The organism is Geobacillus sp. BMUD (genome assembly GCF_013096845.1).
Lineage (GTDB): Bacteria > Bacillota > Bacilli > Bacillales > Anoxybacillaceae > Geobacillus > Geobacillus vulcani.
Map to the genome: position 1 here is coordinate 1 of NZ_SDLA01000001.1, position 57,671 is coordinate 57,671.

The 57,671-nt window shown below is 45.5% G+C and carries 50 protein-coding genes, 1 pseudogene and 1 riboswitch (1 of these 52 running past the window's edge); of the genes and pseudogenes, 31 read left to right on the plus strand and 20 right to left on the minus strand.

Going from position 1 to position 57,671, the window contains the following annotated elements; all coding sequences use genetic code 11:
- Positions 1 to 167: 167 nt before the first annotated feature.
- Positions 168 to 875: a cytochrome c biogenesis CcdA family protein gene (locus ETC05_RS00005; RefSeq protein ID WP_171660095.1), complete on the minus strand. Its 708-nt coding sequence runs from the start codon at positions 873 to 875 to the stop codon at positions 168 to 170.
- A 587-nt stretch (positions 876 to 1,462) separates the two neighbouring features.
- Here ETC05_RS00005 and ETC05_RS00010 point away from each other — a divergent pair.
- The 8 genes and pseudogenes from ETC05_RS00010 (at position 1,463) to copZ (ETC05_RS00045) (ending at position 7,795) form a co-directional block, all read left to right on the plus strand.
- On the plus strand, positions 1,463 to 1,645 hold the full coding sequence (locus ETC05_RS00010; RefSeq protein WP_171660096.1) for a DUF2933 domain-containing protein: 183 nt from the start codon (positions 1,463 to 1,465) through the stop codon (positions 1,643 to 1,645).
- 284 nt (positions 1,646 to 1,929) lie between these two features.
- Complete coding sequence (locus ETC05_RS00015) at positions 1,930 to 2,574, plus strand: methyltransferase family protein (protein WP_171660097.1); 645 nt, start codon at positions 1,930 to 1,932, stop codon at positions 2,572 to 2,574.
- Positions 2,575 to 2,658: 84 nt separating this feature from the next.
- Positions 2,659 to 2,991, plus strand: a complete 333-nt coding sequence (locus ETC05_RS00020) for a hypothetical protein (RefSeq protein ID WP_171660098.1) — start codon at positions 2,659 to 2,661, stop codon at positions 2,989 to 2,991.
- A gap of 121 nt (positions 2,992 to 3,112) precedes the next feature.
- Complete coding sequence (locus tag ETC05_RS00025; protein WP_171660099.1) at positions 3,113 to 3,616, plus strand: QcrA and Rieske domain-containing protein; 504 nt, start codon at positions 3,113 to 3,115, stop codon at positions 3,614 to 3,616.
- Between the two features lie 354 nt (positions 3,617 to 3,970).
- Positions 3,971 to 4,366: pseudogene (locus tag ETC05_RS00030) on the plus strand (prolipoprotein diacylglyceryl transferase family protein); the annotation flags it as partial.
- 473 nt (positions 4,367 to 4,839) lie between these two features.
- Positions 4,840 to 5,151: a metal-sensing transcriptional repressor gene (locus ETC05_RS00035; protein ID WP_171660100.1), complete on the plus strand. Its 312-nt coding sequence runs from the start codon at positions 4,840 to 4,842 to the stop codon at positions 5,149 to 5,151.
- 15 nt (positions 5,152 to 5,166) lie between these two features.
- Complete coding sequence (locus tag ETC05_RS00040; RefSeq protein ID WP_171660101.1) at positions 5,167 to 7,563, plus strand: heavy metal translocating P-type ATPase; 2,397 nt, start codon at positions 5,167 to 5,169, stop codon at positions 7,561 to 7,563.
- 28 nt (positions 7,564 to 7,591) lie between these two features.
- Positions 7,592 to 7,795 carry a copper chaperone CopZ gene (gene copZ, locus ETC05_RS00045; RefSeq protein ID WP_171660102.1) on the plus strand — a complete coding sequence of 68 codons (204 nt, stop codon included), beginning with the start codon at positions 7,592 to 7,594 and terminating at the stop codon, positions 7,793 to 7,795.
- A gap of 55 nt (positions 7,796 to 7,850) precedes the next feature.
- Here the strand turns inward: copZ (ETC05_RS00045) and ETC05_RS00050 are convergent, their stop codons facing one another.
- From ETC05_RS00050 to ETC05_RS00060, 3 genes are all read right to left on the minus strand, one after another.
- Entirely contained in the window at positions 7,851 to 8,198 is a 348-nt protein-coding gene (locus ETC05_RS00050) for a four-helix bundle copper-binding protein (protein WP_171660103.1), read from the minus strand.
- A gap of 165 nt (positions 8,199 to 8,363) precedes the next feature.
- The gene (locus tag ETC05_RS00055; protein ID WP_171660104.1) at positions 8,364 to 9,947 is read right to left on the minus strand and encodes a multicopper oxidase family protein; all 1,584 of its coding nucleotides are present in this window, start codon (positions 9,945 to 9,947) and stop codon (positions 8,364 to 8,366) included.
- A gap of 192 nt (positions 9,948 to 10,139) precedes the next feature.
- Positions 10,140 to 11,012: a C39 family peptidase gene (locus ETC05_RS00060; protein WP_042411611.1), complete on the minus strand. Its 873-nt coding sequence runs from the start codon at positions 11,010 to 11,012 to the stop codon at positions 10,140 to 10,142.
- Positions 11,013 to 11,412: 400 nt separating this feature from the next.
- Between ETC05_RS00060 and asnB (ETC05_RS00065) the strand changes: the two genes are divergently transcribed.
- The 7 genes from asnB (ETC05_RS00065) (at position 11,413) to ETC05_RS00095 (ending at position 21,468) form a co-directional block, all read left to right on the plus strand.
- On the plus strand, positions 11,413 to 13,329 hold the full coding sequence (gene asnB / locus ETC05_RS00065; protein WP_171660105.1) for an asparagine synthase (glutamine-hydrolyzing): 1,917 nt from the start codon (positions 11,413 to 11,415) through the stop codon (positions 13,327 to 13,329).
- A 1,206-nt stretch (positions 13,330 to 14,535) separates the two neighbouring features.
- Positions 14,536 to 14,901, plus strand: coding sequence for a hypothetical protein (locus ETC05_RS00070; protein WP_171660106.1), 366 nt, complete (start codon positions 14,536 to 14,538; stop codon positions 14,899 to 14,901).
- A gap of 383 nt (positions 14,902 to 15,284) precedes the next feature.
- Positions 15,285 to 16,820, plus strand: a complete 1,536-nt coding sequence (locus ETC05_RS00075; protein WP_042411600.1) for a serine/threonine-protein kinase — start codon at positions 15,285 to 15,287, stop codon at positions 16,818 to 16,820.
- A gap of 266 nt (positions 16,821 to 17,086) precedes the next feature.
- On the plus strand, positions 17,087 to 18,967 hold the full coding sequence (locus ETC05_RS00080; protein ID WP_044741690.1) for a hypothetical protein: 1,881 nt from the start codon (positions 17,087 to 17,089) through the stop codon (positions 18,965 to 18,967).
- Positions 18,968 to 19,129: 162 nt separating this feature from the next.
- Positions 19,130 to 19,519, plus strand: coding sequence for a hypothetical protein (locus tag ETC05_RS00085; protein ID WP_042407524.1), 390 nt, complete (start codon positions 19,130 to 19,132; stop codon positions 19,517 to 19,519).
- A 372-nt stretch (positions 19,520 to 19,891) separates the two neighbouring features.
- Positions 19,892 to 20,086, plus strand: a complete 195-nt coding sequence (locus tag ETC05_RS00090; protein ID WP_042407523.1) for a helix-turn-helix domain-containing protein — start codon at positions 19,892 to 19,894, stop codon at positions 20,084 to 20,086.
- A 662-nt stretch (positions 20,087 to 20,748) separates the two neighbouring features.
- Positions 20,749 to 21,468: an APH(3') family aminoglycoside O-phosphotransferase gene (locus tag ETC05_RS00095; protein WP_483299791.1), complete on the plus strand. Its 720-nt coding sequence runs from the start codon at positions 20,749 to 20,751 to the stop codon at positions 21,466 to 21,468.
- 497 nt (positions 21,469 to 21,965) lie between these two features.
- Here ETC05_RS00095 and ETC05_RS00100 read toward each other — a convergent pair whose 3' ends face one another.
- The 3 genes from ETC05_RS00100 to ETC05_RS00110 form a co-directional block, all read right to left on the minus strand.
- Positions 21,966 to 23,462, minus strand: a complete 1,497-nt coding sequence (locus ETC05_RS00100) for an HD-GYP domain-containing protein (RefSeq protein ID WP_031404975.1) — start codon at positions 23,460 to 23,462, stop codon at positions 21,966 to 21,968.
- A gap of 631 nt (positions 23,463 to 24,093) precedes the next feature.
- Positions 24,094 to 24,471, minus strand: coding sequence for a hypothetical protein (locus ETC05_RS00105; RefSeq protein WP_171660107.1), 378 nt, complete (start codon positions 24,469 to 24,471; stop codon positions 24,094 to 24,096).
- A 405-nt stretch (positions 24,472 to 24,876) separates the two neighbouring features.
- Positions 24,877 to 25,290, minus strand: a complete 414-nt coding sequence (locus tag ETC05_RS00110) for a DUF1640 domain-containing protein (protein ID WP_171660108.1) — start codon at positions 25,288 to 25,290, stop codon at positions 24,877 to 24,879.
- Positions 25,291 to 25,522: 232 nt separating this feature from the next.
- Between ETC05_RS00110 and ETC05_RS00115 the strand changes: the two genes are divergently transcribed.
- The 4 genes from ETC05_RS00115 (at position 25,523) to ETC05_RS00130 (ending at position 28,953) form a co-directional block, all read left to right on the plus strand.
- Positions 25,523 to 25,834, plus strand: a complete 312-nt coding sequence (locus ETC05_RS00115; protein WP_031404969.1) for a metal-sensing transcriptional repressor — start codon at positions 25,523 to 25,525, stop codon at positions 25,832 to 25,834.
- 15 nt (positions 25,835 to 25,849) lie between these two features.
- A complete protein-coding gene (locus ETC05_RS00120) occupies positions 25,850 to 28,246 on the plus strand; it encodes a heavy metal translocating P-type ATPase (RefSeq protein ID WP_171660109.1) in 2,397 nt (798 codons plus the stop codon).
- A 21-nt stretch (positions 28,247 to 28,267) separates the two neighbouring features.
- Positions 28,268 to 28,471: a copper chaperone CopZ gene (gene copZ, locus ETC05_RS00125; RefSeq protein ID WP_011230404.1), complete on the plus strand. Its 204-nt coding sequence runs from the start codon at positions 28,268 to 28,270 to the stop codon at positions 28,469 to 28,471.
- A gap of 140 nt (positions 28,472 to 28,611) precedes the next feature.
- Entirely contained in the window at positions 28,612 to 28,953 is a 342-nt protein-coding gene (locus ETC05_RS00130; protein WP_253263915.1) for a nucleotidyltransferase family protein, read from the plus strand.
- A 105-nt stretch (positions 28,954 to 29,058) separates the two neighbouring features.
- Here ETC05_RS00130 and ETC05_RS00135 read toward each other — a convergent pair whose 3' ends face one another.
- Together ETC05_RS00135 and ETC05_RS00140 are read right to left on the minus strand one after the other, a co-directional pair.
- The gene (locus ETC05_RS00135; protein ID WP_171660110.1) at positions 29,059 to 30,642 is read right to left on the minus strand and encodes a multicopper oxidase family protein; all 1,584 of its coding nucleotides are present in this window, start codon (positions 30,640 to 30,642) and stop codon (positions 29,059 to 29,061) included.
- A 281-nt stretch (positions 30,643 to 30,923) separates the two neighbouring features.
- The gene (locus tag ETC05_RS00140; RefSeq protein ID WP_171660111.1) at positions 30,924 to 31,808 is read right to left on the minus strand and encodes a C39 family peptidase; all 885 of its coding nucleotides are present in this window, start codon (positions 31,806 to 31,808) and stop codon (positions 30,924 to 30,926) included.
- 294 nt (positions 31,809 to 32,102) lie between these two features.
- Between ETC05_RS00140 and asnB (ETC05_RS00145) the strand changes: the two genes are divergently transcribed.
- Positions 32,103 to 34,010: an asparagine synthase (glutamine-hydrolyzing) gene (gene asnB, locus ETC05_RS00145; protein WP_171660112.1), complete on the plus strand. Its 1,908-nt coding sequence runs from the start codon at positions 32,103 to 32,105 to the stop codon at positions 34,008 to 34,010.
- A 347-nt stretch (positions 34,011 to 34,357) separates the two neighbouring features.
- Here the strand turns inward: asnB (ETC05_RS00145) and ETC05_RS00150 are convergent, their stop codons facing one another.
- The 4 genes from ETC05_RS00150 to ETC05_RS00165 all read right to left on the minus strand — a co-directional run bounded on the left by ETC05_RS00150 (position 34,358) and on the right by ETC05_RS00165 (position 38,103).
- The gene (locus ETC05_RS00150; RefSeq protein ID WP_171660113.1) at positions 34,358 to 35,422 is read right to left on the minus strand and encodes a sensor histidine kinase; all 1,065 of its coding nucleotides are present in this window, start codon (positions 35,420 to 35,422) and stop codon (positions 34,358 to 34,360) included.
- Positions 35,419 to 36,093, minus strand: coding sequence for a response regulator transcription factor (locus tag ETC05_RS00155; protein WP_031404957.1), 675 nt, complete (start codon positions 36,091 to 36,093; stop codon positions 35,419 to 35,421). Before ETC05_RS00155 ends, ETC05_RS00150 begins: the two co-directional genes overlap by 4 nt.
- 181 nt (positions 36,094 to 36,274) lie before the next feature.
- Positions 36,275 to 37,090 carry an ABC transporter permease gene (locus tag ETC05_RS00160; RefSeq protein WP_031404955.1) on the minus strand — a complete coding sequence of 272 codons (816 nt, stop codon included), beginning with the start codon at positions 37,088 to 37,090 and terminating at the stop codon, positions 36,275 to 36,277.
- On the minus strand, positions 37,087 to 38,103 hold the full coding sequence (locus ETC05_RS00165; protein WP_031404953.1) for an ATP-binding cassette domain-containing protein: 1,017 nt from the start codon (positions 38,101 to 38,103) through the stop codon (positions 37,087 to 37,089). Before ETC05_RS00165 ends, ETC05_RS00160 begins: the two co-directional genes overlap by 4 nt.
- A 207-nt stretch (positions 38,104 to 38,310) precedes the next feature.
- A riboswitch (cobalamin riboswitch) is annotated at positions 38,311 to 38,506 on the plus strand.
- Between the two features lie 130 nt (positions 38,507 to 38,636).
- Here ETC05_RS00165 and ETC05_RS00170 point away from each other — a divergent pair.
- Together ETC05_RS00170 and ETC05_RS00175 are read left to right on the plus strand one after the other, a co-directional pair.
- On the plus strand, positions 38,637 to 40,919 hold the full coding sequence (locus tag ETC05_RS00170; protein WP_171660114.1) for a ribonucleoside-diphosphate reductase subunit alpha: 2,283 nt from the start codon (positions 38,637 to 38,639) through the stop codon (positions 40,917 to 40,919).
- Between the two features lie 198 nt (positions 40,920 to 41,117).
- Positions 41,118 to 42,158 carry a ribonucleotide-diphosphate reductase subunit beta gene (locus tag ETC05_RS00175; RefSeq protein ID WP_171660115.1) on the plus strand — a complete coding sequence of 347 codons (1,041 nt, stop codon included), beginning with the start codon at positions 41,118 to 41,120 and terminating at the stop codon, positions 42,156 to 42,158.
- A 311-nt stretch (positions 42,159 to 42,469) separates the two neighbouring features.
- Here ETC05_RS00175 and ETC05_RS00180 read toward each other — a convergent pair whose 3' ends face one another.
- Both ETC05_RS00180 and ETC05_RS00185 read right to left on the minus strand, forming a co-directional pair.
- Positions 42,470 to 43,006 carry an HD domain-containing protein gene (locus ETC05_RS00180; RefSeq protein WP_171660116.1) on the minus strand — a complete coding sequence of 179 codons (537 nt, stop codon included), beginning with the start codon at positions 43,004 to 43,006 and terminating at the stop codon, positions 42,470 to 42,472.
- 130 nt (positions 43,007 to 43,136) lie between these two features.
- The gene (locus ETC05_RS00185; RefSeq protein WP_071880141.1) at positions 43,137 to 43,478 is read right to left on the minus strand and encodes a 2Fe-2S iron-sulfur cluster-binding protein; all 342 of its coding nucleotides are present in this window, start codon (positions 43,476 to 43,478) and stop codon (positions 43,137 to 43,139) included.
- A 137-nt stretch (positions 43,479 to 43,615) separates the two neighbouring features.
- Here ETC05_RS00185 and ETC05_RS00190 point away from each other — a divergent pair, with 137 nt between their 5' ends.
- Entirely contained in the window at positions 43,616 to 44,080 is a 465-nt protein-coding gene (locus ETC05_RS00190; protein WP_171660117.1) for a hypothetical protein, read from the plus strand.
- A gap of 124 nt (positions 44,081 to 44,204) precedes the next feature.
- On the opposite strand, the gene ETC05_RS00195 is transcribed toward ETC05_RS00190, so the two are convergent.
- Together ETC05_RS00195 and ETC05_RS00200 are read right to left on the minus strand one after the other, a co-directional pair.
- Complete coding sequence (locus tag ETC05_RS00195; RefSeq protein WP_171660118.1) at positions 44,205 to 45,059, minus strand: family 1 encapsulin nanocompartment shell protein; 855 nt, start codon at positions 45,057 to 45,059, stop codon at positions 44,205 to 44,207.
- A 15-nt stretch (positions 45,060 to 45,074) separates the two neighbouring features.
- A complete protein-coding gene (locus ETC05_RS00200) occupies positions 45,075 to 45,668 on the minus strand; it encodes an IMEF encapsulin system ferritin-like cargo protein (RefSeq protein ID WP_031404939.1) in 594 nt (197 codons plus the stop codon).
- 221 nt (positions 45,669 to 45,889) lie between these two features.
- Between ETC05_RS00200 and murB the strand changes: the two genes are divergently transcribed.
- On the plus strand, positions 45,890 to 46,804 hold the full coding sequence (gene murB, locus ETC05_RS00205) for a UDP-N-acetylmuramate dehydrogenase (RefSeq protein WP_031404937.1): 915 nt from the start codon (positions 45,890 to 45,892) through the stop codon (positions 46,802 to 46,804).
- A gap of 109 nt (positions 46,805 to 46,913) precedes the next feature.
- Positions 46,914 to 47,852, plus strand: a complete 939-nt coding sequence (locus ETC05_RS00210; RefSeq protein ID WP_171660119.1) for a diacylglycerol/lipid kinase family protein — start codon at positions 46,914 to 46,916, stop codon at positions 47,850 to 47,852.
- A 298-nt stretch (positions 47,853 to 48,150) separates the two neighbouring features.
- Here the strand turns inward: ETC05_RS00210 and ETC05_RS00215 are convergent, their stop codons facing one another.
- The gene (locus ETC05_RS00215; protein WP_253263916.1) at positions 48,151 to 49,227 is read right to left on the minus strand and encodes a DUF5667 domain-containing protein; all 1,077 of its coding nucleotides are present in this window, start codon (positions 49,225 to 49,227) and stop codon (positions 48,151 to 48,153) included.
- 336 nt (positions 49,228 to 49,563) lie between these two features.
- Here ETC05_RS00215 and ETC05_RS00220 point away from each other — a divergent pair, with 336 nt between their 5' ends.
- From ETC05_RS00220 to menC, 5 genes are all read left to right on the plus strand, one after another.
- On the plus strand, positions 49,564 to 50,307 hold the full coding sequence (locus ETC05_RS00220; RefSeq protein ID WP_171660121.1) for a threonine/serine exporter family protein: 744 nt from the start codon (positions 49,564 to 49,566) through the stop codon (positions 50,305 to 50,307).
- 12 nt (positions 50,308 to 50,319) lie between these two features.
- The gene (locus ETC05_RS00225) at positions 50,320 to 50,745 is read left to right on the plus strand and encodes a threonine/serine exporter family protein (protein ID WP_171660122.1); all 426 of its coding nucleotides are present in this window, start codon (positions 50,320 to 50,322) and stop codon (positions 50,743 to 50,745) included.
- Between the two features lie 115 nt (positions 50,746 to 50,860).
- On the plus strand, positions 50,861 to 52,030 hold the full coding sequence (locus ETC05_RS00230) for a M20 peptidase aminoacylase family protein (protein WP_171660123.1): 1,170 nt from the start codon (positions 50,861 to 50,863) through the stop codon (positions 52,028 to 52,030).
- A complete protein-coding gene (locus ETC05_RS00235; protein WP_171660124.1) occupies positions 52,005 to 52,844 on the plus strand; it encodes a GNAT family N-acetyltransferase in 840 nt (279 codons plus the stop codon). Before ETC05_RS00230 ends, ETC05_RS00235 begins: the two co-directional genes overlap by 26 nt.
- Entirely contained in the window at positions 52,841 to 53,965 is a 1,125-nt protein-coding gene (menC, locus tag ETC05_RS00240) for an o-succinylbenzoate synthase (RefSeq protein ID WP_171660125.1), read from the plus strand. The genes ETC05_RS00235 and menC overlap by 4 nt, the downstream gene beginning before the upstream one ends.
- Positions 53,966 to 54,154: 189 nt before the next feature.
- Here menC and ETC05_RS00245 read toward each other — a convergent pair whose 3' ends face one another.
- Both ETC05_RS00245 and ETC05_RS00250 read right to left on the minus strand, forming a co-directional pair.
- Positions 54,155 to 55,690 (minus strand): solute symporter family protein, encoded by a 1,536-nt coding sequence (locus tag ETC05_RS00245; RefSeq protein WP_171660126.1) that lies wholly within the window; start codon positions 55,688 to 55,690, stop codon positions 54,155 to 54,157.
- Positions 55,690 to 56,031 (minus strand): DUF485 domain-containing protein, encoded by a 342-nt coding sequence (locus ETC05_RS00250; RefSeq protein ID WP_031404919.1) that lies wholly within the window; start codon positions 56,029 to 56,031, stop codon positions 55,690 to 55,692. Before ETC05_RS00250 ends, ETC05_RS00245 begins: the two co-directional genes overlap by 1 nt.
- A 509-nt stretch (positions 56,032 to 56,540) precedes the next feature.
- Here ETC05_RS00250 and bcaP point away from each other — a divergent pair.
- On the plus strand, positions 56,541 to 57,671 hold the 5' portion of the coding sequence (gene bcaP, locus ETC05_RS00255; protein ID WP_171660127.1) for a branched-chain amino acid transporter BcaP. It continues 285 nt past the right edge of the window; 1,131 of the gene's 1,416 nt are visible here — the first part of the coding sequence; the start codon lies at positions 56,541 to 56,543; its stop codon lies off the right edge, out of view.

A 57,671-nucleotide genomic window follows, 5' to 3' on the forward strand; every position in this document is an offset into this window, starting at 1 on the left:
CCCATGTCCCATTCCGAAATAATTCACAAAAAATTTAGCACATTCTTTCGGAAAGGGGGAGAGGGATATTCCGAAGGAATGTGCAAAAAAGAGTCTTTTTTGTGCGGAAATAAAGTGATAATTTACAATTAATTATTGGACAATTTCTATTTTCCGATGATAAACGCCTAAAAACCTGTGAATCCACCAAACAAACCTGTAAAAAAGGTAATGATTTTTGTCATCCAATCAAAAAACAGCAGAATCCCCGTGACAATCATAAGAAATCCTCCGACTTTTACGATGACAGAATTATATCTTTTTATCCAATTTAGCTTGCCGATAAAAAATGACATGATGAAAAAAGGTACGGCAAAACCTAATACATAGGCGAACATGTATAAAATTGCTGCACTTGGTTTGATAGCTGCCAACGCTATAACTGATACAAGAATTGGGCCGGTACAAGGAGTCCAGCCTGCGGCAAATCCTATTCCAATTAAGATAGAACCAAAATAACCGGAGGGCTTGTTGCGAAAGATGAACCGCTTATCTTTCATCATAAAGGAAGGTGAAAATACACCTAAAATTACTAGACCGAAAAAGATAATGAATAAGGCGCTAATTTGTCTGATTAAATCCTGATAATCAACGAATATTTTTCCTATTACAGAAGTACCGAAACCAATAGCAATGAAGATGACAGAAAAACCGAGTAAGAAAAGGAGTGTATGAAGCATTGCTCGTTTTTGAAGCATCACGTTCTCTTTCTTTACTTCATCAACTGATACCCCTGTAATGTAGGATAAAAAAGCTGGATATAATGGTAAGCAACAGGGGGATATAAAAGACAGTAATCCCGCTCCGAATGCTAGAAATACATTGATATCGCTCATATTGGTTTCCATCCTTTTCTCTTCGATTCTGTAACGAAAGGCATATCATTCCAATTGTAAAATAAAATTATGCATTTTTTATGGAGAAATTTATACTTCTTAATATTAAATCTTAAATAATTTTCTTATTAACAATCTTATTGTCACTTAATTTTCTAAATTTCTTCATAAAATCTCCATGTTTAATTTTTAATATGATTATAAATTAATATCCTATAATGCAAGAAAACAAAAATGTACAATTTCTCCACATAAGGGGGATTATGGAGGAGAATGAACATATTTCTTGCATCCATAACAAAAATCATCACCATCATCACGACCATGGTTATCATAATCACACTTACTATCACGAGAAACATTCATGTCATCACAGACCGAAAACTTTAAGTCCTTGTCCGACATGTCACTTTAACACCTTACATCAAACATTCGAGAAAGAAAACTATGAAAATGACGAACAATTGTATCAAGAAATAATGAAAAAGTGGTGGTGGATACGGTTAAACAAGATTCTTTAGAGGCAATTACAGCAATGAAGAACATCGGATTAGAAGTTATCGTGAGAAGAAAGGAGAGAAAGAAAAATGAATTGGGCTAATCTCTTAATATTGTTACTGTGTCCTTTAATGATGCTATTTTGTATGAGAGGACATAAACATCATAATCATCATTCTTCTGATAATCATTCCATCAGGGAATTACAGGATCAGATTGCAAAATTGCAGGCAGACAATGAACAATTAAAGAGACAATTAAAAAGTAAATGAGTTGTGAGCAGCCAACCTAATAAGTTGGCGTTTTTTTTGTTATATCTAATTGTACTTTAATAATTTTCTCGTACAATGCGGCTTGTACGTATTCAACCAGTTCATATATATACACTGAACATTTTCTTGATACTGAAGGTGAACCGATTAAGTAAAATGAGTCATTTTTATTATTTTGTTACTTTTTCTACATACCTTCTGCAAATTTATTTATTAAAAAAATAATAAGGTAGAGGGTGCTGGTCACTTCGGTTAAAAACAATAAAGACTTAGGGGGAACCTTTATGCATGGCGTTAATCAAACTGCTTACGGATTATGGACTGCTGTTATATTCAACATAGTTATCTTTGGGTTATTTGCATACTCAGCTTTCAAACCTGCAACAAAACGGGATTGGAGAACTTTTGGTGCATTTACAGCGTTTATTGTAGCGTTATTTAGTGAAATGTTTGGATACCCCTTAACCATTTATATTCTTTATTCTATTCTAGGTAGAAATTATCCGGTGCTTGATCCATTCACCCATTATAATGGACATTTATGGGTAGCTCTGGCAGGTGGGTCACCAATTTTATTTAATATACTGCATCCTTTAAGCAATTTATTAATTTTTAGTGGACTTGTTGTCATTTCAATAGGCTGGAGAGCGATCCATTCTGGAAATGGTGGATTGGTAACAAGTGGAATATACCGATTTGTACGTCACCCTCAATATAGTGGCTTCATTTTAACTATTATAGGGTTTCTTATCCAATGGCCCACAATTATTACATTAATAATGGCTCCTATATTATTCGTTATGTATACAAGGCTTGCAAAAAAAGAAGAAAAAGAAATGATTAAGATGTTCGGGGAAGAATACATAAAGTATATGAAGGAGGTGCCCCGGTTTATCCCTAAGATCAATTTTAGAATTGGTAAACATTAAAGCGTTTGGAAAGATATACGACACTAAGTTGTTTCAAGGAATCCAAGTAATTGTTGTTTGCTAAATATATTTAATTTTGAAGACATGCGAACAGTAATAGAAAAAGAAGGTATTCATATCACTAATGATACAAAGGAAAAATTCTTGGTGTTTTCTCATTCTACATCTGGAATCAATCAAGAAATGAAAAGGATGTTATTAGCAGCACGGAGAATGTGGGCAAATGCAGGAGAGATTACCGTCGTAATTGAAGAAATCTCTTCAATTGCGAGAGAAAATAATCAAAATTTGATTCAAGTTTCCTTCTCAACTCAGGAACAACTGGCTGCAATTGAAGAAATTACATCATCAACAATATCACGGTCTAATATTGCAGGTGAATTGCAAGCAATGACAAAAAATTCACAGCAATTGTAAGGAACCTATAACCCATTTCCCTTTTTACTGGTTTAGATTATGTTACATAATGTAAAGTCGATAAAATTAAAATTTTTTGCATATTCAAGTGTTATGTTACAAACAAAAGGAGAGAAGCCTTATGTTGAACAGGAGAGATTTTCTTAGCAGATCGTTAAAAGGAGCAGCTGGATTATTTGCTGTTTCGGTATTGCCTATAGGGTTAGCTGCTTGTAGTAATGATAAGAAAAATATCGATACAAGATCCATGGCCAATCTAGGTCCTTTAAGCGAGTTAGAAAAGGGAGAATTTCCGAAAAAGGTGTCGTATAAAGTAAAAATAAAAGATGCATGGACCGAGCAAGAAATAGAGGGATTTGTGTATATCAATAAAAATAAAGAAGATAACTCTTTGCTAATTATGTCCCCAGTTTGTACCCATCTAGGCTGTATAGTAGGAGAGGCTGAATTAGAAATGCAAAAAACGGGTATCCGCTTTTTTTGCCCATGCCACGAAGGACAATACGATGAATATGGTATCAATGTAGGGGGACCGCCACCAAGACCGTTAGATATATTTGACTCTTACATTCAGGATGGCAATGTTTATATTGCTGTGTTGAGTCCGATAAAAAGGGAAAAATAAATTTCAGTAAATAGAAAAAACAGCAGACTCTTTTCACTCAATCTGCTGTTTTTTCCTATGTGCGACCGGCATGGATGTAATCTATAGGGTGGAAGTCCCGAGCTGTGGAAGCAGAAGTAGCGGTTAGCTTAACGCAAGGGTGTCCGTGGTGACGCCGAATCTGAAGGAAGCGGGCGACAAACTTCCGGTCTGAGGAACACAAACTTCATAGGAGGCTAGATATCACTGGGTGAGTTTGGATAACAAAACAAAGTCCTTTCTGCCGAAGGTGATATAGGGTAAATGAAGCAGATGGATGGAAGGAAAGATTACATCCTTACCCGGGAAGGTCTGGCTGGTACGCCAAAAATACTAGGTAACTTTATGAATCAGGAAGCACATGGGGGACCTGTATCAAGAGAGTTTTTAGAAAGCCTTCACCTGCCTGATTTTATCATTAATCAAATGTATATCGAAGGAAGTTATTATCATCCAACATTTTTGTATGAGTTTCTATGGAACTTGATAGGGTTTCTGGTTTTATTGATATTACAACGTTTAAACTTAAAACGTGGAGAAGTATTCTTGACTTATGTTATATGGTATTCGATTGGTAGATTCTTTATTGAAGGGATGAGAACAGATAGTTTAATGCTAACGGATAATTTAAGAATGGCTCAAGTTTTATCTGTTGTTTTAGTAGTTACAAGCACAGTTCTTCTATTATACAGACGTACTAGAAAAGATTTGACGGCTAGATATAAAGATTAGATCAAACTATTTTTAGGCTATCGAAGAAAATTTTTCCGTGTTTGTTTTTCATCGTTTACTCTTGTGTCTGAAGACATTCAATGGTTTGTGGTCATTCGTGATTTGTAAATTGATCCTCTTCTTTATTTACACGTTTAGGAACAATACAGACAAGGATAGGTGTCAGTCGGAAATTCAAATTGAATTTATATAAATTTAATCAAATTACTAATAAAAAAATAGTGGCATTTATGTTGATAATTTGATTGTTATTTTGTACAGAACCCGTTACTTTAAAGAACGAGTTCCTTTCGTATCGATACAGCTTTAAACAGGAAATAATTGAATAGATGTACGTTACCCTGATTCAAAATAGGAATAAAAAAACTACACATGGAAAATCATACATTAAGTAAGATATCAGTTGTATTTTATACCCCATACCGGTATAATGTATTCGAAGGTAACTGTTATAAACAAATGAGGTGGTGGCAATGAATCAATATGAAAACAACAATATAAATGCCAAAATGGTTCCGCGAACCGAAGAAGAGATCGAAAGCATCGTCAAGCGCCTGAAGCGCATTGAAGGGCAAGTACGCGGAGTGCAAAAGATGGTCGAGGACAATCGGTACTGTATTGATATTTTAGTGCAAATTTCCGCGATTCAAGCCGCTCTAAACAAAGTCGGGTTGAACTTGCTGGAACGACATGTCAATCATTGTGTTGCCAAGGCGATCCGCGAAGGAAGCGGAGAAGAATCCATTCGGGAATTAATGGATGTCATTAAGCAATTCTCAAAGTAAGGGAGGGAAAGATGGATGAGTGAACAAAGAACCGTGACACTGAAGGTAACCGGTATGACATGTGCCGCTTGTTCCAATCGTATTGAGAAAGTGTTGAACAAAATGGATGGGGTAGAGGCGAATGTCAATTTGGCGATGGAAAAAGCAACGATTAAATACGATCCATCGAAACAAAGTATAGCTGATATCCAAACGAAAATTGAGAATTTAGGATATGGTGTTGCTACTGAAAAGGTAACGCTAGATATTGAGGGTATGACATGTGCGGCATGTGCGGCACGGATTGAAAAAGGGTTAAATCGTATGGAAGGTGTTACGAGCGCTGCTGTAAACTTGGCGACAAACAGTGCCGTTGTAGAATACAAGGAAGGCATTACATCTGTAGAGGACATTTTAGAGAAAATCAAAAAACTTGGGTACAAAGGGCAGATCCGAAACGAAGAACAAGATCATGCGGGGCGGAGAGAAGAGTTGCTTAAACAAAAACAACGGCAGCTTGCCATTTCTATCATCTTATCGCTGCCTTTGCTTTATACGATGATTGCTCATATGCCGTTTGATATAGGTTTACCGATGCCGCACATGTTGATGAATCCGTGGTTCCAGCTTCTTTTGGCTACACCCGTTCAGTTCTACATCGGCGGTCCCTTCTATGTAGGGGCGTACCGGGCATTACGAAACAAGAGTGCCAACATGGATGTACTAGTGTCGCTTGGAACGTCGGCAGCGTACTTTTACAGCTTGTATGAGGCTTTCAAAACATTAGGAAATCCTGAATATATGCCAAGATTGTATTTTGAAACAAGTGCCGTGCTGATTACGCTTGTACTTGTCGGAAAATACTTTGAATCGTTGGCGAAAGGGCGGACAACAGAAGCCATCTCTAAGCTGCTGAGTCTGCAGGCAAAAGAAGCTACTGTCATCCGTAATGGGGAAGAAATAAGAGTTCCACTTGAGGAAGTGGTGATCGGTGATACCATTCTCGTCAAGCCGGGAGAAAAAATCCCGGTAGACGGTACCGTCATCGCCGGAGCATCCTCCGTAGACGAATCGATGATTACTGGTGAATCCATTCCGGTTGATAAGAAGGAAGGCGACTCTGTCATCGGAGCGACCATTAACAAAAATGGTGTACTAACCATTCGTGCGGAAAAGGTAGGGAAAGATACAGCACTTGCCAATATCATTAAAATCGTCGAAGAGGCACAAGGTTCGAAAGCACCTATTCAGCGTATGGCTGATGTCATTTCAGGTATTTTCGTACCAATTGTTGTAGGAATTGCTGTCATTGCGTTCATTATATGGTATTTCTTTGTGGCGCCGGGTGACTTGCCAAAAGCGCTTGAGGTGGCCATCGCGGTTCTTGTTATTGCGTGTCCTTGTGCGCTTGGCCTTGCCACACCGACATCCATTATGGTCGGTACAGGCAAAGGCGCAGAAAAGGGAATCCTCTTTAAAGGAGGTGAGTACCTAGAGGGAACGCATAAAATCAATGCCGTGTTACTGGATAAAACAGGAACAGTTACAAAAGGAAAACCAGAAGTAACAGATGTGCTTAAGTTCCGGGAAGACATGCTCGATTATGCCGTTTCCGCCGAGAGCGCTTCGGAACATCCGCTGGCTCATGCGATTGTGGAATATGGGAAGAAACAAGCAATTTTGGTTAAGCCACTGAAGTACTTCTCCGCCATTACTGGTCACGGAATTGAAGCTGTCATTGATGGCAAAAACGTCCTTGTTGGAACGCGAAAACTCATGAAGGAACGCTCTATAGAGATTGCCATGCATGAAGATAAAATGATAGAACTTGAAAAACAAGGAAAAACTTCCATGCTAGTTGCCATCGATGGTCAGCTTGCTGGCATCATTGCTGTCGCGGATACGGTAAAAGAAAGCTCTAAAGAAGCGATTCAAACATTGAAACAAATGGGTATAGAAGTGTACATGGTAACGGGAGACAACAAACGTACAGCGGAAGCCATTGCTAAGCAAGTGAATGTGGATCGTGTCTATGCAGAGGTACTTCCTGAAGAAAAAGCTAATATAGTCGAGGAGCTGCAAAAGCAAGGGAAACGAGTGGCGATGGTCGGCGATGGAATTAATGACGCTCCAGCTCTTGCGAAAGCGGATATTGGTATGGCCATCGGCACAGGAGCGGATGTCGCCATCGAAACGGCTGATGTTACCTTGGTCGGCGGAGATTTAGCCCATATTCCGAAAGCGATTGAGTTAAGCCGCAAAACAATGAAAAACATTCGGCAAAACCTGTTCTGGGCGTTGTTCTATAATACCATTGGCATTCCTGTAGCTGCCGTTGGATTATTGGAGCCTTGGGTTGCTGGAGCGGCAATGGCATTCAGTTCCGTATCTGTGGTGACAAACGCGCTTCGTTTGAAACGCGTGAAAATATAAAATTGAGACAAATAAGGAGGAATTAATGATGACCATTACATTACATGTACAAGGAATGACTTGCGGCCATTGCAAAATGGCAGTGACGAACGCTCTTAAAGAGCTAGACGGGGTAAAACATGTAGAAGTACATCTGCAAGAAGGTACTGTCGATGTCGATTATGATGAAACAAAGGTAAGTGTAGAAAAACTCAAAGAAGCAATTGAAGAGCAAGGTTACGATGTGAAATAACATAAAGGGGGGGGTCCCAAAAGTGACCACTTTAGGGACACCCCCCACAATAGTATTATGATGACATTTTACGGCATTCTTCAGCGCATTGACGGCATAAATTAGCACATTCCTGACAGTGTGTATCTTGGAATTTTGCACATTCAACTGCACAAGCATCGCAAATTGTCGCACAAAGTTGGCAAAACTGCTTCGCATACATGCTTCCGCGTGATATCCATTGAGCTGCCATGGCACAAATATCTGCACAATCCCTTAAAATGTTGATACAATGTGTTCTAGCTTGTACGTCAGCTTCTTTTAAACATGAAGTCAGACATTCTTCACAAGCTTGCATACATTTGTTACAAGCATCAAGACACGGTTGAAATTGTTGAACGGATGAATCAATAACCGTTGTCATATATAATCGCTCCTTTTCTTTTGATTTAAATTCATTTTTATTTTTTTTCTAACTAAAAATAATAAACTGGAAATACGGACCAAGGACAAGAAATAAGAGGCTGCCTCAAAAGGTTGCTAAATCGACCTTTTGAAGTCAGCCTCTTTTATTTACTACGATAAGCTGTTATTCACCTTTATTGGTTGTGTCGTTAGGATCCGGTATATAGTCAGATTTGTAATCTTTATATTTTACTTCTGTGACCATTCCGGCTGAAGCATGGTGCAAGTCATGGCAATGGAACATCCAATTTCCCGGATTATCTGCTTTAAATGCGACTACATATTCTTCACCCGGTTTTAAATTCAAGGTATCCTTAATCAATGGGGAGCCTGTAATTGGCTTACCATTTTTACTTAATACTTGGAAGAAATGTCCGTGTAAATGCATAGGATGTAAATCTTTCGGTGAATTGTTCACCAATTTTACTTTTACTAGATCTCCTTTATTCACATTTACGGGTGCTGTTTCAGGATACGTTTTCCCATTAATCGTGTAGACCATGCCATCTTTGCCCATGGCTGTTCCTAAATCCATTGTGTACTCTACATCATATTTTTGGTCTAATGTAAATTGACCTAATTCATGTTTTCCGTATTTTGTCATATCAACGATAGGGAGGTCTTTTTTTGCATTTTCTTTATCCGTATTGTTTGTCTGGTCTTCGTATTGAATTTTCACTTTCATGCCATCGGTACCTTCCATATCACCATGACATTCTAATAACCATTCACCCGGGTTATTCGCGATAAATTCAATATCATAACGTTCACCCGGAGCAATATTTAAAAGTTCATCTTTGATTGGTTGCGGATCTTTTAACGGCTGCCCGTCAGTTGCGACAATTTTAAACTCATGACCATGCAGGTGAAGTTTGTGGGACATGTATCCTGCGTTTACAAGGCGAAGCCGCACCTTTTCGCCTTTCTTCACTTTTAAAGGTTTGACAGCGGAACCGCTTTTCCCGTTAATCGTGAAAATATCATACATACTCATATCATGGCCCATGCTGCTCATATTCATATGTTGGTCATCAGAGCTATTTCCATGTCCCATATTACTATGATCCATTCCACTCATATCCATATTTCCTTCATCCGGATTGCTCATCCATTCATCTAACACAAGTGTATAATCTCGATCTACTTTTTCCTCATTCTTAGGCTCTACAATTAATGTACCGTATAATCCCTTGTCCACTTGTTTCGCGCTTTCTTGATGGGAATGATAAAAATACGTTCCCGGTACGGTTGCAGTAAATTCATACGTAAAGGTTTCCCCCGGTTTAATTGCGTTCATCGTGACACCCGGAACTCCATCTTGACTATTCGGAACAGGGTAGCCGTGCCAATGAATGGTCGTCGGTTCCGGTAATTCATTTTTGAAATGGATTCTAACTCTGTCCCCTTGTTTAATACGGATTTGTGCACCGGGAACAGATCCATTGTACGTGTAGACCGGAAGTTTTACTTTATCATTTATTTGTAATAATGCTTCCTTAGCAGTAAGATTAATCTCTTTACCGGATAAAACTTCTGTGTTTGTTGCCAAAGGCAGTTTCTTACTGGAGTCCTGTGCGGTGTTTTCTTCCTTCATATTCATGTTTGACATATCGTGTCCTTGCATGGAACTGTGCGAAGTATTATTTGAGCAGGCTGTACCGATAGCAACGACTCCTGCTAAGATGGTTCCAAACAATAATTTCTTCATGCATACATCCCTCCGTAAACATGTAATCTGAATCACTACTGATATCATCATAAAGAATAAATGTGCAAAATTTATGGAGAAAAATTATATTTTTTTCACACGAAGTAGTTCGAAGATTAAATTATTGTTTGACATTAATAGGAGTCAAATTACATTTTGAAATAAAAAAGATAAGCCACTATCTATAACCGGTTAATTGCGGTTATAGGTAATAGCTTGTTTGCCCATTTGTATCCAAGCTTGAATAAATTCAGACTTAGGTGCTTTTTTATTTTTCGTACCTGTCAATGGGTCATTAAAATAAATATATTTCTCATCATATCCGGTGATTAACACGGAATGCTCCCGGTATGTTATTTTTATAGGGCCTTGCGGGGTCTGCCATTCAATAAATTCAGACGGAGGAAGTATACGAAAGGTTGTGTTGGTAATAACCCAAACTGGGGTACCTTCAGACAAATACTTATATATTTCTTCAAATGATTGTCCTGTTAAATCAACGATTTGGTTTGGTAAATAAATCTCGGCTAATTCTTTTATAGGTTTATGATAGACACCATATCCCGGTTTCTTTATTGTATACATGTCACCAACAAACCCTTCATTTGGATGTCCATAAAATACTTTTCCATTATGTATTCGATAAGGGGTTGGATTTTTCTTTATTTGCTTCGCTAGTGTCATCTTGTCTACATTGATTCCCGCGTGATTCAAAAGCATTGCCAGACTTGTTACCTCGCACCCCCTTGGTAGTTCTGGGAGTTGCGAGAAAAGGGGGGCATCAATGAGAGCTGATTTAACCGGGATTTGTTCTTTTGAATGTCTAGATGATGGATTTCTCGCTTCAACTTTATTTTTATATGATGTTTTCTGTACTAGATTGTTTATAGCGTCGACCATATTTTCAGAATTTACATAATGGAAAAATAGAGTTAAAAACAATAGGAAAAAAGCGATATAGGATCCTATTGCTAGTTTATATAACTTCTCATTGGTTGGCTTTCGTAAAAGAAAAATAGAAAGTGAAACAATCATAAAGGCTAAAAAAAGTATAATCCCTAACATGACAGTTGCAACTCCTTTGTTAAACTTGCTGTTTTTATATTATCAACTAAATTTGCAGAAACAATGGAGATGATTCTTATCATGTAATTATTGTAACAATCTCTAAAAAATCCATAATTTCTCCACATTTTATTGTTTTAATATGTTTGTGTTTGAGGAATGAGAATATCATTGAGTGAAAAGCTACTAATTTTTGTGTTGATATGTTTCTAGTATGAGAATATCGTAACAGGTTTCAGGAGGAATAATTTATGTTAAAAGTTCATTACAGGAACCTATAGATGGTATAAAAATAGAGTTTGTTAAATTTAAATAAGATCAAAATATTATATTTTGCTAACCCAAGTCTTGATACAATCTATAAAATTTAAATTTGATAAAGTGGGGGAATAGCAATATCATGTGCGGTTTTATTGGTTGTATTCATGATCATCCAAGAATCGTCGATGAAAAATGGAAAGAAACGTTTCAAGAAATGAATGATATCATTACTCATCGCGGTCCTGACGATGGTGGTTATTTTTTTGATGAATACGTGAATTTTGGATTTCGACGCTTGAGTATTATTGATCTTGAGACAGGGCGCCAGCCATTGTCCTATGAAAATGAACGATATTGGATCATATTTAATGGGGAAATCTACAACTATGTGGAATTGAGAGAAGAATTGCTTGCAAAGGGATATAAATTTACTACTCATTCCGATACAGAAGTCATTATTGCTCTTTATAGTGCTGAAAAAGAAAAAGCTGTAGAAAAGCTTCGAGGTATGTTTGCTTTCGTTATCTGGGACAAACAAGAGAGAACGATTTTTGCGGCACGTGACCCGTTTGGCATAAAACCATTTTTCTACATGGAACAGGGCGACCGTACGTTTTTTGCTTCCGAGAAGAAAAGTATTTTGCTCGCTCTTAAAAATGATTTATTAGACTATGATTCACTGCAGCATTATTTAACATTCCAATATGTACCTGAACCGATGACGATGTCTGTTGGTATTAAAAAGTTAGAACCGGGTCATTATATTAAGAAAAAAATCGGTGAAAAATTAACCATTCATCGCTATTGGAAAGCCCAATTCCAACCTATCATCAAATCAGAAGATGAACTTGTCAAAGAAATTCGCAACGCGCTGTTCGATTCCGTGCAAGTGCATATGCGCAGCGATGTGCCGGTAGGTTCGTTTTTATCAGGAGGAATTGATTCATCCTTCATTGCAGCAATTGCTAAACAATTCAATCCTAATATCAAGACATTTTCTGTCGGCTTTGAGCGGGAAGGCTTCAGTGAAATTGATGTGGCAAAAGAAACAGCGGAAAAGCTGGGCGTTGAGAATATTAGCTATGTCATTTCACCAGAGGAATATATGGCGGAATTACCGAAAATTATGTGGCATATGGATGATCCACTTGCCGATCCTGCGGCAGTACCGCTTTATTTTGTTGCCCGGGAAGCAAGAAAGCATGTAACGGTCGTTCTTTCCGGTGAGGGAGCTGACGAGTTATTTGGCGGTTACAACATTTATCGTGAGCCACAGTCATTGGAACTTTTTGAGCGAATGCCAAGTACGGTTAAATCAGCTTTGAGAGTGATTGCAGGGCTACTCCCGGAAGGAATAAAAGGAAAAAGCTTTATTGAGCGCGGTACAACACCAATGGAAGAACGATATATCGGCAATGCGAAAATGTATAGCGAGACAGAAAAACAAGAACTGCTAAAAGGATATAAGAGGGGATTAGAATATACATATATTACAGCTCCTTTTTATAGAGAAACAACTCATTATCCTCCTGTAAACCGGATGCAATATATTGATATTCATACATGGCTGCGAGGCGATATTTTATTAAAAGCCGACAAAATGACGATGGCCCATTCATTAGAGTTGAGGGTTCCATTTTTAGATAAAAAGGTATTTGAAGTAGCCGCCAAAATTGCTCCGGAAATGAAAACGACAAACAAAACGACGAAATATATTCTACGAAAAGCAGCAAAAGGAATTGTTCCAGATCATGTTTTAAATCGCAAAAAATTAGGATTTCCGGTGCCAATTCGTCATTGGTTAAAAAATGAAATGCATGATTGGGCGAAAAACATTATAAAAGAAAGCGCAACCGATCATTTATTTAATAAAGATGTATTGTATCGTTTACTAGACGAACATTGCAAAAATAAAGCAGACCATAGCCGAAAAATCTGGACCGTCCTTGCTTTTATGATTTGGCATCAAGTATACATGGAAAAGAAATACGATTTTACAAATATATATAGAAAAGACAATATATATAGAAAAGACAAGCTGTCGCTATTAATCTAATTTGACTGATTTTCGTTGCCTGTCTTCTATTTGCACCCAAGCTTCTAAAAATTCAGCTTTGGGTGCTTTTCTATTTGATGGATATGAGTTTACATTAAATGATGTGTTTAATTATTTTCTAGACCATCCAAAGCGGAAAGTAGAAAAGGTAGATGGTTTTGAAGTATTGATTATTTCAGGAGGAATTAAACCAGAAAGACTCGATTTAAACTTGATAGAAACAACGAATCCAGTTTATGATAAGTCGATAACGAAATATTTAACTGAGAGTTCAAAGAGCGCCTTTATTTTTCCTTTTGGAGGTAATACGTTAGTCCCCGATGAGATAGCGTATTATTAACAAAAAATTCGGGGAGAGAATGGTTTGACAGTATTACAGGAGTTAACCAAGATATATGCAGAGTATAAAAAACAAAATAAAAAATGATTTTTTATTACATAAAACATTATTACATGTTTAATATACATAAATTGGTGTATTAATAATTAATTGACAGTAAATGTAGTTACTACCTGACAATATTTATTTAAACACGGGGCTTTGGCTCCGTGTTTTTATATTTGCATATTCAATAATTATCAATAATTATAAATTGATTCCGTAGCCACATCGCATGTTCAATAAAAAAGCAGGATTGAACCCCTTGAAATTTAAATGATGCTTAGTAAGAGAGCAAAATAACGTAAGATAAAAAAGGAGGAGTTCTCATGTCAGAAATACAGTCGTTAATTGCATGGGCAGAAAAGGCCTCAGATTTTTGTTTGTTGCTGTTTGTTTTTATAATCATCGTCGCATTCGCTGATTTAGCCATTCATCTTTGCTTTAAAAATTTTTCCCAAACGAAGGTTTACAGATACGTGAAATATGTTATTGGAATTGTAATTTTACTGTCGATTTTTGGGGCAGTCATTTATTCGTTTTTAATGATTTGAGCAGAGGGTGAACATGGATGAAGCAGAAGGAAAACGATAAAAGTGGGATTAAGTTTTTGATTAGTTTAATCACTTTGATCATTTTGTATTACATCCGCGATTTGCTGAAATGACATACGGATTAAGGTATAGGGAGGAGAACAGTAGGCTTTTTAAGCTTAACTGTTCTCTATTTTATTCATAACGGTATTATATAAGACTTTTGCAATAAATACAGGTGATTATAAACATAAAGGTAAGAGATGAAATAATGTAAGAAGGGAGGGAACGGACATGAAATACACAGTAGAAGAATTAATTGAAATCAATTTTCTGTATAAAGATTCTGCTTTGAAAAGTGCTGTTGAGATTGAGCCGTATAAACAGGTTTCTTTAGTACTTAAAACAGAAAACGGAACCGTTTTACACTGTGTCTTGCCTTATTTTGAATACATGCAGATTAACAAGAATTTTTACATAGAAGAAATTCCGATGTTGATTGACCTGTTTAAACAAGATGTCGCTTATGAAATTGTGAAGACTCCAAAGTATAACTACTACAAATTAAGTTTTCCAGACATTAAACAGAACTATATATTGCAGGAAAAAGTGTTTCATTACATCATGAGTAATTATTTGATGGCAATTAGCCGTAACTAACAAATAATTTAATAAAGATATACTCACAAGTGGAATTTTTCCAGAATAGTCCTAACAAGGTATATAAACAGCGTTATACTTAAACATCATTTACACTTTTTGCTACTTTTTCATCTTCATCTTTTCGTGGGGAGAAGAGAGGTTTAATTATAGCCTCTTTTCTCATTCGAAAGGGATGCAGGAGATAAGAGAAAAAGCACGAAACTCAATAAAATATAGATGATTAGTTTAGGGGGGAGGAATGGGGCAATTTTCCTATTTTATTAATGGAATCGGTTGACTTCTTTATTTTGTTTATGTATCTGATAATGTAGAATTTTATATTTCAGTTTATAATATTTACTATACAGATAACGGTAATTTCGTTAGGGAGGGGAATATATTTGTTAATACAACCGAATTCTGTTGTATTTGATGGGGAAGAAAATAGTTATAAAGTATTAGAGCCTATTGGAAATGGGAGTTTTGGATATGTTTATAAAATCGAAAAAGAATCTGATAAAAGTATTTGGGCATTAAAAACTTTGCCGTCTAATTTCCCGAACAGCGAGCAACTTCTGAGTTTTCAAAATGAGAGCGTCATGGCTATGAAGGTTTCGCATGAAAATGCAGTGAATTATGTTTTTGTTCATGATGGAAGCAAATATTCTGAATTGCCTCCATACATTATAATGGAATATGCTAACGGAGGAACTCTTCAGCAGGTAATAAAGACTGCAATCCGAAAGAATGAATTTATTTCTAATAAGGATTTGCTTGACTATTTTCACCAGTTAATTAATGGCATGGAGCATATCAATAGTATTTTAATTCATAGAGATATTAAGCCGGATAATATCTTGCTGCATAACGGAATAGTAAAGATATCGGATTTCGGTTTATCCAAAATAGTTCATGATGGAACTAGGCAAATGACTTTTAAAGGGTTCGGCCATATTAGATATATGGCACCAGAAGGATGGAAACTGGAGAAGAACACTATACAAATGGATATTTACTCAATGGGTATTATATTTTATGAACTAGCCACCTTACAGCATCCTTTTAATCTGCCGCATCACGCAGATGTTCAGGATTGGAGAAACGCTCATTATTTTACTAATCCGCCATCGCCTAAATCAATAAATCCTGCTTTAACTACTACAATGACACAAGTAATTATGAAAATGATAGAAAAAAGTACTGCAAAGAGATATAAAAGTTGGCAGGAAATTAGAAATGACTTGCTTATTGATAATGAACCACCCACTGAAAACTCTAAAATCATTGAAAATATGATTAATATTCGTTTAAGTAAGGATATCTCAATTCGGGAAGAACAATTAAAGCAGGAGAAAGAGAGGCAAGAGAGAAAGAACTACTTAAAAATGATTAACTATCAATACGCCAATGATATTTACAATCCTATTAAAGAATTTATTGAAGAGTTTAACAGAAGATATACTGGCGGACAAATAACAATGACACCGCTGAACTCGATGGATTCAAGTGAGATATATACTAAGATCCACCTTGTCTCAGGCAAAACACTAACAATCCAATTAAAAGCATTATTTGACAATGATTTTATCCGAGAGGTGCCATCACAATTTGACAGGGGAATAACTCATAAAAAAGTTGTAAGACCTGTACTTAGAGATAATAAGAAAATACTGGCTTGGGGATATTTAAAAAGCCCGGATAATACAGGGTTTAATATTCTGCTTGTAGAGAATAAAGAAGATATATATGGCGAGTGGGTTATGCTAATCAATACAAATAGTGGTTTTGGCAGAGTGAGAAGACCAGAGCCGTTTCCATTTGAATTTAATGAACTTGAAAAAGAAATTCCATTAATATATGCACTGCATATTTATAACACAGAAGTTCTTCCCTTAAATATTGAGAAATTTCAAGAGTTTATCGTAATGTATAATTAACAGCCTAAACACTAAATAACTTTTGATAAACGGTAGTAGTTCATCATAATCAGTAATACATTAATTGCACGCGTTTTTTAATACGGGAAAAGAGACTAATCACAGACCACTGGAAATTATTCAGTGGTTATTTTTTACTAAAATATTTGGTACAATCGCCAAAAACAGTTTAGAAGTTGGAGTATATTTTTACAGAAGTAACTTTATATAGTAAAATATTGTAAGAAATTAGTGGACTATAATAAAAAACATTGTTGGAGGGAATTATGAGTCTATATCGGTACCAAATTGAAAGAGCAGTGTTTTTTAGAGTTCCCGGAATAAAGAAAATTAATTCAATCGAAAATGGTTTAGGAAGAATTACATTATTTATTGGAGATGAGAACGGTAATGCTACGAAGGAAATCATTGATTTAGCCAGACAAGTGGTAGAAAAAAACAGACCTTTAGGAATACAAGTAATCATTGAGCCTTTTTGTAATAGTCCTTTTCCAAATAAAGGTTTATATGAACTGCCTGAGCATATAAGAAGAGCGCACATATTTTCTGCTACTCATTCTGATATAGAATTTTTAGTAAAAAGTTGTATTCCTAACTGTGTTTATTTTGACTTAATAACTGTAAGTGGTGGAGTTATTCACGTATATATTGCTGATAAAAACTTTGAAGCAGACAAGGAGATGATTGAAAAAGCAAAATCTATATTAAAAGAGTTATTTCCTTCTGATATGTCTATATCGGTTTATAAATTTGAGGAAAAGATGTTAGACTCTATTGAAGAAAGAAGAAAAAATTTTTTTATTCAAACTAGTCGCTTTGATGTTTTGGATTATGAGGATGATCATATAAGAGATATTGCTAAGCGTGATGAAGAGCGTTTCGGTGATACGTTAGGTAAATTAATAAACGGTGAAATCAAATACACATCTATTATCGATAATAGGTTACCTAAAGGTGGAACAATTTATGTCGATCCCTTTATTACAGAACAACAACTTTCAATTCTTTTAACACTATATTCTAAAGTGTTTTATCCCATTTTACCGGATAAAAATAATTCTTATAAGGCATTAAATTCTTTACCTATAGATTTAGTTCTTGCATTGGCTAGAAAAGGTAAACTTATACCCATTTTCAAAAATCCTTTGCATAAATACAAGCCATCTACAGTTAGAAAATTTTTAGAGGATAAGGACATAAATGTTATATTACCTCGTCAATTAGATGGTTTGACTATCCTTACCTTAGCAAATCAATTCCCATTTTGGAAAACGTTTAGGGAGAACCCACAAGTTGCTGCAGAAGTGAGTTATAACGTATCTTTGATTAATAAAAAACTGTTAGAAAAAAATCCAACTCAAACTTTACTAGTAAACGCATTAACAGAAACAACTGATATCCACATACAAGTTGCTGAGGCTGGAGAAGCATGGTTTATGAATGAAGGACATATTGCTGCCGGAAGTATAACTGCTGGAGGAGCCGTACAATCATTAATTTCATATTTGAGAAATAAATTGTCTTCAGAAGTATCCGATACAATATTTATAGAATCGCATATGTACAGCACGCAATTGTCAATAGCAAGAGCGCTTGGAGCAGTATTTTATCCTAGCATTGTTCGTAATGAAAAAATTTTAAATTTAGTATCCCATTTACATGCTGGTTCAGATACAAATTTGTTGGTTCCTAAAATCGATGAAATGGGCGTTGTATTAAAGAATTTAAAAATAATATGTCCAGAAAATGTATCGATTCTTGATTATATAGATGTTTTGAATGATTCTGAGGTGAAGAAATTAAGGAACATTATCACAGAAATAGTCAACCAGTCTAGTGGTTCGTATGAGAAATTGCTTGAACAAGTAGAAGTTGTTAATAATGAAATTCGTAAATGGAATAAATCCTGTGGTCGTCTTATTCAAGAAAAAATTGATATACTAGGTTTAGGTTTAGAATTTGCTTTATTACCTACCGGATTAACTGTTCCGCCACTAACCACCTCTTTTGTAGGAATAATTTTAAAGGCGTTGCTTGGGGAAAGAATTGAGGATATCGAAGATCGGATTTATGCGAAAATAGGCGGTGTTTCTCCTGCTGCATTAAGAATTCAGAGGATTCGAAGCAATATTCAAAGGTTGGAGTAAAGAGTTGCTTTTACTGCAAACTTAAATTTTTTGATGATCCGGGTGAGACGGTGTTTAGCGAAAAAATTTACAAAGAAGTCGATAGTGCTATAAAAAGTTTTGGTTAGAAGATTATTAAAAAAGATTAATTATTTGCAGTATAGTTTGCTGAAAGAGGATTCATTGAAAAATGCTTTTTATTATCACTTGAGAAGACGATTGGGCGATCATTACTTATTGAATAATCATTTAAGGATATATACAGAATTTTATTATATGGGATTGCGTGCAGATTTGGTTGTTGTCAAACTGAATGAAAATCCGGGGGAAAATGGCCATTTGAAAAACGACGTAGACGAAATCATTGCAGTGGTTGAAATGAAATATAAATATGATTTATCAGACAAACCATTTCTAAGTGACATTGAAAAAGTGCGGAGGAGTATTGAAGAATATAAAATAAATGCTCTCTATTATTTAGCGTTTATCCATGAAGTTGAATATGAAATAAATTCAACATTTTCTTGGATAGACATAGAGAAAATCTCCATGGGCAAAAGGGCGAGTCGTTGAATTGAATGGCTATTTTGTTGCAGAAAAACAAGAGCCTGTTTGGGAAGTTGTTTCTTATAACGGACTAAACGAAGATAATATGTAAACAATAGTGCTAAAAATATAATTGAAACTGCATTAGCGTAAGTCAAAAGAGGAACAAAAAATTCCTTCTTTATTATTTTGGATCTTTACAAAATTATAGTTATATAGTAAGATTTTTATAAATAATTAATATTTGTAAAAAAACGAAAAAGGTCAGCAATAAGAAAACCAATCAAAACACTTTAATTCAAAGCACTAATCAACACCCTTTACTGGAAACATCGGTTAGAACACTTTATTTAAAACACTAATTAAAATACGTCTGACCTCCGAATGGAGGTAGATTGTATGTATAAAAACGAAGATGAATTACCAATTACTTTAACTGCAGAAGACATCAAGGAGATCCTGCAAATTGGTATAACAAATGCATATGAATTACTCAATAGTGGACAGTTTCATGTTGTTAAAATCGGAAGACAATTAAGAGTAAGCAAAACTGTGTTTCTTAAATGGTTAAATGGTACAAACGAGGCTGGATGATGTACAGCCTCGTTTTTTATTGCTTTTCGTATTAATTTGGAGGATTTGGTGTGGATTTTGGCGGAGGAATAGGTGAAAAAAGATAAAAAAGGATATAATTAAATAAGAATTTAATTTCTATGAGTATCAATAAAATATTGATTTAATAAGGTTTTTTAAGGTTAGATAAAACTAATTAAAATTATGTATAAATAATAAATTCCACCTTGACAGGGTGGAGGTCGCTGGTTCGAGCCCAGTCGGAATCATCAAGTGAAATCCCTTGAGCCACAAGGCTTCAAGGGGTTTTTTATTTTTCACCTCAACCTCATGAAAAACTTGTGGATTCCTTGATGATGTGCTCATCGATTCATGAGACATGAACCTCCTTGCAGGGAGTTATAGGCACATTAGTGCTGGATGGGAGCATCTACGTGCAATGTGATTCGGAGCGACCGGCGATGGTAAAAACGTATTACTATCGCTGGTTGTGTTGGTCGGAAGTGATTCTAAAAAACGAAAACAATTCTTTCTTTCATCCCTGTTCGGATGCGGAAAGTGAGTTTACCATTCAACCAGATTGTAAATAGTGATGTTGAAGGGGATGGTTACAAATGATTGATTTACCTGATAAAATCAAGAGCCTAATTCATGAAGAGGAGTATTCTATTGACGATGTAGGAATGTCAGGTTCTACAGTCGTTCTGTTTAAGGATAAAGTGCTTAAAATCCAAACCATAAGTGAAGAAGCAGAAAATGAATATTATGTGATGGAATGGTTGCAGGGCAAACTACCCGTTCCTAAGGTTTTGGGATATGAAAAAGATGAAAAGAAGACCTATTTCTTAATGACCAAAGTACCTGGAGAAATGGCGTGCGCAGATAAATATCTGAAAGATCCAGAGCAATTAACGACGATGCTAGCAGAAGGGGTGCAAATGCTATGGAATGTTGATATCCGTAACTGTCCATACAGTTGGAATCTAGAGAAAAAATTGCAGATGGCGAAATATAGAGTGGAAAATAACCTTGTGGATATAGATGATGCAGAGCCAGGTACATTTGGTGAAAATGGATTCCAAAATCCACATCATCTTCTTGAATGGCTTAATAAGAATAAGCCAGAGGAAGAGCTTGTTCTATCCCATGGAGACTTTTGTCTTCCAAATATATTTTTAGCAAATGGAAAAGTTTCAGGATATATTGATTTAGGAAGGGCAGGGATCGCAGATAAATGGCAGGATATCGCTTTGTGTTATCGCAGCTTGCTCCATAATCTTAATGGGAAGTATACTGGAAAGCAACATCAGGGATTTTATGCAGATATGCTGTTTGAAAAGTTAGGATTAGAACCCAATTGGGACAAGATTCGGTATTACATTCTTTTGGATGAGCTTTTTTAATGCCTCCGCAAAAGAGAAGCTGTCCTTCATGATTTCAGGGCTAGAGCAAAGTTATAAAAAATACAGACGCATTAGCTGTTGTGAAGTTATTACTTTGAAGGAAAGACAGTTGAGAAGATACCTGAGAAATTAAATTTACCGCCAAAAAAGTTACAGATAATAAAAGAGAGATTTGAGTCTACAGCAACTTGAATGAAAACGTCCTGCGTTTGCACAGGACGTTTTTTGAAAAATTGATTCGTTTTTTGAAAGAGTGAAGTGCTGAGAATCCGAGTTCGACAGTTTTGAACTCACATTTCTCATTCTTTCGATGAAAATCGGGAGGATTTTGTGTCCATTGTCGCATGAATCGTCATATCCATGCTGTTTTTTCCACTTGTCTTGTGCCACTTGATTAAGAAGCTGTAGTTGAGTTTTAATGTCCGCTACGAGTGATCAACATCTTTGGTCAATGCGTTTATGAGCACGAAGCGTGACGGGGATGGACTTCCCGCCCCTTAAGATACTGCCGTGGCGGTCGACGGCGTTGTTTCTTCCATCCACTGCAAAAAGGCTTCCACCATTTCTTCATCCCACTGTGTCCCTTTTCCTTGACGCAAAATAGCGGCTGCTTGGTGAATTTCCATGCCTTTGCGATACGGGCGATCTGATGTCATGGCATCAAATGCGTCAGCGACGGCGATGATTCGTCCGAACAGAGGGATGTCCTCGCCGCGCAGTCCATCTGGGTATCCTTTTCCATCGATCCGCTCATGATGGGAGCGGATCCCCGGCAACAGCGGCTCAACCGGTTTTAGCGGTTGGATCTCGCGCAAAATCGATTCGCCAATGACAGGATGTTTTTTAATCCAGGCAAACTCTTCCTCGCTCAGTTTCCCTTCTTTCAGCAAAACAGCGTCGGGGATGCCGATTTTGCCAATATCATGGAGAAGGGCTGAGCGGTATAGCACCTCAAGCTGTTCCGGCGGCAAAGCCAGTTTCTCCCCGATGGCGCGGGCATAATGCGCCACGCGCAACGAATGTCCCGCGGTGTAAGGGTCGCGGGCGTCCAACGCCGCGGTCAAAACCGTGATGAAACTGTCCAGCAGCTGTTTATTCAGCTGATCACGACTGTGTACAGCGCCGATCATATGGTTGAATCCGCGAAGCAATTCAGCGAACTCATCCGTATAGACATTGTGGGCGATCGGTTCATACGCTTCCGTTTCCGCCCGTTTCATGTGAGTAAGCAAAACGTTGACCGGTTCATGGATTTCTTCGACCAATAAGCGCGCCAAAAATATAGAAAAGCCGATGCAAAAGAGCAAAATCGTGGCAGCCCAAGGCCAGTAGGACCAATGGGCCCCGTTTGGATCGGTCATCGACCATTTGATTTCAGTAGCAAGGCTAAACAGCAGAACAGGAAACGCACTGCTGAATAACACCGTGAGCTGCAGTTTCGTTTTTAAGGAAATGGAAAGCGGCACTTGTTCCGTCCTTGGACCGATTTGCGCTGATAAAGATGCCAACAATGGTCGGCATGCTTTCGTTGTCAAAAAAAACTCAATGAGTGCATGGAGCGAGGCGATCAGCACAGCCCCGGCCAACGCGTACATAATATATCGATATGGAAGGGACAAAATATGGTAGTGAATGCACAAGGCGGTCAGCCCGGCGCCCGGGATCGATAATCCGAATAAGTGCGGTCCTAAAATCCGCCGAACGGCCAACAGCGGAAAGCGCTGCACTTGTTTGAAGGCTGCGAGCGCCAATGACGGGTCTGGAGATTGGGATGCAAAAAAGCGGCGAATAGGGGCTACATCCCGGGCGAAGACGATCGCTTCCGCGGTCGCCATCACCATTGCCGATGTGAATAAAATGGCGATCAGCCATTTTCCTTCCTGCGCTGATACACGCAACGTTGTCAGCATGAACGTTGTGCCTACTCCTCCGACGGCCATTGCGGATCCAATGACGTAGTAGCGCCATAATTGCCGCAAAAAGGAACGATACATTGGTTTCCTACCTTTCTTTGTCTAATTCGGCAAGTGATGATGTCTGGATGCTGTTTGTTTGAACAGAGGCGTGATTCCCGTCCGCTAAGGCAGAGCGAGCGATGAAACCTTGGATTCGGCGCACCTTGCATTCTTTCGTTCCTCATTTTTTAAAGGGCCGGTGACAACGAGGCACCGGAGGGATGAAAAACCGAAAAGCCAATGGTAGTCCTAAGTCTACTATACTAGTTCTTTTGAATAGTGACAATGTGCGCAAGCGATTTTTTCAAATGACGTTGACTGATGGTCGTTGTCCACTCGTTCGTCGGCGGAGGGGGGCGGTTAAGACTGCCGATGGCCTCAAAGCTGCGGCATGTGAGCGAGAAAGACCGGCTGTGCCTATGTATGGCCAATAGAGCGTCCCATGGTGCTGAGACACTCCATTGGCCGATAAAGTGAATTATTGTTGATTGTGTTGGAAAGGAAACGGCAAGCCGCCGAGAACGTTGAGCAGTTGCTGCAATACGGAGAGGGCTTGTTGCAAGGTGGATGAAATCGTTGGCAAGGTCGTGTTGATCGTATTGATTGCGCTAGGCAATTGCTGCAGTATCGTTTGGATGTTCGGGAGTTCAGCGGTTAGGAAGGCCAACAATTAAGCGGCTTGAGCTAAAACGGGCGCCAGCGTGTTGGATAAGAAATCGGGAATGGCTTGCACGGTCGTTTGCAAGTTGGCCAACAGATTGTTCAATGCATCGACAATCGTTTGCACCAGCGGCTGCAACGCTGTCGGCAGATTGACGACCGCATCGAGAATCGATTGCAAAATCGGCTGCAAATTGGCAACGGCATTGTTAACGGCATTCAGCACATCTTGTAAAATCGGCTGCAAGCTAGCCAGCACATCGTTGAGGGCGTCAACGATCGTTTGTACGAGCGGCTGGAGCTGCTCTGGCAAATTGGTCAGGGCGTCCAGAATGTTTTGCAAAATCGGCTGCAGCGCAGCGGGCAAACCTGTTACGGCATCGAACAAATCTTGCCAAATCGGTTTTAGAAGCGCGGCAAAAAATAGTGATGGCCCTTAGCTGACGTCGGATGGCATGAAACGAGAAGCTGATGGCAAAAGGTTTTTAGTTTGCGAAACAAGGCGGTGAATCAGCATGCTCCTTACATCACCAGCCTTCTAGAAGGGCGTGATTTTAAGGAAGATGCGAAACAACAGATCTTCTTGTTTATACGGTTGACTGTTTTGCATGCATGGTTGCTGTCGCTTTGGAAATGAGAAAAACCGTTTGGTTTTACGGAAGGATGGGGAACGTTTGTTTTCCGTACGCCACTCGTTTTTCTTCAGCCTTTGTGCCCGCTTGGACGTGCGAGCGGAAAAACAGAGATGTCGCGTTTGACAATGAATCAAACGCGACTCTTGAGTGAAGGGAATTTAACGAACGGATTCGAGTTGCTTGGCAAGATGGTGGAGCTTTTTCTCGTGCTGGATGGTTTTCGACGCGAGGAAATGGACGGTTTCTTGCGTTTCTGTCAACTCCACGCGCAAGCCGGCGAATTTTTGTTCGAGTCGATCAAACCGCTCGTTCACCTCGGCGCGAAATTGTTGCATTTCCGCTCTCAATTGGTTGGCTGTGTCTTGCATTTCCGCTCTCAGTTGGTTAGCCATGTCTTGCATTTCTGCCCGCAGCTGGTTGGCTGTGTCTTGGATTTCTGCTCTCAGCTGGTTAGCTGTGTCTTGGATTTCTGTTCGTAATTGGCTTCCCATTTCGTCAATTTGGGTGCGGATGTCGCGGGAAAATATTTTCAGCGCCTCGACTACTTCTTTCACGATGGTATCGCGTTCCATGCTTGTTCACCTCCTCTGGGTTTGATTATACAACGTGCAGCAAGGAAAGAACATAGCGTTTTGAACAAGTTTTTTCTCTGGTGGATTGCCTTGAGCCGCAGGGCTAGGGGGAAGAGAACGTTCGTGTCAATGGCCACGGCCGCGAGTGGCAGGAATGAAGGGGTCACTTTTCAACTTCCGTTGTGTTTTATACCCATTACCGGTATAATGTAATTGAAAGAGGTGATGTTGGATGAACCATTATGAAGATCACCATATCGATCCCAAAATGGTTCCACGGACGGAACAGGAAATCGAACGCATCATCAAGCGCTTGAAGCGCATCGAAGGGCAAGTGCGCGGGGTGCAAAAAATGGTGGAGGACAATCGGTATTGCATCGATATTTTAGTGCAAATTTCCGCGATTAGAGCAGCGTTGAACCAAGTCGGGCTACAGTTGCTTGAACGCCATGTGAGCCATTGCGTGGCCAAAGCGATCCGTGAAGGGAGCGGAGATGAATCAATTCGCGAATTGATGGATGTGATGAAACAATTTTCAAAGTAAGGGAGGGAAAGGGAAATGGGGGAGCTGAAAACCGTGACGCTGAAGGTGACCGGCATGACATGCGCCGCGTGCGCCAGTCGGATTGAGAAAGTATTAAATAAGATGGACGGCGTCAACGCCCATGTCAATTTGGCCATGGAAAAAGCAACGATTCAATACGATCCATCGAAGCAAACGATCGCCGATATCGAAACGAAAATTGAGCATTTGGGGTATGGCGTGGCGACAGAAAAAGTAACGCTCGATATTGAAGGCATGACATGTGCGGCCTGTGCGACACGGATTGAAAAAGGGTTGAATCGGATGGAAGGGGTGACAAGCGCTGCGGTCAACTTGGCGACAAACAGCGCGGTGGTCGAATACAAGGAGGGTGTCACATCTGTCGAAGACATTTTAGAGAAAATCAAAACGCTTGGGTACAGGGGGCAAATTCGAAACGAAGAACAAGACGGTGCTGGCCGGAAAGAAGAGCAGTTGAAACAGAAGCAGCGGCGACTCGCCATTTCCATCCTCTTATCGTTGCCGCTGCTCTATACGATGCTGGCGCATATGCCGTTTGCTATCGGCTTGCCGATGCCGCATTGGCTGATGAATCCGTGGTTCCAGCTTCTTTTCGCTACACCCGTTCAGTTTTACATCGGCGGTCCCTTCTACGTCGGGGCGTACCGGGCGTTGCGAAACAAAAGCGCCAACATGGACGTCCTTGTGGCGCTGGGAACATCCGCCGCGTACGTGTACAGCTTGTCTGAAGCTTTTCGGACGCTCGGGAATCCTGACTATATGCCGAGGCTGTATTTTGAAACGAGCGCCGTCTTGATCACGCTTGTGCTTGTCGGCAAATATGTTGAAGCTTTGGCAAAAGGGAGGACAACCGAAGCCATTTCGAAGTTGGTCAGCCTGCAGGCGAAGGAAGCGACCGTCATTCGGAATGGGGAAGAAATGAAAGTTCCGCTCGAGGAAGTGGTGATCGGCGATACGATCGTTGTCAAGCCCGGAGAAAAAATTCCGGTAGACGGTACGGTCATCGCCGGAGCATCTTCCGTAGACGAATCGATGATTACAGGTGAATCGATTCCTGTCGATAAGAAGGAAGGCGACTATGTGATCGGGGCAACCATTAATACAAATGGGGTGCTGACTATTCGCGCCGAAAAAGTCGGAAAAGATACCGCGCTTTCTCATATCATTAAAATCGTCGAAGAGGCGCAAGGGTCGAAAGCCCCGATTCAGCGAATGGCGGATGTCATTTCCGGCATTTTCGTACCGATTGTTGTCGGAATTGCGGTTGTTTCCTTTCTCATCTGGTACTTCTTCGTTGCGCCGGGTGATTTGGCCAAAGCGCTTGAGGTGGCCATCGCTGTTCTTGTCATCGCGTGCCCTTGTGCGCTCGGTTTGGCGACACCGACATCGATTATGGTCGGCACCGGCAAAGGGGCGGAACAAGGCATTCTCTTTAAAGGAGGTGAGTACCTAGAGGGAACGCAGCAAATCAATGCCGTATTGCTCGATAAAACAGGAACAGTGACAAAAGGAAAACCGGAAGTCACCGATGTGCTGGCCTTCCGCGAGGACATGCTTAATTATGCGGTTTCCGCCGAGAGCGCTTCCGAGCATCCGCTCGCTCAGGCGATTGTCGAATACGGGAAGAAACAAGCGATTTCGATGAAGCCATTGGAGCACTTCTCCGCTATTGCCGGCCATGGCATTGAGGCGGTCATTGACGGCAAAACCGTTTTGATCGGGACGCGGAAATGGATGAAGGACCGCGCTGTCGAGATTTCTCAGTGCGAAAATCGCTTGATAGAGCTTGAAAAACAAGGAAAAACCGCGATGCTTGTGGCCATCGATGGAGAGCTGGCCGGCATCATGGCGGTCGCGGATACGGTGAAAGAAAGCGCGAAAGAAGCGATTCAAACGTTAAAACAAATGGGCATCGATGTCTATATGGCAACAGGGGACAATCAGCGGACAGCGGAAGCGATCGCCCATGAAGTAGGCATTGAGCATGTGTATGCCGAGGTGCTCCCGGAAGAAAAAGCGAACATCGTCGAGGAATTGCAAAAACAAGGAAAACGTGTGGCGATGGTCGGCGATGGGATTAACGATGCGCCGGCTTTGGCCAAAGCGGATATTGGGATGGCGATTGGCACAGGAGCGGATGTGGCGATCGAAACGGCCGATGTGACCTTGGTCGGCGGGGATTTGCGCCATATCCCGAAAGCTATTGAGTTGAGCCGGCAAACGATGAAAAACATTCGGCAAAATCTGTTCTGGGCGTTGTTTTATAATACGATCGGCATTCCGGTCGCCGCTTTCGGATTGTTGGAGCCATGGATCGCGGGAGCGGCGATGGCGTTTAGCTCTGTGTCGGTTGTGACAAACGCGCTTCGTTTGAAGCGTGTGAAAATATAAACATTTAAGGAGGAATGGATGATGACGATTACATTGCAAGTACAAGGAATGACATGCGGACATTGCAAAGCGGCGGTGACGAACGCCCTTCAAGCATTGGATGGCGTCAGCCGCGTCGAAGTGCATTTGCAAGAAGGGACGGTCGATGTAGAGTATGATGAAACAAAGGTCAGCGTAGAAAAACTGAAAGAAGCGATTGAAGAGCAAGGATATGATGTGAAATAACATACAAAAGGGGCCCCGAAGGGAAGACGGGGCCTTTTTTATCGAGAGCGTAACGGGACATGGTCATCGCCTAAACGAGTTCTCGGCTGGGAAAAGTTTTTTTCTCTTCTTGAAGAATATCGGGAAAGCGGGATGTTATAATGAAAATAACAGGCGCGGAAAAAGGGGGGATTTATTTGCGATCGCAACAAGACATCCTTAATGAAATGTCGAAATGTTTAGATTTATGGAAGAAAAAGTATGGTGTGAAGCGAATTGGGTTATTTGGCTCGTACAGTCGGGGGGAACAAAGGGAGTCGAGTGACATTGATGTGTTGGTAGAATTTGTGGATCATGCGGTGACGTTTGATCATTATATGGAGTTGAAACTGAGTTTGGAAGATCATTTTCAAAAACCAGTGGATTTAGTGATTGTAGATGATATCAAACCAGGATTAAAGCCGACTATTTTAAGGAGTGTTAAGTATGCAGAGGGATCCTAGCGTCTTTTTGCAAGATATTTTGGCTGCTGCAGAGAAATATGGTAATAAGGAAAGAGGGACTGACCCAAAACGCATTTGTGTTTTGGGTCAGCCCTCTCAGCTTTCTTATTCACCTTTATTCGTTGTGTCATTCGGATCTGGAGTATAGTCCGATTTGTAGTCGGTATATTTGACTTGTGTCACCATTCCCGCTGAAGCATGGTGCAAGTCATGGCAATGGAACATCCAATTTCCCGGATTATCCGCTTTAAACGCGACGACATATTTTTCACCAGGGTTTACATTTAAGGAATCCTTTATCAATGGAGAGCCTGTGACCGGCTTGCCGTTTTTGCTTAACACTTGGAAGAAATGGCCGTGTAAATGCATCGGATGTACATCCATCGGCGAGTTGTTCACGATTTTTACTTTTACGAAATCTCCTGTCTTCACATGGATCGGTGCTGTGTCAGGATACGTTTTCTCATTAATCGTGAAAATCATGCCATTTTTGCCCATGGCCGTTCCTAAATCCATTGTGTACTCTACATCATATTTTTGGTCTAACGTAAATGGACCTGTTTCATATTTTCCATATGTTGTAATATCCACAACAGGGAGGTTTTCTTTTGCATTTGCTTTGTCCGTATTGTTTGCTTGTCCTTCGTATTGAATTTTCACTTTCATGCCATCAGCACCTTTCATATTCCCGTGGCATTCTAGCAGCCATTCACCTGGGTGATTGGCGATAAACTCAATGTCGTAGCGCTCGCCCGGAGCGATATTCAACAGTTCATCTTTGATTGGTTGCGGGTTCTTTAATGGTTGTCCGTCTGTTGCGACAATTTGAAACTCATGTCCATGCAAATGAAGCTTGTGGGACATGTACCCTGCATTGACAAGACGAAGTCGCACTTTTTCCCCTTGTTTCACTTTTAACGGTTCAATAGCCGCTCCGCTTTTTCCGTTGATCGTGAAAAGATCATACATGCTCATATCATGGCCCATATTCATCCCCATTTGTTGGCCGTCGGAGCTATTTCCATGTCCCATATGGCTATGGTTCATGCTGCTCATGTTCATGTCCGTATGGCTTCCGGCGTTCAGATCGCTCATCCATTCGTCCAACACAAGAGTATAGTCCCGATCGACTTTTTCCTCGTTTTTCGGTTCAACGATCAATGTGCCGTACAGTCCTTTGTCCACCTGCTCGGCGCTTTTTTGATGAGAGTGGTACCAATATGTTCCCGGCACGGTTGCTGTGAATTCATACGTAAACGTTTCACCGGGTTTAATGGCGTCCATCGTGACACCGGGTACCCCGTCTTGGCTATTTGGCACAGGATAGCCGTGCCAGTGAATCGATGTCGGTTCCGGCAATTCATTTTTTACTACGATTTTTACTTTGTCTCCTTGCTTCACGCGGATTTGCGCACCGGGCACGGAGCCATTATACGTGTACACCGGGAGTTTGACTTGATCATTGATGGGTAATAACGCTTCCTTCGCAGTAAGGTGAATTTCGTTCCCGGATAACACTTCTGTATCGGTTGCTAAAGGCAATTGCTGCTTGCTTGTTTTTGCGGAAGTATTTTCTTTTTCCATATTCATGCCGGACATGTCGTGCCCTTGCATCGAAGACTGATTGGAGCAAGCGGCGCCAATCGCCACTACTCCTGCGAAAACGGCGCTAAGTAGCCATTTTTTCATGTCGTTTTTCCCTCCTTACGCTTGTAGTGGGAGATACAAGAAATAGGATAAAAAATAGATGTGCAAAATGTATGGAGAAAATGGTTCGATTCATCACCAAAACGTGTACTTGACAGACGGTGAACTTCTCTGAACAGGTGTAGGCAAAACATGATTGATTTCCTGTTCTTTCGTGGATGCATCAGTAAGATGTGTGAGGAAAAAATCAAGTACAACTTTTGGTGAAGAGCCAATTGTTCAATGAAAATGGAAAAAAAGCAAGCGATTCGGATCCGCCGAGCTTAGCGGCGATACGTAATCGCTTGCCGTCCCATTTGAACCCAAGCAGCGATAAACTCTTGCTTCGGTGCTTTTTGATTTTTGATGGCGGTCAATGGGTCATTGAAATAAATGTACTGCTCATCGTATCCCGTAATGAGCACTGCGTGTTCCCGATACGTGATTTTGACCGGTCCTTGCGGTGTTTGCCATTCGCGAAAGGCAGAGGGAGGAAGAGGACGAAAGGTGGTGTTTGTGATCACCCAAACCGGTGTGCCTTTGGCCAAGTATGTATAGATGTTTTCAAACGATTGCCCGGTTAAGTCGACGATTTGGTTCGGCAAGTACCGTTCAGCCAACTGCTTGATCGGCTTATGGTACACGCCGTATCCGGGCTTCGATAATGTATACATATCGCCGACAAACCCTTCATTTGGATGTCCGTAAAACACTTGGCCATTCCGCACTTGATATGGAACAGGATTTTTCTTGATTTGTTTCGCCAACGTCATCTTGTCGACGCGAATGCCGGCATGATTCAAGAGCATGGCCAAGCTGGTCACTTCGCATCCCCTCGGCAGTTCCGGAAGCTGAGACAAAAGGGGAGCGTCAATCAGGACGGATGTCCTTAGCGCTTGTTTCTTTGAAGGAGCAGTTGATCGATTCGCCTCCTCCGCTTGATTGCCGGGGGACGGATTGGTTTCTCTGCTGTTTCTTTTCTGTACGAAGGCTTTGATGGCATCGCCTGTCTGGGCCGAATTTGCATAATAGGATAATGAGGCGGCCAATAGCAAGAAACAGGAAATATACAATCCGAGCGACAGTTGATCCATCCTCCCATTTAAAGGTCTCCTCAAGAGAACAAAACAAAGGGAAACGATGAGAAAAGCAAGGGTAAACGCTAACAAGCTATTTTCCACTCCTTTATCATGCGTGTGTGTTTTTATCGTAACAGATCTATGTGCAAAAATGGTGAAATTCACACTTTCTCCATATTTTATCGTTAATGTTATGAGAAACTGAAAATGTTGCAAGCAGTTTTCCTGAAAAAATGGAAACAGATTGTTTTTGAAACTTGATTTTGTGTACGATAGAATGAAAGTGTCTTTGTATAAATCATTCTTCATCTTCGGTTTAAATCAAAAAGTTTTTGATGTTGGTTTTGGATTCTTTCTTAACAAAGTGGAGGGACAATCATCGCCATGTGCGGTTTTATTGGCTGTATTCATGATCGCCCGAAAGCGATGGAGCAAACATGGAAAACGACGTTGGCGGAGATGAACCGCCTGATTATCCATCGCGGCCCCGACGATGAGGGGTATTTTTTGGATGACTACGTGAGTTTTGGTTTTCGGCGTTTGAGCATCATCGATCTGGAGGCGGGACATCAGCCGCTGTCTTATGAAAACGATCGATATTGGCTCATTTTTAACGGGGAAATTTACAACTATCTTGAATTGCGGGAAGAGCTGGCGGCGAAAGGATATTCGTTTGCGACGCATTCGGATACCGAGGTGATTGTTGCTCTTTACAGCGCCGAAAAAGAAAAAGCAGTCGAAAAGCTGCGCGGGATGTTTGCGTTTGTCATTTGGGACAAGCAAGAGAAAACAGTGTTTGCGGCGCGGGATCCGTTCGGCATTAAGCCGTTTTTTTATGCGGAGCAAGGAGACCGCACGTTTTTCGCTTCGGAAAAGAAAAGCATCTTGCTGGCCCTCGGACAGGAATCGCTGAACGGCGACTCCCTGCAGCATTATTTAACCTTCCAATACGTCCCTGAGCCGCTGACGATGTCGGCCGGCATTTACAAGCTGGAGCCGGGGCATTATCTCAAGAAAAAAGTCGGAAAACCGCTCACCATTCATCGTTATTGGAAGGCATCCTTCGAGTCCATTCGCCAATCGGAAGAGGAGCTTGTCAAGAAAATCCGCGATGCGCTGTTTGATTCGGTCAACGTCCATATGCGCAGCGATGTGCCGGTCGGTGCGTTTTTGTCGGGAGGCATTGATTCATCGTTCATCGTCGCCATCGCCAAACAATTCCATCCGCACCTGAAGACATTTTCCGTCGGGTTTGAGCGGGAAGGGTTTAGTGAAATCGATGTCGCAAAAGAAACCGCAGAGAAGCTTGGGGTAGACAACATTAGCTATGTCATTTCGCCGCAGGAGTATATGGAAGAATTGCCGAAAATAATGTGGCATATGGACGATCCGCTTGCCGATCCTGCGGCTGTGCCGCTGTATTTTGTCGCTCGTGAGGCGAGAAAGCATGTCACGGTGGTGCTTTCCGGCGAGGGGGCGGACGAGCTGTTTGGCGGCTACAACATTTACCGCGAACCAGAGTCGTTGCGGCTGTTTGCCCGCATGCCAAACATTGTAAAAGCGGTGTTGCGGGTGATCGCGAAGTTGCTTCCGGACGGAATGAAAGGAAAAAGCTTTTTGGAGCGCGGCACGACGCCGCTTGAAGAACGGTATGTCGGCAATGCGAAAATCTATAGCGAAAAGGAAAAAGCGGCGTTGCTCAAAACGTACCAAGAGGGGCGCGAATATACGGCGGTGACGGCTCCTTTTTACCGCGAAACGATTCATTACCCATCCGTCAACCGGATGCAGTATATTGATATTCATACATGGCTAAGGGGCGATATTTTAGTCAAAGCGGACAAAATGACGATGGCCCATTCGCTTGAGCTGCGCGTTCCCTTTTTAGACAAAAAGGTATTTGAGGTTGCTGCGCAAATCGCCCCTGACATGAAAACCGCCAACGGCACGACGAAATATATTTTGCGCAAAGCGGCCGAAGGCATCGTGCCGGATCATGTATTAAACCGGAAAAAATTAGGATTTCCTGTGCCGATTCGCCATTGGTTGAGAAACGAAATGTATGATTGGGCGAGACAACTCATCCACGAAAGTGAAACCGATCATCTGTTCCATAAGGACGTACTCTATCGACTGCTGGATGAGCATGCCCGCCACAAGGCGGACCATAGCCGCAAGCTGTGGACGGTCTTGGCGTTTATGATTTGGCATCAAGTCTATGTGGAAAAGAAGTACGATTTTGCTCAATCCGTACAAAACGAGAAGCGGCCAGCGTCTGTTTTGGAGGCGTAGCAGAGAAAGGAAGCGTCCCGGGGCTCAGCCGGGACGTTTGTTCATCTCTTGATTGAAAGAGGCTGACTTTCAAGTGAAGGAATTCAGCCCGTTTTGATATTCGAAACAGGACCCCATTGTTTTAGGGGGTGGTGAAAAACCATGATTTCCTTGAACATGGTCTGTTTTTTTGTTCAGACAAAAAACGATTTCGTAAGGTTTCTCCATTTTAGAAATCCTCCCGCTCAACCAAAGTTTTCTATTCCATCACAACCTTCTAGATGACGAGAGCAATGTCGCGAAATGGGCGTTTCACCAAAAGGAAGAACATGCTGCTCGTTTGTTTTTGTCATAGGGAATGGAGAGGGCTAAGAAACCGGACCATGAACGGGGAGTTCCACCGTAAAAGTCGCTCCTTCTCCCGGCTGGCTCTGCACGGAGATGATTCCATGATGGATATCGACAATCTTCTTGGCGATCGACAACCCGAGCCCGCTGCCCCCTGCGGCGCGATGGCGGGATTTATCGGCCTTATAAAATCGTTCAAAAATGCGGAGCTGGTCATGTTCGTTGATTCCTGGCCCTGTATCGGAAACGGTGACGATGGCTTGTTCACCGCGGCGTTGTAGCTGGATGGTGATGGTTCCCCCTTTCGGTGTAAATTTAATCGCATTATGGATCAAGTTCAGCCATACTTGGCTAAGCAAATCTTCATCGGCTGTAATGATGACTTTTTCAAGCAGGACACACATGTCCAATTCTTTTTCCGCCCACTGTGGCTCGCAGTGAAGAATGAGTGTTTGCAGCTGTGTGTCCAAGCGATAGGATGTGGGATGAAACGGGTAGCGATCAGAGTCTAACATCGCCAACCGCAGCAAATTCTCACTTAACTTCGACAAACGGACGCACTCCGTTTCAATAATGTCGAGATAATGCAACCGCTGCTCACGGCTTAGGTCCTCGTTTTTGAGCGCTCGGGCGAACCCGCGGATCGATGTGAGCGGAGAGCCGATCTCATGAGACACATTAGAAATAAATTCTTGCCGCATTTCTTCCATGGCCTGCAAATTCGCGGCCATGTCGTTAATGCGTGTCACGAGTTCGGCAAACGGATGATTCCGTCCGCCCCAGTCAGCCTGTAGATTTACTCGAAAATCGCCTTTGGCGATTCGATTAATGGCATCTATTAAGTGCTGCCAAAATACTTTTTCGCGCTTTCGCAAAAAAGGACTGATCGCGCTCATAGTTATCCCGAACAGCAAAAAGCCGAGGATCGATGAAATGATTTGACGAACGAGCGGGTGCGGCCGCCAAGCGAATCGGGTGTAGAGCGCTTCTGTGATGAAATATGCCGCAGTCCAAAAGAGAGAGACGATGGACATTACAGCGATAACCGTCAAGATGGATTTAAGCACAAATCGCAATCGTTTCATGACTGTGCCTCCAACCGATAGCCGAGCCCGCGAATCGTGCGGATGGAAAATGGAGAATCTGGTTGGGCAAACCGTTCGCGCAACCGTTTGATATGCACGTCCACTGTTCGTTCATCCCCATCATAATCGTAGCCCCAGATCTGTTCAATCAACTCGTCGCGTGTAAACGTTTTGCCCGGATAGCTGGCCAATTTAAAAAGCAGTTCAAATTCTTTCGGCGGCAAGAAGATCTCTTGGTCTCCCAAACGGCATTCGTACGTCTTGCGGTTTAACGATAAACGGCCTATTTGTACGATTTGCGATGTAGCGATTCGATACCGTTTGAGCAATGCTTTGACCCGGGCGACGAGCTCAAGTGGGTCGAACGGTTTGACAAGATAATCGTCCGCCCCGAGCTCGAATCCTTTCACCTTCTGTCTTGTTTCCCCTTTGGCCGTCAACATTAAAATGGGGACATCGTCGTAGTCGCGCAGTTCGCGACATAGCTCCCAACCATCCATTTCCGGCATCATAATATCCATAATGACCAAATCCACTTTCACCGTTTCCAATACGTCAAGTGCTTCTTTTCCGTTAGCCGCCTCATGGATTGTAAATCCTTCTAAGTTTAAAAAGTGGCTGACGAGTTCGCGGATATGCGCGTCATCATCGACGATTAAAATTCGTGCCATCGTCATCCCCTTTCATTGTCCTTTCATGCTATTTTCCATTGTGTCGCTTTTGCTTGGCCTTCGTCAATGTTGAAGCTGGTTCGTTTATAATTTCGTCGTGACAGCAGATAATGAAACGATGGGTTTGATTCTTAATATTCATTGGAGAAGCGGGGATGCTCATCGCGGACATCCCCAGTGGTTATGCCCGGCGCATATAGACACGAACGGTGATCGGAGCAAAGATCGCAACAATGGCCGCCGCGCCGAGCAAGGAGAGGACGAAATCGGTGCCTATCGTTCCGTGATTCGTCAACTCGCGGACGGCCGCGATCATATGGGAAATGGGATTGACTTTGGCAATCCATTGTAGCCAATCGGGCATCGTCTTGATCGGCACGAACGCATTCGATACAAACATCAGTGGGAACAACGCCAGCATGGAGATTCCCTGTACAGCGGCCGCATGACGGGCAATGACGCCGAAGAAGGCAAAGATCCAGCTGACGGCCCACGCGCATCCAATGGCGAAAACGCCTGCAAGCGCCACACTGGCGATCCCTCCTTCCGGACGGTAGCCGATAAGAAATCCCATGGCAAACGTCAGGGTGGTGGCGATGACATAGCGGACTACATCGGCTAATAACGCCCCAGCCAACGGAGCGATGCGGGCGATCGGCAGCGATTTAAAGCGGTCGAACACGCCTTTATCCATATCATCGCGAAGTTGAACTCCTGAAGTGACGGAAGCCCCGATCAACGTTTGGATGAGAATGCCGGGAATGATCATGGGCAAGTAGTTATGAACATTCCCCGCGATGGCTCCACCAAAGATGTAGGTAAACATCAAGGTGAAGATAATCGGCTGAAAAGTGACGTCAAATAATTGTTCGGGTGTGCGCCGCACCTTCAACAAACCACGATAGGCCATCGTCAGCGAATTTCGTACAGCTTGGGAAACGCTTGTACGGTTTTTCTGTTGGCGTTTGACCTCCAATTGAGGAGACACTGGTTTCATCTCATCGCTTCCTCCCTTACATCATTGGATTCATCTGCACGTTTTTCCACTCCATGGCCGGTAATGGTCAGAAAGACCTCATCGAGGGTTGGTTTTTGCACACTTAACTCGGTTAAGTGGATGCCCTCTTGACGCAAGGCGACAAGCAGGTCCGTCACATGGTCTGGATCGGCCATCGGCGCCGTGATGTTCCCGGTTTCTAAGGATACTGTCGGCCGAACATGGAGAACGCGCTCAATGATGCGCTTGGCCGTTTCGATCTCTCCAGGATGTTGCAGCTTGACTTGCAATGACGATTGACCGATGGACGCCTTGAGTTCATCGGGTGTCCCTTCAGCGACGACTCGGCCGTGATCAATTACGGCGATGCGGTCTGCCAATTCGTCCGCTTCTTGTAAATATTGGGTTGTCAGCAGCACCGTTGTCCCCATATTCACCAAGCGCCGGATCGTTTCCCACATTTGATTGCGCGTGCGCGGGTCGAGTCCGGTGGTCGGTTCGTCAAGAAAAATGAGCGGCGGCTGGGCAATGAGGCTGGCGGCGAGATCCAGACGCCGGCGCATACCGCCAGAGAAATGTTTCAATGGGCGCTTGGCTGCTTCTGTCAAGCCAAATTCCTCCAATAATTCGCTTGTTTTTCGCCTTGCTTCTGTTCGGCTCAGCCCCAGAAGCCTAGAAAAGATCATTAGATTCTCTGTTGCGCTGAGCGTTTCGTCAACAGAGGCGTATTGACCGGTGACACCAATCAATTGCCGGACGATTTGCGGTTGTTTGACGACGTCGTACCCAAAAATTTGGGCGGAACCGGCGTCCGGGCGCAATAACGTCGCTAACATTCGGATTGTCGTTGTCTTGCCGGCACCATTGGGGCCCAGCACACCATAGATGGTGCCCGCGCGCACACGCAAATTGAGACCGTCCACGGCCCGGTGGTCGCCAAAGGTTTTCACCAATTCGTGTGTTTCCACTGCCCACTCTTGATGGGCGGGTGAGATTTGGGGTTTGTATCCCATTTTGTGTCCCCCTCCTTCGTATGATTCTCGTACATGGTGAATCGTAGCATGCTTTTATGAACGGAATGTGAACAACGGCATGATTTTTTGAGGAAGAGAAAATTTGATTCACCCACTCTTGCAATTCTCCCGGTTTTGGTATATGCTTGTTCCATCAGGATGATCATCTACTATATATTGTTTTGTTCTCTTTTTTAAACAACTATATATCGTTTCGCCAAGCAATGGTGTCCATCAGGACTTAATAGGGAATCCGGTGTGAATCCGGAACTGCCCCCGCAACTGTATGTGCGGACGAAATGGGATGGCCACTGGCGGCAAGAGCCATTCAGCGCGCCGCTGGGAAGGACCCAAAGTAGGACGATGCACGAGTCAGGAGACCTGCCTTGCTTGGAACGTTTCATGTTCTTCGGGGTGTGAGAAGATGAAACGATAGGGGAAAAGAAAAAGGGAGTTCGTCTGCCTTTTTCCGTCTGTCGTTTCATCCGCTCGCCTGCCCGAGCGGATTTTTTTATGGAGGAGAGGGGAAACGAATGACAGTGTCCACGAAGTCTATTGTTGTCGATGATCAAGGAAAAGAGAAATCATTTTCGCGCGAGGAGTTTGCTAGGTTGGTGGAGCAGGCGGCGGCAGACTTTGTCCGTTTGTCGCTCGAGGAATATGAAGAACGTGTATGGCAGCTTCTCAGCCGAAAAGAGATGGTCACCTTCGAGCAGCTGTATCAAACCGCCATTTTGGAAGGGCTGTCGTATATTAGTGAGGAGGAGCCGGAATGGACGTTTGTGTGCGCCCGGCTGTATTTGCAGCAACTGTACCGCGAGGCAGCACGGCATCGCGGGTACGAGGAGCGCAAGCGGTATGGCGATTTCTACTCGCTCCTTGTTGCGCTGACGGAACAAGGAGTATATCATCCGCTGCTGCTTGAACGTTATACGAAAGAAGAAATTGAGTCCATCGGTGCGCTTCTTGATCCGGAGAAGGACAACTTGTTTACGTACATAGGATTGCGCACGCTTGCGGATCGGTATTTGGCCCGCGATTATGAGCGGCGGCTGTATGAATTGCCGCAGGAGCGATTTTTGGTCATCGCCATGACGCTCATGGCGAATGAACCGCAGCAGCGGCGGCTTGAGTTGGTGAAGGAAGCGTATTGGGCGTTAAGCAACCTATACATGACCGTGGCGACGCCGACGCTTGCCAACGCCGGGAAGTCATACGGCCAGCTGTCGAGCTGCTTTGTCGACACGGTCGATGACAGTTTGCAAGGGATTTACGACAGCAACACCGACATCGCCAATTTATCGAAATCGGGCGGCGGCATTGGTGTCTATTTAGGGAAAATCCGGTCGCGCGGCAGCGACATCAAAGGATTCAAAGGGGTCTCCTCCGGCGTCATCCCGTGGATGAAGCAGCTGAACAACACAGCGGTGAGCGTCGATCAGCTGGGGCAGCGAAAGGGAGCCATTTCCGTCTATTTGGATGTGTGGCATAAAGATATTTTTGCGTTTCTCGATGCGCGGCTCAACAACGGCGACGAACGACTGCGGACGCATGACTTGTTCACCGGCGTTTGCATCCCTGATTTGTTCATGGAACAGGTCGAACAGCGCGGCGATTGGTATTTGTTTGATCCGCATGAAGTGCGGAAGGTGATGGGATTTAGCTTGGAAGACTTTTATGATGAGGAAAAAGGGAGCGGCAGCTTTCGGGAGAAATATTGGCAATGCGTCAACGAACCAAGGCTGTCGAAAGAAAAAGTGCCGGCGATCGAAGTGATGAAAAGCATTATGCGCAGCCAGCTCGAGTCGGGGACGCCGTTTATGTTTTACCGCGATGAAGTGAACCGGCAAAATCCGAATCGCCATCTCGGGATGATTTACTGCAGCAATCTTTGCACGGAAATCGCGCAAAACCAAAGCCCGACGGTGATGAAGCGGCAATATGTGAAAGACGGGATGATTGTGATCGAAAAAATCCCGGGCGATTTTGTCGTCTGCAATTTATCGTCGATCAACTTGGCACGTGCGGTGACCGATGGGGTGTTGAAGCGGCTCATCCCGATTCAAATGCGGATGCTTGATAATGTCATTGATTTAAATAACATTCCGGTGCTGCAGGCCGGCTTGACGAACGAAAAATACCGCGCTGTCGGGCTTGGCACCTTTGGCTGGCATCATTTGCTGGCGTTAAAAGGCATTCGCTGGGAGTCGGAGGAAGCGGTCCGCTACGCCGATGAACTGTATGAAACGATCGCGTATTTGGCGATTCAAGCGAGCATGGAGCTCGCCAAAGAAAAAGGGAGCTACCCGGCGTTTGCCGGATCGGATTGGCAGACGGGCGCTTATTTCGAACGGCGCGGCTACCAAAGCCACGGCGAGCTCGATTGGGACCGACTCAAGAGCAATGTGGCCCGCTACGGGGTGCGCAACGGCTATATCATGGCCATTGCTCCAAACGCCTCGACGTCGATCATCGCCGGCAGCACGGCGAGCATTGATCCCATTTTCCTAAAAGTGTATGCCGAGGAAAAGAAAGATTATAAAATTCCTGTGACCGTGCCGGATCTAAACGAACAGACGACATGGTATTACAAATCGGCGTACCATATCGACCAACGTTGGAGCATCAAGCAAAACGCCGCGCGCCAGCGCCATGTCGACCAAGCCATCTCATTTAACTTCTACGTCATGAATACGATCAAGGCAAAGGAGCTGCTCGATTTGCATTTGACGGCGTGGAAGTCGGGGTTGAAAACGACGTATTACGTGCGTTCGACATCGGGGACGATCGAAGAGTGCGATTCGTGCGCGAGCTGACCGGGGCCAAAAGAGGCTCACTTCCTTGTGCCGGAGAGGCGTAGGCGGTTGGCCGCTCACACGATACTATATAAGCTGCAATTTGGTTTTCCATGGCATTGTTCGCTCTTCTTGTCACCGTGCCAGCTTGTCAGGTGATCAAGACGGGACATGGAGATCAGAAATTCTTTTATAGAAAACGAAAGGAAGGAATGGACGATGACGATCGGCTTAGTCAAACGGCCCATTATGGATCCGGAGGCGCCGAACCGTTCGACGGGCATCATCAACGGCCGCTGCTCGAATGTGTTGAATTGGGATGATCTTGCCTATCCGTGGGCGTATGGCAAATATAAGCGAATGCTCGCCAATTTTTGGACGCCGTTTGAAATCAATATGGCGCAAGATGTGAAGCAGTTTCCGCAATTAACCGCCCGCGAGCAGGAGGCATTTTTGAAAATCATCGGTCTCCTAGCGCTGCTTGACAGCATCCAAACCGATTACGCCGGACGTGTCGCTGATTACATTACGGACCCGAGCATCAACGCGCTCATGATTATGCTTGCCCAGCAGGAAGTCATTCACAACCATTCGTATTCGTACGTGCTTTCGAGCCTTGTGCCGAAAGCGAAGCAAGATGAAGTATTCGACTTTTGGCGGAACGAACCGACGCTGCGCAAGCGGAACGATTTTGTGACGAACGGCTACAAGGCGTTTGCGGAAGAGCCGAATGTGGAAAACTTGTTGCGCTCGATCGTTTTTGACGTCATTTTAGAAGGACTGTTTTTCTACTCAGGGTTTGCGTTCTTCTACAACCTCGCGCGCCAGCAAAAAATGGTGGCGACGAGCACGATGATCAATTACATCAACCGTGACGAGCACATTCATGTCGATTTGTTTGCGAAAATTTTCAAAGAAGTGTTGAACGAATATCCGGAATATCGGACGCCGGAGTTGGCGGATTTTGTCCGGGAAACGTTTAGGAAAGCGGCTGAGCTGGAGATCGAATGGGCGCGGGAAATCATCGGCCATGAGATCGATGGCATCGACTTGGCTGATTTGGAGGCGTACATTAAGTTTTACGCCAACGTCCGCGCCCACCAGCTTGGGTTTGACCGCCCGTTCGACGGCTATCGGACGAACCCGCTTCGCTGGATTAAAGCGTATGAAGAAGTCGACCTTGGCAAATCCGACTTTTTCGAACAAAAACCACGCCAATATACGAAAGTGCAAGTGGACAACGGATTTGATGAGTTGTAATGATGGAGAAGCCACGTTTGACAGCGGTCAGCGTGGCTTTTTTGTCAGGTAAGGCCGTTCGCCTTTTGCTTGACTTGCCGTTTTTTGAACGAACAGCAGCGGGCGTTTTGGCAAGGACATGGCCAAGCAGTCTACAAACGTGAGTGGACGATGAGGATATAAGGGGGCATTCGATGGGGGATCGTTCTGTGCTGCTGGCGCGCAAAGCAGCTCACCTGATTCAAGGGTGAGCTGTTTCCGTTCAGAGCATACATGGTTTGTGGCAATGTCTCGTGTCTGTTCAAGGGGAATGACGACATCAAGGCAAGCGTTCAAACGATATCTCCGAGCCGCCCTTTGGCTTGCTGACGGCTGACGAGTTCGTCGAGCTGGCGGATTTTTTTCCATGCTAAATCATCGCTGATTGTTCGATAATGGTGGCGGCCGCCGGGTTCCTCGTCGGCTTCGTCGGCCCATTTGACGATGGCTTGGAGCGGCGTTCGTTTCCATTCTCCTTCTGGAAGGTAGGAATCGGTATGAAGCAAAATCGCCAGGGCAATTTCCTTAGCGTTTTGCGGATGTTCGCCCAGGCGGATGAGCAGCTTATGGGCGCGTTCGGCCCCTTTGATGGCGTGGATGTCGTTTTGCCGATATTGTTCGTAGTCCCAACGGCCGTTTTTGTACCATGTGTAATGGCCAATATCATGAAGCAGTGCGGCTTTTGTCGCCAAGTCGACGTTCACTCCGTGGCGGAGGGCAAGGTGGTAGGCATGGTACGCCGCGTTGATGGCGTGGGCGAGGCCAGATCGTTTTAAATATTTTTGCGCAACCGGATGGGCAAAGACGTGGGTTAAGGTGACCGTTCTCATAGGCATCCCTCCGTTTTTTTGTATTTCCCACCATCATACCATGGCGTAAAGAGTCAGGCAATGAGAGAAAGAAGATGGGAACGATTACACGGAGAAAAAATAAGACGATCGTGTTATAATAGCGCTCAACTTATTGGATTGGTGCTTGGCAGGCAAGCCGTTTGGCTGGTTGATCCGTTTTTTCGCGCTCGCGCCGCGTTTTCGGAGCGAGAAGGTGAGCGCCGGCGAGAACGGTGACCATGCAGCGGCCGCACGTTCCTTTTTTGCATTTGTAATCGAGCGGGATGCCTTGCCGAAGGGCGGCGTCAAGGAGCGAGAGGCCACGGGTGGGTTGTATGGCAAACGATGTTCCGTTTTGTTCCACTTGAATGACGGTTGGGCGCGCTGTTGGTTTGGTTGGTTCGGACAGAACGGGGCGCATGGGCGAACGTGCCATTGGTTTGAGTGATCCGACTGTAAAGGAACGTTCCATTTTTTTACTCCCTTTCTTTCAATTACATATTTGTTTTGAAAATGAATCTCATTTACATCATGAAAGATGATTGCTATTATAAAAGTAAAAGGCATGATGACAATACTAGATTGGCATGCAAATAAAGGGGGAGCAACATGGGAACTCCAATGAACGGACTGCGCGATATGAACGCGATTTTGGCCAACGAGCGAAAAGTCGGCGGCGCCATCGAGGCTGCATTTCTCCGTCTCCGCTCCGGGGAAGAATATCGAAACGCTTGCATCGTCCATATCGATCAGCTAGGCGCTCAATATTACTCCGTCGGTTTTGTGACCGAGCAAGGCGAGCGGATGGTTGTCAACGTTCATGACATTAGTGTCATTTCCGCTCCCGAGCATAAAAAAATCCGCGATCTGAACAACGCCGCTTATAAACGGGAAGCGATCAACAACAAGCGGCGCTATTTAAAACGCCTCTTTGAGATTTATGAAGGCAGCTATACCGTTCATGTTTGGCGGGAAGCGAAAATGATTATCGATGACATCGGCGTTGAGGCGCTCAGCCCCGAATTGTCGCTGCTCGTCTCCAACGTTCAAGGGCAAACGGCCCGCACCGCTTAATGGGAAGCTCAACCAACCGCCCGGCGATCTCCCCTATCGTTCGGGCGTGTTTTTGTGAAGCTGGTGCGGGTCGATGCCCTTCCGCTGTTTTTGCCGTCTGACGGCAAGGGGGGCTACGCTCCGCTCACGCCGACTCGTTCGGATCCTCGAGCGTGCAGATGGCGCTTGGCCGTTTGATGCGCGGCACAACCGATTCGTAGACACGGAACAAGTAGTTCATGTTTTCCATATCTAAAAACGCGGTTTGCACATCGACAGCAACAGCGAGGTCGATGTTTTGCCGCCCTGTGTCAATGACGACGCCGCGTTTGCCTTTGATGACCGGCGTTTGGTAAATGCCGGCGGTCATCAGCTCGCGGATATGCTCAATTTCAAGGACGTGCGTCCCTTCATGGACGCGGTGGATCAGCGCATACAGTTCCGGCGACAGGACGAGGGCGTACGGGCCGGTATGGCCGAGCTGAAGCAGCTTGTTGCGCGCTTCGACGATGTCAGTGAAGGCGTTGCCCGATTTCATCCAGTCGCTGCGAATGTGGGCGATCTTTCCTTTCACATTCATAATGCCCGGCACATCAAATTCGGCTGAACCGTTAAAAATCAAGTCGTCCTCGAGCAGGGCGCATTGCTGGGCGGCGTTGGCAGCGGCGGAAAAGTCGATCGGGCTGCCGAGCTGTTTCGCCTGTTCCACGTCGCGCCAGTATAAAATAAAGTCTTTATACAAAAGCGGGATCGTTACATGCACGCGGCGCGCCGGCTCGGAAAGGCTCAGCTCTTTGCCGTGGAAGCTCATGTCCCCGTGCTCCGGGTTCGTATAAATATCGTTGGCGATCGATTGGACACCTTCGCCGAGCGGACCGTACAAATCGATAAACCGGCGGCCGACGAGCTGGCGTCGCGCCGTTTCAATGACTAGTTCGTCAAGCTCGCCCCATTGGCTGCTTGTGAGAGGGGCTTCTGGGTACAGCTTCGTTTTATCCATGTTTTCTCTCCTTTCTTATCTGTGTTTTAAGCTGCCGACTGTCAGCTGCCGTCTTGTTCCAATCGATGGGCGATCCGGCGCCGATGTGGCGGGCGGGGCGGCGTATTGCGCTAGTTTTACATATTCTTTTTGATTTTCTTTTTCGTCCGTTGGCGTTGCGGCGGCGAAGGAAACCGGCGCGTCCAATGCGCGATTCAGCGCCTCAAGGGCGTTTTTCATCTGTTGGTAATCGGCAGCGGTCATGTCGCGCAGCGCCGCAATCGTCGATTCATGTTCCGTCCCTTTATAGTGGAAGAGGGACAAATCGAGATGCTCCAAAAAGTTGTGCAAGCCGAATTTTTCAAGGCTGATGTCTTGCAACAGGCGCAAAAAGTCGCCGTTTTCCCGCGATAAGAATGCTTCGTCCGCCAATGCCTCCTCCAACTTTGGCAGCAAGGCGGCCAAACGGTCAAACCGGTGTTCCTCTTCTTCGTAAATATGATGCCAATACAGCCGTTCATGGTCGTCCGCGGCTTGTTCAATCGTCGGTTCTAAAATCGCTTGAAACTGGCCGAGCGCTTCTTTCGACCGGCTGAGAATGGCGTGAACTTCCCTTAACGTGTCGTGCAATGAACTCCCTCCCCAAACATGGTCGTATACCATCTTTTCCATATTGAAAGAGACGTAAACATCTCGGCCCCTTCGAACGGTCACCTTTTGGCCCAGTGTGGAATAAAACAGAATAAGGAACATTGCCCACTTGATATGCGACGCGATTCCGGCGATAATGGAAACGGTGTGGAATGAATGCCGCTGGGCGGCACGGAAGAAGTAAAGAAGGTGACAGAACGATGGAACATGCGGAACATATTTATCAAAGACTCGTAGAGATTTGTGGAGAAAGAAATGTCCTTCGCGATGAGCCGATGAAAAACCATACATTGGTGCGGATCGGCGGCAAGGCCGATTTTCTCGTCTGGCCGGAGACGTACGAGCAGGTCATTGAGGTGTTGCGGCTGAAAGAAGAGTACGGCCTGCCGTTTACGCTTCTTGGCAACGGTTCGAACGTCATTATCCGCGACGGCGGGCTGCGCGGCATTGTCATGCAACTGAAGCATTTGAACCGCATTTGGCGTGAAGGAAACAACGTGATCGCCCAAAGCGGGGCGGATATTAAAGCGGTGTCGCGGTTCGCGCTCGAACAACACCTCACCGGGTTGGAGTTTGCCTGCGGCATTCCGGGATCGGTCGGCGGGGCGATTATGATGAACGCCGGAGCGTACGGCGGTGAAGTGAAAGATGTGCTTGACCATGTCAAAGTGGCGACGCTCGCCGGTGAGTTGAAAACGCTGAAAAATGAAGAGCTGGAGCTTGGCTATCGAACAAGCTTGATCAGCCGGACGCATGATATTGTGCTGGAAGTGGTCTTTGCGCTCCAGCCGGGCGACTATGCGCAAATCAAGGCGAAAATGGATGATTTAACCTTTCAGCGCGAATCGAAACAACCGCTTGAGTATCCGTCGGTCGGAAGCGTGTTTAAGCGTCCGCCGGGCTATTTTGCCGGCAAGCTCATCCAAGACAGCGGCCTTCAGGGAAAAGGATTCGGCGGTGCGGAAGTGTCGACGAAGCATGCGGGATTCATTATTAACAAAAACAATGCGACCGCTGCCGATTACATTGCGACGATCGAAATGGTGCGCAAAACAGTGAAAGAAAAATTCGGGGTCGATCTGGAGTTGGAAGTCAAAATTATTGGCGAGGAATGACAGAGGATCCGAATCCGGTTTGCGGGTTCGGATTTTTTCATTTCAACGAGAGGAAAAATGAAACCAACGGCCAATAGGTAAGAAAAGGGGTTATGAATGGGGGAAGAGGATGAACCTTTATTTCATTATCAATCCAGCCGCCAAAAACGGCCGGTCCGTGTCCATTTGGAAGCAGCTGCAACCGTTGCTGGATCGGGAAGGAATCGCCTATCAGGCGTATTGGACGAGCCGAAAGGGAGAGGGAAGGGAAATCGCCCGACGAATCGGCGAGGAACGTGTTGAACCGACGGTGATCGCGGCTGTCGGGGGCGATGGGACGGTGCATGAAGTGGTGAACGGCGCGGGAATGTTTCCGCACGTGGCGATAGGCTGCATTCCCGCCGGAACGGGAAATGACTTTGTCCGCGGTTTCCGTCTGGCCCGAAAACCGAAACAGGCGCTCCAACGGCTGGTGAATGGCGCTCAGTCCGGCAAGGCTTGGGCTTTCGATCTCGGCCGTTTTGCCAGCAGCGCCGTGCCGGACGGCGTGTTTGCCAGCAGCATCGGCTGCGGATTTGACGCCCACATCGCCCGCGCGGTCAACCGCTCGAAATGGAAGGGAAGGCTGAATCGCTTCGGGCTTGGGGCGCTTACTTATGCCGTTTATTTAGTGAAGGAGCTGTTTTGCTATCAACCAACGAACCTCGAACTTTTCATTGACGGACGGGCTTATTCGTTTCCTAAAGCTTGGATGGCGACGGTGTCGAACCATTCGTACTACGGCGGTGGAATGCGCATCGCTCCGTCAGCGCGGGCGGACGATGGCCTGCTTCATGTGACGGTTGTCGGAGCGATTTCCCGCTGGAAAATTCTTGCCCTGTTTTTGTCCGTATTTTGGGGCGGACATGTGCGGATGAAAGAAGTTTGCGTGTTCGCTGGACGAAACGTGTGCATCCGCCCGACAGCCCCTGTTCCTGTTCACGCGGATGGGGAAGAGGCGGGAGAAGGGGAAGTGTCGGTTTGGATAGAGGCTAGAGGACTGAAAGTGATCGGCGCGGAAACGACCTGAACGGTTGAGACGTATATAAAGAAAACGGTGGCGAGGGGAGGAAGACGATGGGAAACGGGTAGCCATGCTCGATTTTGTCTTCTATGTTGTGTTTCCGATCGTTCCCCGTATCTCGAAAATCATCTCGGAGCGGGAGAACCGTCATCACCTGGCGTGAGTGTGAAGGAGAAGTCTGACGAAAAAGGGGCTACGCATGGCGAAGAACGGCTGTTTTCAACGCCCGTTGAAAACAGCCGTTCTTATCTGAAACCGGGAAGAATCTCCATTTCCGCGTGTACGCAGGTGGCGGGGATCAGGCTTATTTCTTTTCTTGCTTGTTCGGTTTGTGAACGGACCGATGGTCGGCTTTCGCTTGCGGTGTGGCCGCCTGCTTCAGTTGGTGTGAATGAGAAACCGAGATACGGGCTTCTGCTTGTTTCGAGACATGGGCCTCTGCTTGTTTGTTCACCACGGCCGTCGCTTGATGTTTTTGGCCGTTTGCTTTGGCGCTGGCAGCAGCATTCCGGTGAACATTTTCTTTTGTTTCCATATTGATCACTTGCATGGGGGACGATGTCGTTTCTGCTTTTATGCCGGTGTTCGTTTGTTCATTTTGCTGAATCGCTGTCTCGTCTTTCACCGGTGCGGATACAGTAGCTGGCTTTTCCGTTTCGGTTGATTCAGGAGCGGATGGCGCGCTTTCGTTTTTCAATTCCTCCGTTTCGTCCGTTGGCGTTGTCGTTTTGTTGTTCGTTTCCTCTACCTCACCGCTCCGTTGTGCTTGTTTCGCCAGCCGCTTTTCGATTTTATTTTCCAGTTTTTGTTTCGCTTTTTCAATGTTGCGGGCGAGCACCTCTTTGGCGTGCGGGTTTTTCACCCGTTCCAGTGCGGCTTGCAAAGCCGTGATGTTTTGCGAAAATTTTTCTTCCAGCTGTTGGCGCAATGCTTCGGCATCAGGTTTTGCAGTTTCCTCGCTTGGTTCATCCGCTTGTTTTGTTTTTTCATACACATTCCATGCTTGATCTTGTTGTTTCAGGGCATTGGCGAGCACTTCTTTTGCCTGCTCGACGTCTCCGCGTTCAAGCAGCGCCTTTGCTTCGGCTAGCCGCTCTTCAGCGAATTCAGCGAGCCGTTTCGCCTTTTCCGCATCGTCAAACGTGAGGGCAAGTTCGATTTTTTCCATCATGGTTTTGACAAAGTAGAAAAAGTCGCCTGGCAACAAAACCGGGACGTCGTGGTTGACACCGGCCTCTGCTTCGGTTGCCGTGCTGCCGTCTGTTTTCCCCTCGATTCCTGTGCTGGCGAACACCGCCGGGCCGTAAGGAGCGAGCGCAACAGCTGCGGCGAGTGCGCTTGTTGATAGTATGCGAGGGAGCGAAAATCGCTTGTTCATCATCATTGTTCCTCCTTTTGCTTGATCGAATGTGAGATGTTTCGCTATAACGATTTCGCCGTTGGCGAGCCTTTTTTCGACTGTGGGAGCGAAAAATCGGGCGAAAGGAGTAGAAAAATAGTAAAGAAAGGGAAATGGTGAGATTCCCTTCACGGTTTGGCAGTTAGCCGCCTGTTTGGTATAATGGAAACAAGTTTGGTAACGACGATATCCAAGGCGACTCCTGCCAATCCGTTTGGTGGGAGTTTGTTTTTGCGATGAGCGCCTAGTGGGGCTTAACGTGATCAGGAAGCACCGGCCAATGCCATGCCGAGCAGAAACGAAAGGAGCAAACCGGTCATGACGGAGCGGGTGGATGACATTGTAGATGTTTGTTTATTGGCGGGAAAATTGATGCTTGAAAGCGGTGGGGAGACATACCGGGTGGAAGATACGATGGGGCGTATTGCCGCTTCGTTTGGTGTCTCCCGCTCTCACAGTTATGTGACCCCAACGGGCATCATGTTTTCCGTTGAGGGAACGAATGTAACACGGTTTATTCGCATTTCCGAGCGTTCGACCGATTTATCCAAGGTGGCGCTTGTCAACCACATTTCCCGCCGCATCAGCAGCGGCGAACTGTCGCTCGATGGAGCGCGCAAAGAACTGGAACGTGTTCAGCAACAGCCACTCGGTTATCCGCTTTGGCAGCAAACCGCTGCCGCAGCGGCGGCGAGCGCTTGTTTTGCCTCGCTGTTAGGCGGCATGAATCATTTTCTCCCTTCCCTTCTTTCCGGTGGAATGGCGTTTTGGTGTTTTGAAATGATGCATCGGCTCGTGAAAATCCGGTTCTTCGCTGAATTTTTTGCCGCTTTTGTCGCCGGTGGGATCGTGTTGTTGATGGAAAGGGCCGGATTTGTCGAAGACATAGGAAACATGATGATTGGCTCGGTGATGCCGCTCGTGCCGGGGCTGGCGATTACCAATGCGGTGCGCGATTTAATGGCCGGCCATTTGATCGCCGGTTTGTCGCGCGGTGCTGAAGCATTTTTAACCGCGTTTGCGATCGGCACCGGCATTGCCTTTATTTTATCGATTCGTTAGCAGGGAGTACTGATGATGATTGTGCAGCTGTTGCTTAGCTTTGTGGCGTCATCGCTGTTTGGCGTCATTTTCAATATTCCGAAACGATTGCTGCCGTACAGTGGATTTGTCGGCATGAGCGGCTGGGCGATGTATATGGCTGCCGCCCGGTCGGGGGTGGACGGTGTCGCTGCCACGTTTGTAGCGGCGTTTTTCGTCGCTTTTGTAAGCAACGGGTTCGCCCGCCGCTATCGAACGCCGGCGACTATTTTTGTCGTGTCCGGCATTATTCCCCTTGTGCCGGGCGGAACAGCGTTTGAGGCGATGCGCCATGTTGTCATGAACGATTACAATGCGGCCATTTCACTAGCGGCGAAAGCGTTCATGATTTCTGGGGCGATTGCGATGGGGCTCATTTTTTCTGAGGTCGTCAACCAACTGGCAAAACGTCGCCCTTAACTGCGTGTAGTTGTTTTTTCCAATCATTTGCCTATCGTTGTATTTGTTTGCTTGAATATTATAATGAATATAACCATGTTTTTTCTATTGATTTTAAACAGCGGGGGAGAGCGGGATGAAAGAAATTGTCCAGCAGATGAAAGCGGAGCTATGGGAGATTTTCGATCACCTTCATCGTCATCCAGAAATCAGTTGGGAGGAGTGGCAGACGACAGAATTTGTTCGTCAGGAGCTGGAGCGCGAAGGGTATCGGGTGCGGACGTTTGCCGATTGCCCGGGCGTGGTGGCAGAAATCGGCGCCGGCCCGTTTACGGTCGGGGTGCGCAGCGACATGGACGCTCTTTGGCAAGAAGTCGACGGCGTTTGGCAGCCGAACCACGCGTGCGGGCACGATGCCCACATGACGATTGCGCTTGGGGTGGCGAAATTGCTTCGCCGCATCGGCTATGAGCCGCCCGGGACGCTCCGGTTTTTGTTTCAGCCGGCTGAAGAAAAAGGCACAGGGGCGTTGAAGATGATGGAAAAGGGAGCGGCCGATGGCTTGGCGTTTTTGTATGGCGTTCATTTACGGCCGGTTCAGGAAGTCAAAAGCGGATACGCGGCGCCGGCGATCCTTCACGGGGCGGCGCAATGCATCGAAGGTCGAATTCGCGGTGTGGCGGCGCACGCGGCGCGACCGCACTTAGGCGTCAACGTCATTGAGGTCGGCAGCGCCATCGTGCAGGAGCTGGGCAAAATTCATATCGACCCACAAGTGCCAGCGTCGATCAAGATGACGAAGTTTCACGCCGGTGAAAAAGATGCGAACACGATCCCGGACTACGCGGAATTTGCCCTTGATTTGCGGGCGCAAACGAACGAAGCGATGGAGCGGCTCATCGAGGGGCTGCGCCATGTGATCAACGGGGTCGCTGCGATTTACGGAGCTGATATTGAGCTTATGGAGCGGACGCGCATCGTCGCCGCTAATCCTGATCCAGATGCTGTGCGGCTGATGGAGGAGGCGATTATCACGACTTTGGGGACGGAAAAGTGCGTTCCGCCGGTCGTGACGTCGGGAGGGGAGGATTTCCATTTTTATCCCTTTAAAAAACCGGAGCTGAAAACGACGATGCTCGGATTGGGATGCGACTTGCACCCTGGACTCCATCATCCCAAGATGACATTCCGGCGCGAGGATTTGCTTTCCGGCGTGGAAATTTTGGCGCGGGTTGTGATGAATACGTTTGCGATGTTTGCGCCGCGGGGGGAGAACGAGCGTGCCTCTGTCGCTGCAAATCATTGAGACGATCGAACAGTTGAACGAGATGGCCAGGCTTGAGGAGGAGATTTGGGGAACAGCACCGATTCCGCTCCATCAAACGCTGACGGCGGCGAAAAACGGCGGCTTGATCATCGGGGCGTATGCGGACGGGAAGCTCGTCGGCTTTGTCTACAGCTTTCCTGGGTTTCGGAACGGGGAAGTGTATCTTTGCTCCCATATGATGGGGATTGCCGAATCGTTTCGCGATCAAGGGATCGGCTATCGCTTGAAAATGAAACAGGCGGAAGAAGCGCGACGGCGCGGCTATCAGCGCATCCGCTGGACGTACGATCCGCTGCAAAGCCGCAACGGCTACCTGAACCTAGCGAAGTTGGGGGCGGCAGCCGTCGGCTATGTGGAGAATTGCTACGGCGAAATGAATGATGCGCTGAACGGTCAACTGCCGTCCGACCGCTTCATTGTCGAATGGCGGCTTGATGAGCGTCCGACCGGGGAGCGGAGCTTGGCTACAGCCGATTTTCTCAAAGCGAGAAGTCTGGCGGTGCTCGATGCAGACCAAAAGGCTGACGGCCTGTTGCGGCCAGTGCTGAAGGACGTCGATGAAAAAGCAGCGCCGTTGTTGTTGGCTGCGGTTCCGCTTGACTTTCCTCAGTTGAAAGAGCGGGATCTGGCGTTGGCGCTTGAGTGGCGGCTGACGACGCGCGCTCTGTTTCAGCGGCTGCTCACGGAAGGCTGGATTGCCGCCAGCGCTTGGCGCCGTTCCGGGGAGCCGGCGATGTATTACATATGGGTGCGGAGAAACGAATGGCTGCCGCAGAAAGGGGAAGAGGAATGACGATCAGCATTGAGTACGTCATCTTGCGCCATTTGCACATGGAGTTGAAGTCGCCGTTTACAACGAGCTTCGGCACGTTTCAAACGAAAGAGTTTCTTTTAGTGGAAGCGGTCGATCGCGACGGCGTTTCCGGCTGGGGCGAATCGGTCGCGTTTGCCGCCCCGTGGTACAACGAGGAAACGGTGAAAACGAACTGGCATATGCTCGAGGACTTCCTTGTCCCGCTTGTGCTGGCGGAGCCGATCGATCATCCAGAGGAACTGTCAAAGCGCTTTGCCGCCATCCGCCAAAACCATATGGCGAAAGCGGCGCTTGAAGGAGCGGTGTGGGATTTATATGCCAAGCGGCTCGGCGTCCCGCTTTATCAAGCTCTCGGGGGGACGAAAAAGGAGATTGAAGTCGGCGTCAGCATCGGCATTCAGCCGACGGTGGGCGACTTGCTGCGGGTCATTGAACGGTATGTGGCGCAAGGATATCGGCGAATCAAGGTGAAAATTAAGCCCGGATGGGATGTCGATGTCATTCGCGAGGTGCGGCGCGCGTTTCCGAACGTGCCGCTCATGGCCGATGCGAATTCGGCGTACACGCTTGCCGATGTGGATCGGCTGAAAGCGCTCGATGAATTTGGGTTGATGATGATCGAACAGCCGCTGGCAGCTGACGATCTCATCGATCATGCGCGATTGCAGCCGCTTCTTGAGACGCCGATTTGCCTTGATGAAAGCATTCGTTCCTATGACGATGCGCGCAAGGCGCTTGACATTGGCAGCTGCCGCATCATCAATATCAAAATTGGGCGTGTCGGCGGGCTTGGGGAGGCGAAGCGCATCCACGATCTTTGTGCTGAGCGCGGCGTGCCGGTTTGGTGCGGGGGAATGCTCGAAGCGGGCGTCGGGCGCGCCCACAATATTGCGATCACGACGTTGGAAAACTTCACACTTCCTGGCGACACCGCCGCGTCGTCCCACTATTGGGAGCGGGATTTGATCATTCCGGAAGTCGAAGTGGCTGACGGCTTGATTCGTGTGCCGGCCGCTCCTGGCATCGGCTACGACGTTGACCGCCGCCAAGTCGAGCGGTATACGCAGTTTGCCAAGGTGTTTCATCGGGCGACGACATAAAGCGGATGGCATTCAATAAGCCTTCCATTTAAAAGGGGAAACGAAAAATGATCATAAGACCGATTGAGGTGAGCGATGCGGCAACGGGGAATTTGTCAACGAATATTATTATGTACAAACTGTTATAGCACTCATTTTCAGCTGGCCCAAAACGCGTTGGCGCTTTGGGCCAGCTCTTTGTTCGTGGCGTTATACCCGTCCGATTCCGGTGTTCGCTTTGACGACAATTTCGGTGTATTTCTTTTCATCCGCTTTTTTCGACGAGACGAGCGTGCCGACGACGGCGCCGATAAAGCCAAGCGGGATCGAGATGATGCCCGGGTTGGCGAGCTTAAAGAGCGGTTCGCCGACGAAAATGGCGGCCCCTGGCTGCGGCGACCAGACGTTCGGGCTGAAGAAGACGAGCACCAAGGCGCTGATAAGCCCGACAAGCATCCCTGTAATCGCTCCAGTCGTGTTAAAACGGCGCCAGAAGATGGTGAATACAATCGTCGGCAAGTTGGCGCTTGCGGCGACGGCAAAGGCGAGCGACACAAGGAAGGCGACGTTCATTTTTTGCGCAAACAGCGCCAACAAAATCGAGAGTACGGAAACGCCGACCGACGCCCAGCGGGCGGCGAGCATTTGTTCTTTTTCCGTTGCTTGGCCGCGCCGCAAAATATGGCTGTAAAAATCGTGGGCAAACGCCGAGGCGGCTGACAGAACGAGCCCGGCGACAACGGCCAAAATGGTCGCAAACGCGACAGCCGAGACGAAGGCGAACAAGAAATCTCCGCCAAGGGCTTCGGCCAACAGCGGGGCGGCCATATTGCCGGCCGGGTTGGCGGCGACAATTTTGTCATAGCCGACGAACGCGGCGGCGCCAAACCCTAAAAAGATCGTCAACACGTAGAAAGTCCCGATGATCCATGTCGCATAAACGACCGATTTGCGCGCGGTCGGCGCGTCTTTGACCGTAAAGAAGCGGATCAAAATATGCGGCAGCCCGGCCGTCCCCAACACGAGCGCCAAGTTGAGCGAAAGGGTGTCAAGCGGATCCTTAAATTTATTGCCTGGATTTAAAAACGCCTCGCCAAGCGGTGTGGCGGTTTTGACTTCATGGAACATTTTGGCGATGCTGAAGTCGAATTTGGCAAAGACCATTAAGGAAATGATAAACGTACCGACCATCAACAAGACGGCTTTGACGATTTGCACCCAGCTCGTTGCTGTCATGCCGCCGAAGACGACGTACACCGTCATCAAAACGCCGACGATCAAGACAGAATAAACGTAGTCTAGGCCCAACAGAAGCTTGATCAGGCCGCCGGCGCCGACAAGCTGGGCGATCATATAGAAGGTCGAAATGGCGATCGTATTTAACGCCGCGACGCCGCGCACTTTCTTATCATCAAAACGGGCGGCGATCATATCGGCCATCGTGTACTTGCCGAGGTTGCGAAGCGGTTCGGCAACGATGTACAAGACGACGAGATAAGCGACAAGGAAGCCGATACTGTAAAAGAAGCCGTCAAATCCTGTCAGCGCGATCATGCCGGCGATGCCCAAGAAGGATGCAGCGGACATATAGTCGCCGGCGATGGCCAGCCCGTTTTGCCAGCCGGTAAGACTGCTGTCGGCCGTATAAAACTCGCTGGTGGTTTTGGTCCGTTTCGAAGCGTAATACGTAATGATCAACGTCAGGGCGACGATGACAAGAAAGAGGAAAAAGGCCAGCCCGTGCATTAGGCGTTTCCTCCTTCCTTTGCTTCTTGCTTCACTTGCTCGACGATGTCATCAAATTGTGCTGCGCGTTTCGAATAAAGAATGCATAAGGCCCATGTCATGACAAATTGCGCAAAGGCAAACAGCCAAGCCCAGCTGACCGGTCCGATCGCCGGCGCATTGAGCGCTTTCGAGTACGACGTTAATACCGGAAGGGCGAAGTAAAAGACGAAGAAGAAGATGGTTGCCGGGATGATAAACCGCTTCTTTGCCTGAATGAGTTCGCGAAACGAAGCGGATTGGGCGATGGCTTCATAGTTGATGCCCCCTTCACCGGCTAATGATTCCTTTTTTACTGCCATCGTGATCCCTCCTTGTTTGTGTTAAAGCGTTTGTGAACTACCCACCACTTATCGCCCTTATGGGTCGCTTGAAGTGGGGGCTTCTCGGGTAATCCCGTCTAGTGACAGGAAATGGACCGAGCGATCCCTCTCGTTCCGAGAGTTCATCCTACCTCTCCCACCTGCTCACTGGGCTGTCGCCCTTCACGCTCCTTGAGGGGGAGACTTCTTTCGGAAATTACGTTAAAAAGGGCAATGGAACGTTCTGCCGCAAGCGGCGGATGTGAATCCCCCTTTCTTGACACAAATTTGTCACATATTCATTATACATTTATCTGAAAAATTTGTAAATTAATCTTTTTTGTTATATTTAGAAAATATTTTGGCTTTGCCGCACAAAACGGAAAAAATTTTTTGCTGTTTTTCTTATTTTCGCACTTTACAAAAAAACGAGGATCATGTAGAATGACAACTGTATTCGACAATAAAATTCAACAATTTTCTACAAAAAACGACAAGGGGAGACATCTATGAATTTGTTTCGTAAAAAACCGATTCAGTTGCTCATGAAGGAATCGGGGGCAAAAGGAGCCTCGCTGCGAAAAGAGTTAGGGGCATTTGATTTGACGATGCTTGGCATCGGCGCCATTATCGGGACAGGCATTTTCGTCCTGACCGGGGTGGCGGCGGCGGAGCACGCTGGTCCGGCTCTCGTTCTTTCGTTCATTTTGTCTGGGTTGGCGTGTGTGTTTGCGGCGCTTTGTTACGCAGAATTTGCCTCAACCGTGCCAGTGTCCGGGAGCGCTTACACTTACAGCTATGCCACGTTTGGTGAGCTCATGGCTTGGATTTTGGGATGGGATTTGATTTTGGAATACGGAGTTGCTTCGTCGGCGGTCGCCGTCGGTTGGTCCGGCTATTTCCAAGGGCTGCTTTCCGGTTTTGGCATCGAGCTGCCGAAGGCGCTAACGAGTGCGTATGATCCGGCAAAAGGAACGTTCATCGATTTGCCGGCGATTTTAATCGTTCTGTTCATTACGTTTTTGTTGAATTTAGGCGCGAAAAAATCGGCTCGTTTTAATGCGGTGATCGTTGCCATTAAAGTGGCGGTTGTGCTGCTCTTTTTGGCGGTCGGCATTTGGTATGTCAAGCCGGAAAACTGGACGCCGTTTATGCCGTATGGCTTCTCTGGCGTGGCGACCGGCGCGGCGACAGTCTTTTTCGCTTACATCGGCTTTGATGCGGTATCGACGGCGGCGGAAGAAGTGCGCAATCCGCAGCGCGATATGCCGATTGGCATCATCGTTTCGTTGCTTGTGTGCACCTTGTTGTATATTGCGGTTTCGCTCGTATTGACAGGTATCGTTCCGTACGAGCAGCTCAACGTGAAAAACCCGGTGGCGTTTGCATTAAACTATATCCACCAAGACTGGGTCGCGGGCTTTATTTCGCTCGGAGCGATCGCCGGCATTACGACCGTCCTCCTTGTGATGATGTATGGGCAGACGCGTCTCTTCTACGCCATTAGCCGCGACGGTTTGCTGCCGAAAGTGTTTGCTCGCATCAGCCCGACGCGCCAAGTGCCGTATGTCAATACGTGGCTGACTGGATCGGCTGTAGCGGTATTTGCCGGCATCATCCCGCTCAACAAATTGGCCGAA

Bases quoted from the DNA above. Each gene is read 5' to 3' on its own strand.
- ETC05_RS00005 (WP_171660095.1), bottom strand. From the start codon at position 875: ATGAGCGATATCAATGTATTTCTAGCATTCGGAGCGGGATTACTGTCT.
- ETC05_RS00010 (WP_171660096.1), top strand. From the start codon at position 1,463: ATGAATTGGGCTAATCTCTTAATATTGTTACTGTGTCCTTTAATGATG.
- ETC05_RS00015 (WP_171660097.1), top strand. From the start codon at position 1,930: ATGCATGGCGTTAATCAAACTGCTTACGGATTATGGACTGCTGTTATA.
- ETC05_RS00020 (WP_171660098.1), top strand. From the start codon at position 2,659: ATGCGAACAGTAATAGAAAAAGAAGGTATTCATATCACTAATGATACA.
- ETC05_RS00025 (WP_171660099.1), top strand. From the start codon at position 3,113: ATGTTGAACAGGAGAGATTTTCTTAGCAGATCGTTAAAAGGAGCAGCT.
- ETC05_RS00035 (WP_171660100.1), top strand. From the start codon at position 4,840: ATGAATCAATATGAAAACAACAATATAAATGCCAAAATGGTTCCGCGA.
- ETC05_RS00040 (WP_171660101.1), top strand. From the start codon at position 5,167: ATGAGTGAACAAAGAACCGTGACACTGAAGGTAACCGGTATGACATGT.
- copZ (WP_171660102.1), top strand. From the start codon at position 7,592: ATGACCATTACATTACATGTACAAGGAATGACTTGCGGCCATTGCAAA.
- ETC05_RS00050 (WP_171660103.1), bottom strand. From the start codon at position 8,198: ATGACAACGGTTATTGATTCATCCGTTCAACAATTTCAACCGTGTCTT.
- ETC05_RS00055 (WP_171660104.1), bottom strand. From the start codon at position 9,947: ATGAAGAAATTATTGTTTGGAACCATCTTAGCAGGAGTCGTTGCTATC.
- ETC05_RS00060 (WP_042411611.1), bottom strand. From the start codon at position 11,012: ATGTTAGGGATTATACTTTTTTTAGCCTTTATGATTGTTTCACTTTCT.
- asnB (WP_171660105.1), top strand. From the start codon at position 11,413: ATGTGCGGTTTTATTGGTTGTATTCATGATCATCCAAGAATCGTCGAT.
- ETC05_RS00070 (WP_171660106.1), top strand. From the start codon at position 14,536: ATGAAATACACAGTAGAAGAATTAATTGAAATCAATTTTCTGTATAAA.
- ETC05_RS00080 (WP_044741690.1), top strand. From the start codon at position 17,087: ATGAGTCTATATCGGTACCAAATTGAAAGAGCAGTGTTTTTTAGAGTT.
- ETC05_RS00090 (WP_042407523.1), top strand. From the start codon at position 19,892: ATGTATAAAAACGAAGATGAATTACCAATTACTTTAACTGCAGAAGAC.
- ETC05_RS00095 (WP_483299791.1), top strand. From the start codon at position 20,749: ATGTCAGGTTCTACAGTCGTTCTGTTTAAGGATAAAGTGCTTAAAATC.
- ETC05_RS00100 (WP_031404975.1), bottom strand. From the start codon at position 23,462: ATGTATCGTTCCTTTTTGCGGCAATTATGGCGCTACTACGTCATTGGA.
- ETC05_RS00110 (WP_171660108.1), bottom strand. From the start codon at position 25,290: ATGGAACGCGATACCATCGTGAAAGAAGTAGTCGAGGCGCTGAAAATA.
- ETC05_RS00115 (WP_031404969.1), top strand. From the start codon at position 25,523: ATGAACCATTATGAAGATCACCATATCGATCCCAAAATGGTTCCACGG.
- ETC05_RS00120 (WP_171660109.1), top strand. From the start codon at position 25,850: ATGGGGGAGCTGAAAACCGTGACGCTGAAGGTGACCGGCATGACATGC.
- copZ (WP_011230404.1), top strand. From the start codon at position 28,268: ATGACGATTACATTGCAAGTACAAGGAATGACATGCGGACATTGCAAA.
- ETC05_RS00130 (WP_253263915.1), top strand. From the start codon at position 28,612: ATGAAAATAACAGGCGCGGAAAAAGGGGGGATTTATTTGCGATCGCAA.
- ETC05_RS00135 (WP_171660110.1), bottom strand. From the start codon at position 30,642: ATGAAAAAATGGCTACTTAGCGCCGTTTTCGCAGGAGTAGTGGCGATT.
- asnB (WP_171660112.1), top strand. From the start codon at position 32,103: ATGTGCGGTTTTATTGGCTGTATTCATGATCGCCCGAAAGCGATGGAG.
- ETC05_RS00150 (WP_171660113.1), bottom strand. From the start codon at position 35,422: ATGAAACGATTGCGATTTGTGCTTAAATCCATCTTGACGGTTATCGCT.
- ETC05_RS00155 (WP_031404957.1), bottom strand. From the start codon at position 36,093: ATGGCACGAATTTTAATCGTCGATGATGACGCGCATATCCGCGAACTC.
- ETC05_RS00160 (WP_031404955.1), bottom strand. From the start codon at position 37,090: ATGAAACCAGTGTCTCCTCAATTGGAGGTCAAACGCCAACAGAAAAAC.
- ETC05_RS00165 (WP_031404953.1), bottom strand. From the start codon at position 38,103: ATGGGATACAAACCCCAAATCTCACCCGCCCATCAAGAGTGGGCAGTG.
- ETC05_RS00170 (WP_171660114.1), top strand. From the start codon at position 38,637: ATGACAGTGTCCACGAAGTCTATTGTTGTCGATGATCAAGGAAAAGAG.
- ETC05_RS00175 (WP_171660115.1), top strand. From the start codon at position 41,118: ATGACGATCGGCTTAGTCAAACGGCCCATTATGGATCCGGAGGCGCCG.
- ETC05_RS00180 (WP_171660116.1), bottom strand. From the start codon at position 43,006: ATGAGAACGGTCACCTTAACCCACGTCTTTGCCCATCCGGTTGCGCAA.
- ETC05_RS00185 (WP_071880141.1), bottom strand. From the start codon at position 43,478: ATGGAACGTTCCTTTACAGTCGGATCACTCAAACCAATGGCACGTTCG.
- ETC05_RS00190 (WP_171660117.1), top strand. From the start codon at position 43,616: ATGGGAACTCCAATGAACGGACTGCGCGATATGAACGCGATTTTGGCC.
- ETC05_RS00195 (WP_171660118.1), bottom strand. From the start codon at position 45,059: ATGGATAAAACGAAGCTGTACCCAGAAGCCCCTCTCACAAGCAGCCAA.
- murB (WP_031404937.1), top strand. From the start codon at position 45,890: ATGGAACATGCGGAACATATTTATCAAAGACTCGTAGAGATTTGTGGA.
- ETC05_RS00210 (WP_171660119.1), top strand. From the start codon at position 46,914: ATGAACCTTTATTTCATTATCAATCCAGCCGCCAAAAACGGCCGGTCC.
- ETC05_RS00215 (WP_253263916.1), bottom strand. From the start codon at position 49,227: ATGATGAACAAGCGATTTTCGCTCCCTCGCATACTATCAACAAGCGCA.
- ETC05_RS00220 (WP_171660121.1), top strand. From the start codon at position 49,564: ATGACGGAGCGGGTGGATGACATTGTAGATGTTTGTTTATTGGCGGGA.
- ETC05_RS00225 (WP_171660122.1), top strand. From the start codon at position 50,320: ATGATGATTGTGCAGCTGTTGCTTAGCTTTGTGGCGTCATCGCTGTTT.
- ETC05_RS00230 (WP_171660123.1), top strand. From the start codon at position 50,861: ATGAAAGAAATTGTCCAGCAGATGAAAGCGGAGCTATGGGAGATTTTC.
- menC (WP_171660125.1), top strand. From the start codon at position 52,841: ATGACGATCAGCATTGAGTACGTCATCTTGCGCCATTTGCACATGGAG.
- ETC05_RS00245 (WP_171660126.1), bottom strand. From the start codon at position 55,690: ATGCACGGGCTGGCCTTTTTCCTCTTTCTTGTCATCGTCGCCCTGACG.
- ETC05_RS00250 (WP_031404919.1), bottom strand. From the start codon at position 56,031: ATGGCAGTAAAAAAGGAATCATTAGCCGGTGAAGGGGGCATCAACTAT.